Annotated in this window: 52 protein-coding genes and 2 tRNA genes (1 of these 54 only partly in view); 27 read left to right on the plus strand and 27 right to left on the minus strand. The window is 69.9% G+C overall.

Annotation, left to right across the window (positions count from 1 at the left end; translation table 11 throughout):
- Positions 1-75 precede the first annotated feature (75 nt).
- On the plus strand, positions 76-1,128 hold the full coding sequence (locus EDD90_RS56450; protein ID WP_123976688.1) for a YDG/SRA domain-containing protein: 1,053 nt from the start codon (positions 76-78) through the stop codon (positions 1,126-1,128).
- Between the two features lie 149 nt (positions 1,129-1,277).
- Here the strand turns inward: EDD90_RS56450 and EDD90_RS33900 are convergent, their stop codons facing one another.
- The 3 genes from EDD90_RS33900 to EDD90_RS33910 form a co-directional block, all read right to left on the minus strand.
- Positions 1,278-2,882 (minus strand): hypothetical protein, encoded by a 1,605-nt coding sequence (locus tag EDD90_RS33900; protein WP_123976689.1) that lies wholly within the window; start codon positions 2,880-2,882, stop codon positions 1,278-1,280.
- Positions 2,879-3,559: a hypothetical protein gene (locus EDD90_RS33905; RefSeq protein WP_123976690.1), complete on the minus strand. Its 681-nt coding sequence runs from the start codon at positions 3,557-3,559 to the stop codon at positions 2,879-2,881. Before EDD90_RS33905 ends, EDD90_RS33900 begins: the two co-directional genes overlap by 4 nt.
- 80 nt (positions 3,560-3,639) lie before the next feature.
- Positions 3,640-4,656 (minus strand): hypothetical protein, encoded by a 1,017-nt coding sequence (locus EDD90_RS33910; protein WP_123976691.1) that lies wholly within the window; start codon positions 4,654-4,656, stop codon positions 3,640-3,642.
- Between the two features lie 76 nt (positions 4,657-4,732).
- On the opposite strand from EDD90_RS33910, the gene EDD90_RS33915 reads away from it, so the two are divergent.
- A complete protein-coding gene (locus EDD90_RS33915) occupies positions 4,733-5,023 on the plus strand; it encodes a DUF1905 domain-containing protein (RefSeq protein ID WP_123976692.1) in 291 nt (96 codons plus the stop codon).
- A gap of 63 nt (positions 5,024-5,086) precedes the next feature.
- Here EDD90_RS33915 and EDD90_RS33920 read toward each other — a convergent pair whose 3' ends face one another.
- Positions 5,087-6,025 (minus strand): NADP-dependent oxidoreductase, encoded by a 939-nt coding sequence (locus EDD90_RS33920; RefSeq protein WP_123976693.1) that lies wholly within the window; start codon positions 6,023-6,025, stop codon positions 5,087-5,089.
- A gap of 130 nt (positions 6,026-6,155) precedes the next feature.
- Here EDD90_RS33920 and EDD90_RS33925 point away from each other — a divergent pair, with 130 nt between their 5' ends.
- Complete coding sequence (locus tag EDD90_RS33925; protein ID WP_398926311.1) at positions 6,156-6,530, plus strand: winged helix-turn-helix transcriptional regulator; 375 nt, start codon at positions 6,156-6,158, stop codon at positions 6,528-6,530.
- A 75-nt stretch (positions 6,531-6,605) separates the two neighbouring features.
- Here the strand turns inward: EDD90_RS33925 and EDD90_RS33930 are convergent, their stop codons facing one another.
- Complete coding sequence (locus EDD90_RS33930) at positions 6,606-8,078, minus strand: beta-1,6-galactanase (RefSeq protein ID WP_123976695.1); 1,473 nt, start codon at positions 8,076-8,078, stop codon at positions 6,606-6,608.
- A 261-nt stretch (positions 8,079-8,339) separates the two neighbouring features.
- Between EDD90_RS33930 and EDD90_RS33935 the strand changes: the two genes are divergently transcribed.
- On the plus strand, positions 8,340-9,131 hold the full coding sequence (locus EDD90_RS33935; protein WP_123976696.1) for a class E sortase: 792 nt from the start codon (positions 8,340-8,342) through the stop codon (positions 9,129-9,131).
- Between the two features lie 160 nt (positions 9,132-9,291).
- Here EDD90_RS33935 and EDD90_RS33940 read toward each other — a convergent pair whose 3' ends face one another.
- From EDD90_RS33940 to EDD90_RS33965, 6 genes are read right to left on the minus strand one after another with little or no spacing between them, the layout of a single operon-like run.
- The gene (locus EDD90_RS33940; protein ID WP_260328282.1) at positions 9,292-10,302 is read right to left on the minus strand and encodes an ABC transporter ATP-binding protein; all 1,011 of its coding nucleotides are present in this window, start codon (positions 10,300-10,302) and stop codon (positions 9,292-9,294) included.
- Positions 10,299-11,375, minus strand: coding sequence for an ABC transporter ATP-binding protein (locus EDD90_RS33945; RefSeq protein WP_260328283.1), 1,077 nt, complete (start codon positions 11,373-11,375; stop codon positions 10,299-10,301). The genes EDD90_RS33940 and EDD90_RS33945 overlap by 4 nt, the downstream gene beginning before the upstream one ends.
- Positions 11,368-12,336, minus strand: a complete 969-nt coding sequence (locus EDD90_RS33950; RefSeq protein ID WP_123976697.1) for an ABC transporter permease — start codon at positions 12,334-12,336, stop codon at positions 11,368-11,370. The genes EDD90_RS33945 and EDD90_RS33950 overlap by 8 nt, the downstream gene beginning before the upstream one ends.
- Positions 12,337-12,339: 3 nt before the next feature.
- Positions 12,340-13,368 carry an ABC transporter permease gene (locus EDD90_RS33955; protein WP_260328284.1) on the minus strand — a complete coding sequence of 343 codons (1,029 nt, stop codon included), beginning with the start codon at positions 13,366-13,368 and terminating at the stop codon, positions 12,340-12,342.
- Positions 13,365-15,104, minus strand: coding sequence for an ABC transporter substrate-binding protein (locus EDD90_RS33960; protein ID WP_123976698.1), 1,740 nt, complete (start codon positions 15,102-15,104; stop codon positions 13,365-13,367). The genes EDD90_RS33955 and EDD90_RS33960 overlap by 4 nt, the downstream gene beginning before the upstream one ends.
- Before the next feature lie 31 nt (positions 15,105-15,135).
- Complete coding sequence (locus tag EDD90_RS33965) at positions 15,136-16,032, minus strand: proline iminopeptidase-family hydrolase (RefSeq protein ID WP_123976699.1); 897 nt, start codon at positions 16,030-16,032, stop codon at positions 15,136-15,138.
- Positions 16,033-16,358: 326 nt separating this feature from the next.
- Between EDD90_RS33965 and EDD90_RS33970 the strand changes: the two genes are divergently transcribed.
- On the plus strand, positions 16,359-17,075 hold the full coding sequence (locus EDD90_RS33970) for a FadR/GntR family transcriptional regulator (protein ID WP_260328286.1): 717 nt from the start codon (positions 16,359-16,361) through the stop codon (positions 17,073-17,075).
- A gap of 455 nt (positions 17,076-17,530) precedes the next feature.
- On the opposite strand, the gene EDD90_RS33975 is transcribed toward EDD90_RS33970, so the two are convergent.
- Positions 17,531-18,937: an MFS transporter gene (locus EDD90_RS33975; RefSeq protein ID WP_123976700.1), complete on the minus strand. Its 1,407-nt coding sequence runs from the start codon at positions 18,935-18,937 to the stop codon at positions 17,531-17,533.
- A 59-nt stretch (positions 18,938-18,996) separates the two neighbouring features.
- Here EDD90_RS33975 and EDD90_RS33980 point away from each other — a divergent pair, with 59 nt between their 5' ends.
- The 4 genes from EDD90_RS33980 (at position 18,997) to EDD90_RS33995 (ending at position 21,762) form a co-directional block, all read left to right on the plus strand.
- Complete coding sequence (locus EDD90_RS33980) at positions 18,997-19,533, plus strand: helix-turn-helix domain-containing protein (RefSeq protein WP_123976701.1); 537 nt, start codon at positions 18,997-18,999, stop codon at positions 19,531-19,533.
- Between the two features lie 38 nt (positions 19,534-19,571).
- Positions 19,572-19,892 carry a DUF6412 domain-containing protein gene (locus EDD90_RS33985; RefSeq protein ID WP_123976702.1) on the plus strand — a complete coding sequence of 107 codons (321 nt, stop codon included), beginning with the start codon at positions 19,572-19,574 and terminating at the stop codon, positions 19,890-19,892.
- A gap of 122 nt (positions 19,893-20,014) precedes the next feature.
- Positions 20,015-20,758 (plus strand): membrane protein insertase YidC, encoded by a 744-nt coding sequence (locus EDD90_RS33990; RefSeq protein ID WP_123976703.1) that lies wholly within the window; start codon positions 20,015-20,017, stop codon positions 20,756-20,758.
- Positions 20,759-20,904: 146 nt separating this feature from the next.
- Positions 20,905-21,762: a fumarylacetoacetate hydrolase family protein gene (locus tag EDD90_RS33995; RefSeq protein WP_123976704.1), complete on the plus strand. Its 858-nt coding sequence runs from the start codon at positions 20,905-20,907 to the stop codon at positions 21,760-21,762.
- A 120-nt stretch (positions 21,763-21,882) separates the two neighbouring features.
- On the opposite strand, the gene EDD90_RS34000 is transcribed toward EDD90_RS33995, so the two are convergent.
- Both EDD90_RS34000 and EDD90_RS34005 read right to left on the minus strand, forming a co-directional pair.
- Positions 21,883-22,383 carry a heme-degrading domain-containing protein gene (locus tag EDD90_RS34000; RefSeq protein WP_123976705.1) on the minus strand — a complete coding sequence of 167 codons (501 nt, stop codon included), beginning with the start codon at positions 22,381-22,383 and terminating at the stop codon, positions 21,883-21,885.
- Complete coding sequence (locus EDD90_RS34005; RefSeq protein ID WP_123976706.1) at positions 22,383-23,465, minus strand: Gfo/Idh/MocA family oxidoreductase; 1,083 nt, start codon at positions 23,463-23,465, stop codon at positions 22,383-22,385. The genes EDD90_RS34000 and EDD90_RS34005 overlap by 1 nt, the downstream gene beginning before the upstream one ends.
- A gap of 48 nt (positions 23,466-23,513) precedes the next feature.
- Here EDD90_RS34005 and EDD90_RS34010 point away from each other — a divergent pair, with 48 nt between their 5' ends.
- The 7 genes from EDD90_RS34010 (at position 23,514) to EDD90_RS34040 (ending at position 31,304) form a co-directional block, all read left to right on the plus strand.
- Complete coding sequence (locus EDD90_RS34010) at positions 23,514-24,623, plus strand: ROK family transcriptional regulator (protein WP_123976707.1); 1,110 nt, start codon at positions 23,514-23,516, stop codon at positions 24,621-24,623.
- Between the two features lie 402 nt (positions 24,624-25,025).
- A complete protein-coding gene (locus EDD90_RS34015) occupies positions 25,026-25,997 on the plus strand; it encodes a hypothetical protein (protein WP_260328287.1) in 972 nt (323 codons plus the stop codon).
- Between the two features lie 149 nt (positions 25,998-26,146).
- A complete protein-coding gene (locus tag EDD90_RS34020; RefSeq protein WP_123976709.1) occupies positions 26,147-26,926 on the plus strand; it encodes an HAD-IIA family hydrolase in 780 nt (259 codons plus the stop codon).
- Positions 26,927-27,044: 118 nt separating this feature from the next.
- Complete coding sequence (locus EDD90_RS34025; RefSeq protein ID WP_123976710.1) at positions 27,045-27,593, plus strand: hypothetical protein; 549 nt, start codon at positions 27,045-27,047, stop codon at positions 27,591-27,593.
- 14 nt (positions 27,594-27,607) lie between these two features.
- Positions 27,608-28,276, plus strand: a complete 669-nt coding sequence (locus tag EDD90_RS34030; RefSeq protein ID WP_123976711.1) for a class F sortase — start codon at positions 27,608-27,610, stop codon at positions 28,274-28,276.
- Between the two features lie 99 nt (positions 28,277-28,375).
- Positions 28,376-29,935 (plus strand): hypothetical protein, encoded by a 1,560-nt coding sequence (locus EDD90_RS34035; RefSeq protein WP_123976712.1) that lies wholly within the window; start codon positions 28,376-28,378, stop codon positions 29,933-29,935.
- 340 nt (positions 29,936-30,275) lie between these two features.
- Positions 30,276-31,304 (plus strand): glycoside hydrolase family 6 protein, encoded by a 1,029-nt coding sequence (locus EDD90_RS34040; RefSeq protein ID WP_123976713.1) that lies wholly within the window; start codon positions 30,276-30,278, stop codon positions 31,302-31,304.
- Here the strand turns inward: EDD90_RS34040 and EDD90_RS34045 are convergent.
- Positions 31,201-32,178 (minus strand): EamA family transporter, encoded by a 978-nt coding sequence (locus tag EDD90_RS34045; RefSeq protein WP_185149316.1) that lies wholly within the window; start codon positions 32,176-32,178, stop codon positions 31,201-31,203. The genes EDD90_RS34040 and EDD90_RS34045 overlap by 104 nt on opposite strands.
- 40 nt (positions 32,179-32,218) lie before the next feature.
- Here EDD90_RS34045 and EDD90_RS34050 point away from each other — a divergent pair, with 40 nt between their 5' ends.
- Positions 32,219-32,728: a MarR family winged helix-turn-helix transcriptional regulator gene (locus EDD90_RS34050; protein WP_123976715.1), complete on the plus strand. Its 510-nt coding sequence runs from the start codon at positions 32,219-32,221 to the stop codon at positions 32,726-32,728.
- Positions 32,729-32,746: 18 nt separating this feature from the next.
- On the opposite strand, the gene EDD90_RS34055 is transcribed toward EDD90_RS34050, so the two are convergent.
- The 3 genes from EDD90_RS34055 to EDD90_RS34065 all read right to left on the minus strand — a co-directional run bounded on the left by EDD90_RS34055 (position 32,747) and on the right by EDD90_RS34065 (position 37,160).
- The gene (locus EDD90_RS34055; protein WP_123976716.1) at positions 32,747-34,684 is read right to left on the minus strand and encodes a kelch motif-containing protein; all 1,938 of its coding nucleotides are present in this window, start codon (positions 34,682-34,684) and stop codon (positions 32,747-32,749) included.
- The gene (locus tag EDD90_RS34060) at positions 34,681-36,660 is read right to left on the minus strand and encodes a glycosyltransferase family 2 protein (protein WP_123976717.1); all 1,980 of its coding nucleotides are present in this window, start codon (positions 36,658-36,660) and stop codon (positions 34,681-34,683) included. The genes EDD90_RS34055 and EDD90_RS34060 overlap by 4 nt, the downstream gene beginning before the upstream one ends.
- A 426-nt stretch (positions 36,661-37,086) precedes the next feature.
- Positions 37,087-37,160: transfer RNA gene (locus tag EDD90_RS34065), tRNA-Lys, on the minus strand.
- Between the two features lie 186 nt (positions 37,161-37,346).
- Here EDD90_RS34065 and EDD90_RS34070 point away from each other — a divergent pair.
- The 5 genes from EDD90_RS34070 (at position 37,347) to EDD90_RS34090 (ending at position 42,996) form a co-directional block, all read left to right on the plus strand.
- Positions 37,347-38,648 carry a peptidoglycan-binding protein gene (locus EDD90_RS34070; RefSeq protein WP_123976718.1) on the plus strand — a complete coding sequence of 434 codons (1,302 nt, stop codon included), beginning with the start codon at positions 37,347-37,349 and terminating at the stop codon, positions 38,646-38,648.
- Positions 38,649-38,759: 111 nt separating this feature from the next.
- Positions 38,760-39,896, plus strand: coding sequence for an SPFH domain-containing protein (locus EDD90_RS34075; protein ID WP_123976719.1), 1,137 nt, complete (start codon positions 38,760-38,762; stop codon positions 39,894-39,896).
- Between the two features lie 135 nt (positions 39,897-40,031).
- Positions 40,032-40,637, plus strand: coding sequence for a lytic polysaccharide monooxygenase (locus EDD90_RS34080; RefSeq protein WP_123976720.1), 606 nt, complete (start codon positions 40,032-40,034; stop codon positions 40,635-40,637).
- 128 nt (positions 40,638-40,765) lie between these two features.
- Complete coding sequence (locus EDD90_RS34085; RefSeq protein WP_311737235.1) at positions 40,766-41,236, plus strand: DUF3592 domain-containing protein; 471 nt, start codon at positions 40,766-40,768, stop codon at positions 41,234-41,236.
- 140 nt (positions 41,237-41,376) lie between these two features.
- Positions 41,377-42,996, plus strand: coding sequence for an AMP-binding protein (locus EDD90_RS34090; protein WP_123976721.1), 1,620 nt, complete (start codon positions 41,377-41,379; stop codon positions 42,994-42,996).
- 108 nt (positions 42,997-43,104) lie between these two features.
- Here EDD90_RS34090 and EDD90_RS34095 read toward each other — a convergent pair.
- The 6 genes from EDD90_RS34095 to ehuB form a co-directional block, all read right to left on the minus strand.
- A tRNA-Lys gene (locus EDD90_RS34095) sits at positions 43,105-43,178 on the minus strand.
- Positions 43,179-43,266: 88 nt separating this feature from the next.
- Complete coding sequence (locus tag EDD90_RS34100) at positions 43,267-44,025, minus strand: IclR family transcriptional regulator (RefSeq protein ID WP_123976722.1); 759 nt, start codon at positions 44,023-44,025, stop codon at positions 43,267-43,269.
- 268 nt (positions 44,026-44,293) lie between these two features.
- Positions 44,294-45,076, minus strand: a complete 783-nt coding sequence (gene ehuA, locus EDD90_RS34105) for an ectoine/hydroxyectoine ABC transporter ATP-binding protein EhuA (protein WP_123976723.1) — start codon at positions 45,074-45,076, stop codon at positions 44,294-44,296.
- Positions 45,066-45,716 (minus strand): ectoine/hydroxyectoine ABC transporter permease subunit EhuD, encoded by a 651-nt coding sequence (gene ehuD / locus EDD90_RS34110; RefSeq protein ID WP_123976724.1) that lies wholly within the window; start codon positions 45,714-45,716, stop codon positions 45,066-45,068. Before ehuD ends, ehuA begins: the two co-directional genes overlap by 11 nt.
- Positions 45,713-46,429, minus strand: coding sequence for an ectoine/hydroxyectoine ABC transporter permease subunit EhuC (gene ehuC / locus EDD90_RS34115; protein WP_123976725.1), 717 nt, complete (start codon positions 46,427-46,429; stop codon positions 45,713-45,715). The genes ehuD and ehuC overlap by 4 nt, the downstream gene beginning before the upstream one ends.
- Positions 46,426-47,355, minus strand: a complete 930-nt coding sequence (ehuB, locus tag EDD90_RS34120; RefSeq protein WP_123976726.1) for an ectoine/hydroxyectoine ABC transporter substrate-binding protein EhuB — start codon at positions 47,353-47,355, stop codon at positions 46,426-46,428. The genes ehuC and ehuB overlap by 4 nt, the downstream gene beginning before the upstream one ends.
- A 47-nt stretch (positions 47,356-47,402) precedes the next feature.
- Between ehuB and EDD90_RS34125 the strand changes: the two genes are divergently transcribed.
- The gene (locus EDD90_RS34125) at positions 47,403-47,897 is read left to right on the plus strand and encodes a DUF3830 family protein (RefSeq protein ID WP_185149317.1); all 495 of its coding nucleotides are present in this window, start codon (positions 47,403-47,405) and stop codon (positions 47,895-47,897) included.
- Positions 47,898-48,059: 162 nt separating this feature from the next.
- Here EDD90_RS34125 and EDD90_RS34130 read toward each other — a convergent pair whose 3' ends face one another.
- Positions 48,060-49,475, minus strand: a complete 1,416-nt coding sequence (locus tag EDD90_RS34130; protein WP_123976728.1) for an amidase — start codon at positions 49,473-49,475, stop codon at positions 48,060-48,062.
- 16 nt (positions 49,476-49,491) lie between these two features.
- Positions 49,492-50,445, minus strand: coding sequence for a D-2-hydroxyacid dehydrogenase (locus EDD90_RS34135; protein WP_123976729.1), 954 nt, complete (start codon positions 50,443-50,445; stop codon positions 49,492-49,494).
- Between the two features lie 161 nt (positions 50,446-50,606).
- On the opposite strand from EDD90_RS34135, the gene EDD90_RS34140 reads away from it, so the two are divergent.
- The 3 genes from EDD90_RS34140 to EDD90_RS34150 all read left to right on the plus strand — a co-directional run bounded on the left by EDD90_RS34140 (position 50,607) and on the right by EDD90_RS34150 (position 53,444).
- Positions 50,607-51,407, plus strand: a complete 801-nt coding sequence (locus tag EDD90_RS34140; RefSeq protein ID WP_123976730.1) for an aspartate/glutamate racemase family protein — start codon at positions 50,607-50,609, stop codon at positions 51,405-51,407.
- The gene (locus EDD90_RS34145; RefSeq protein ID WP_123976731.1) at positions 51,404-52,135 is read left to right on the plus strand and encodes an aspartate/glutamate racemase family protein; all 732 of its coding nucleotides are present in this window, start codon (positions 51,404-51,406) and stop codon (positions 52,133-52,135) included. Before EDD90_RS34140 ends, EDD90_RS34145 begins: the two co-directional genes overlap by 4 nt.
- A gap of 211 nt (positions 52,136-52,346) precedes the next feature.
- The gene (locus tag EDD90_RS34150; RefSeq protein ID WP_123976732.1) at positions 52,347-53,444 is read left to right on the plus strand and encodes an LLM class flavin-dependent oxidoreductase; all 1,098 of its coding nucleotides are present in this window, start codon (positions 52,347-52,349) and stop codon (positions 53,442-53,444) included.
- Here the strand turns inward: EDD90_RS34150 and EDD90_RS34155 are convergent.
- Positions 53,414-55,258, minus strand: coding sequence for a bifunctional diguanylate cyclase/phosphodiesterase (locus EDD90_RS34155; protein ID WP_123976733.1), 1,845 nt, complete (start codon positions 55,256-55,258; stop codon positions 53,414-53,416). The two genes, EDD90_RS34150 and EDD90_RS34155, sit on opposite strands and share 31 nt — an antisense overlap.
- A gap of 371 nt (positions 55,259-55,629) precedes the next feature.
- On the opposite strand from EDD90_RS34155, the gene EDD90_RS34160 reads away from it, so the two are divergent.
- A protein-coding gene (locus EDD90_RS34160; RefSeq protein ID WP_123981947.1) for a M6 family metalloprotease domain-containing protein crosses the window boundary here: on the plus strand, positions 55,630-56,034 show its beginning. Its footprint extends 843 nt past the window's final position; only the first 405 of its 1,248 coding nucleotides appear in the window; it begins with the start codon at positions 55,630-55,632; its stop codon lies beyond the right edge, outside the window.

Raw genomic sequence — 56,034 nt, forward strand, 5'->3', positions numbered from 1 at the left:
CCTCGCACGGCATCGGAACGATCCGATGGCGAAAGTCATGTGACATAAGTGATCGCCTTCGGACAGTATGGTGCGATGGGACAGCAGGCCATCGGTCACATAGACGGCGTCGTACCTGGTGAGGTCTTCTCCTCGCGCATGGAGATGAAGAACGCCAACCTGCACAGCGACGTGAGGCGGGGCATCTCGCGGCTGAAGGACTCGGACAGCAGCTACGTCGCTGATGCCATCGTGCTCAACGGAGGCTACGAAGACGACGACGATGACTGGACCTCGGTTAAGTACACGGGTGCGTCGCCGGACGACGAAAAGGACGGCACCAAGCTTCTGAAGAGTCAGTCCTGGGAGTATCGGGACAATGCGGCGCTCAAGCTGAGCTTCGATCGCGGATATCCGATTCGCATCTTCCGAGGACCTAAAGGCGATCGACGATACTCGCTGCCCAACAGCTACCGGTACGACGGCCTGTATAAGATCACGGCCGCACATGACGCCACAGCGAAGTCGCCGGCTCCTGATGGCACGCCAATCACCATCTGCCAGTTCATCTTGGAACGCCTGCCTGACCCAGAGCAGGAACTCACCCCTGCTGAGCGCCAGATCGCTGAGGTGCTGGTACAGCAGGAGGAACTGCTGGACGTTGAGGCGACGACTGTCGATGACGAGAGCGGTGGAACAACCTCTGCCGAGGACGGGGAAGCAAAGCCCCCTGCTACCCGGGTCTCTCGCGTACAGCGCATTGTGCGTGACCCCGCCACGGTGCGGCGAATCAAGGCGCTGTATGACCATGAATGTCAGTTGTGCGGCCTGCGCTTGGTCGGCCCCGATGGAAAGCCGTACAGCGAGGGTGCTCACATCAAGCCTCTAGGCAAGCCGCACAACGGCCCAGACGTGGAGCGCAACATCCTCTGCCTGTGCCCCAACTGCCATGTCCGATTGGACATTGGGGCAGTGCTCATTGAGGAGGATTGGTTGATCGTCGTGCGCACCGGCATGTTCGGAGAGAACCTGCGGACTAAGCTCAAAATGCATCGGCGACACAAAGTGCACCAGGAGTATGTCGAATACCACCGGGAATGGTGGATATCCCATGGCCCGAGGCATGAGCCCACCGAGTCGGCGATGTAGAGAAGCCGGTATGCAGTTGATGCGCGCCGAATGAATCGCTCGTAGTGGCCGTGGGCGGCGGCCACTACGGCGCGGGAATCTTCCTTGCCCACAACCCCGGGACGCTGCTAGCTAGTCTCCTATTTCGATACCTCGGCTGAGTAGACGGGTCACCCGGAGAGATACTCCATAACGGCAGCCGTGGCAATATTCATCATCTGGCGGGACCGCACGGGACCCACCCCTTTTGCCTGTTGAAAATCAGTCTCAGAGGCTGCAAGAATTTTTCCAACGGTATCGAACCCGAGCTGTTTCAGGCGACCGCGAGCGAAGGCCGTCATGTCTAGCTCATCAACGGTTCTGTCGAGCTGAGATTTAATGAACTCCTGGCGCTCCGCATCCATTTTTTCTACATCGAGCCGCGCGATGCTTTCGTAGAGTTCATGGTTTGCACCAAACTCCACCATACGCTTAATCGATATGGACCCGCGTAGCCAATTTGTTGCGGTGACAGGATCTGCCTCAGGGGCAGTGCGAGTCCCTACGTTCAGCATGTATCGGGTTCCGGTAAGTCCCCGTGTGGCGACGAGACCGCTTCCAGCTTCGTGAAGGATTCCGCTGTAGCAGAGAAGGCGTAGGGCTTCCTTTACGGCAGCTGGAGCATCACGATGAATCCACAAGAATATTCGCTTATCGGGTTCCTCGCTTTGCCGCTGATTCTTTCGCAGCATTGGAATCACGTGCTGCTGGAGAAAGTCGCGACCCCAATCGATTACGGCTCGATGCCCAATGTATCTATCGCCGAGTGCAGAGTGCTCGCTCCATATAGTGTCACGATAATACTCTTTCATGACACGCTGAGCATTGCTTGTAGTGAGAGTTGAAGCAGCTGACACGGTTTTGAGTAGAGTTCGAGGATTTCCGCTAGATGCGAACGCTAGTGCGTCAAAAACCGCTCCGTGCCGATTGATCGAAGCTTCCAAATTGGGATCTTGGCGAATTACGATTTCGCGCATGGCGCTCAGATGGCTTGTATCGAGTATGTTCCGGTTTACGTTGATCAATTCTGCGTCATGACTCAACTGGAAAGAGTCGCCAAAATATGTCACACCCGGATAAACGGCCGCTTTCACTGAGAGGTATGGGCTTCGTAGATCACGCATTACAGTGAAGAACTGGCGCTGTTGCTCAGGTATGAACACGTGAGCCGCTTCGTCGATTAGTAGAACTATTCGATTCACACCTGCTTGATCACACAAGTCCTCGACCGCATCTTTGATTCTTTCCGGGTCGATTCCAGATTCGGTTTCTATCGGGGCAGATTCGTTTTTCCATGCATCTTCTAGATTTGTCCACAGAGTTTCAAGGTGGGACGCGGTAGTGTCGTCGCTCTGCCCGCTGGAAAGCATTGCGAAGACACTGCTTTGGCTTTGCAAAAGGCCCTGTTTTCTCGCCTCTCGAATGATTCTGTCGCATATTTTGGCGAGCATCCAGTGCTTGAAGCGCTCTGAATCCGATGTCTGGAGGAGTCCGGCCTTGTTGAAGGTGACGTAAACGGCAAGCGTTTTGGTCTTGGCGAAGTCGTCGCTCATCTCCTTCTGTGCAACCTTCAGGAGGAAGGACTTTCCTACGCCTCGGGCACCCTGCAGTACCACTGTCTTTCTGCCCTTCAGGGCGTTAATCGTCTGTCGGTCGAAATCTGTTTCGACGAAATATTTCTCGACATCCTCAAGGGTGAGATCCTCTGTGCGGAAGTGGAGTTCGCTCGTCGTCATGATGGCCGCACCTCGAGGGGAAGTTGCAGTAGTCTTCTTACGGATATTAGATGGGAAAAATGATCCTCAAGAGAACCCTCGATGGTAGATTTACCTGATTGTGGAAGGTCCTTGTAATACCTGACCATGAGGCAGTGCAGTGTTGTGGTGAGAGTTTTTTCTGCGGTAGAGAGCCACTCATTAGTTATGTCTTCGCGGTATGAGATGTCGGTAGGTAGGAGTTGGGATGTGGAGACTTTTCCATGGATGTACTCCGAGCACCTCCTGTAAGCCTGCCTAAGGTCGTCAAGTACCACGTCTTTCTCGTCCATTGCTTCTGGGCAGAATTCTTTGAGAAATGGAGAAGAGTATAGACCTTCATCCTTTGATGTAATTGAAGACCAGCTGATATCCAGAATTCCGCTCACCCATTGGCGGCGTTTGAATTCGTGGGCGCTTAGGTAGATGGCGCCAACTGTGACTTCAAGAAATGATCTCAGGCTAGAAAATGCCTGACGATAAAGGCCACTCATTGCCGCGTAGAAAGCTAGTCCAAAGTCGCGGTGTGCGGACCTTAGTTGCTGAGATTCTGGGTGTGTACTGAGCACTTCAAGCCACACGGCTAGATCGGCTTCGAGGTGTAGAACCCGGTTTATTTCGGCTTCGTTCGACCTCGTTGCTTGAACGATATGTTCCACGCATGACTTGTGTAGCTTGAGCATCGTATTTTCGACGCTCGAAGCGCTTTCGGTGCTTCGCTGCGACACGTTCACTCCCCCTATAGTGCCGCCCCGTGACACGCGTCGTATGGCTGGTCCTGGCCGCACCAGCAATCCGCGCTCCGCTGCGGAGGCCAAGCCACCGCCCGCCCCCGCGCAGCCAACGTCGTCGCATACTGCGGCAGCAGGGTCGGGTCCCCCGGGGACGAGCTCTCCGACGCCGCGAACGCCTCGTACGACGGGACCGTGCCCGTCACGATTCCCAGGTTCGGCGTGCCGGAGGCCGACAGCTCGCGGAGCGAGGACTCTATGGTCGCGAGGTGGTCGGGATGGGACGGGTACTCCGTCGCCAGGTCCGGGTACGCCGACAGGAGTTCCGTCAGTTCGGCCGCCGGCCAGTGCAGGACCGCCACCGGGAACGGGCGGGAGAGGGCCTCGCGGTAGGCGCCCAGTTCTGCCTGGAGGCGGGAGATCTCCGCCTCCAGCTCCGCCGGGTTGTCGGATCCCAGGGACCAGACGCGCTTCGGGTCGTGGAGTTCGTCCAGGGAGACCGAGGACGAGTGGAGGGTGTCGGCGCGGGCGTCCCAGTCGTCGTGGGGGAGGCCCAGCATGCGGCGGACCCGGTGGCGGCCGAACAGCACCGGATGCGTGGCGTAGGGGGGTTCCGGGACGTCCGTCAGGAGGAGCGTCGCCGCCTCCGTGAACGTGTCGTGCGCCGCCTCGAGTTCGTCGTGGGACTCCAGGGACTCGGCGATGATCACCCAGGGGGCCGGGTCGCGTGGGGCGGTGGTTCGGAGACCGTCGATGATCGCGCGTGCCTCTGCCTCGTGGTCGTACTCCCACAGGTTCGACGCCTTCAGGGCGCGGACCAGAGGCGCGTTCTCCAGCTTGTCCGGTGTGGAGAGCAGTCGGTCGTAGAGCGCGGTCGCGGCGGGGCGGGCGTCGGCCAGTTCGAGGTGGGCCGCGGCCTGGAGGAGAAGGGCCTCGGCGTCCTCGGGGTAGAGGGCGGCGGTCCGCTCCAGGCGTGCCGCTTCGGCGGTGTGGTCGACGTTCTCGGCAGGCGTGTCGGGGCGCATGAACGACACCGTACTGCCCGGCGGTGACAAACGAGAGATAGAGATAGGGGGCAGTCGATGAGAGGGGAGTCGTTCCGTGGAGTTCGAGTTCGGTGGGCGTGTGGTGGAGTGGCGGGGGCCCGCTCCCTACTACTTCGTGCCCGTGCCCGAGGAGGAGTCCGAGGAGATTCGGGCCGTTGCAGCGATGGCCTCGTACGGGTGGGGGGTCATTCCCGTCGAGGCGACGGTGGGTGGGGTGGTCTTCGAGACCTCCCTGTTTCCCAAGGACGGCGGGTACCTGCTGCCGCTCAAGAGCGCGGTGCGCAAGCCGCAGGGGTTGGTGGCGGGGGACGAGGTGCGGGTGGAGATGAGGGTTCGGCTGCAGTAGGGGAAGGGATACGGCGGGAGCCGTATCCCTTCCCCTGCCTCCGCTGGTCGTTTCCAGCGCTGGTCACGGCACAAGGACGATCTTGCCGGTGGTGCGCTTCTCCTCGATCGCGCGGTGGGCCGCGGCGGCTTCGGCCAGTGGGTACGTACGTTGGACCGTGACGCGCAGCCGGCCCGCCTCGATGCGCTCGGTGATCCGCTCCAGCACCTCCCCGGAGGGCTCGGCGGTGACCCAGACGTAGCGCAGGCCCCGGGCTACGGCCTGCTGCTCATCGGTTCCCGGATCGATCGAGGCGCCGATGAGCAGACCGCCCGGCCGCAGCACGTCGAGGGAACTCGGCCCGTACGAGCCGCCGACCAGATCCAGGACCGTGTCCACGGGGGCCACGGCGGTCCGGAAGTCGGTGGCCGTGTAGTCGACGAGTTCGTCGGCGCCCAGCCCGTGCAGGAAGTCATGGTTGGCCGCCCGCGCGGTGCCGATGACGTGTGCCCCGAGCTCCTTGGCCAGTTGCACCGCGACGTGACCGACGCCGCCCGCCGCCGCATGGATCAGCACTCGGTCGCCGGGCTGCAGCCGCGCAAGCACAACCAGCGCCTGCCAAGCGGTGAACGCGGCCAGGGGTACGGCACCCGCGTGCACCAGGTCGAGGTTCCTGGGCGCGGGAGCCAAGGCGTCGGCGGGCGCGGCAGCGAACTCGGCGTAGGCGCCGCGGCGGGTGACCGCCAGCATGCCGTACACCTCGTCTCCCGGCACGAACCGCGTCACGCCCTCGCCGACTCGCTCGACGACGCCGGCCACGTCGTTGCCGGGCGTCCACGGCAGGGTGACCAGCTCCGGCACTCGGCCGGCCCGGAGAACCGCGTCGCCCGGATTGACTCCGGCACCGGCGACCCGCAGCAGCACCTCCCCGGGCCCGGGCTCGGGCACGTCGGTCTCGGCGTAGGTGAGCACCTCCGGACCGCCGAACGCGGACTGGACGATGGCATGCATGCGGGCGGACATCAGGACTCCTCGGCAGTGGGTCGCGGTGCGTTCCATGGTCATCCCGACCGATAACCCCACGGAAGAAGGCACTTATCTGATATTCAGGTTCCTCATGGATACCGGCTTCGACCTGAGGAAACACGGTGGCGTGGACGTCTTTCTACGCGACTGCCCCACCCGTGCCGTGCTGGAGCTGATCGCCAGCAAGTGGACCATGCTGGTGCTGGTGGCGCTGGAGGACGGCCGGCCCATGCGGTTCGCCGAGCTGCGCCGCCGGTTGGACGGCGTGACGTCGAAGGTCCTGACGCAGACCCTGCGCGCGCTGGAGCGCGAGGGACTGCTGACCCGCAGTGTGTACGCGACCGTGCCGCCGTGTGTGGAGTACCGACTGACCGAGCTGGGCCAGGAGGTGGGCGGGCTGTTGCAGAGCATCACCGACTGGTCGCAGGCGAACATCGCCGCTATCCAGGCCGCACGGGAGGAATTCGACGAGCGCGCCGCCCGCCAACCCCCTGGGACCTGACGACACCGCGCTGCCCGGACCGGCATCCGAACAGCGCGTCACGTCGCTACAGGGCAGGGGTTCTCTGATGCGGCACTAGATCGTCACGCCGTCGATCTGCAGTGTCTGGACCGACTTCGCGGGGAAGGAGACCGCCACCGTCTTCCCGGACAGGTAGGTGTCCGAGTACGACTTGTACGCGTCCCCGCCCGTCGTCACCGTGTTCCAGCGCGGGACCAGGCCGCCGGAGCCGCCGGTCACCGTGGTGAAACCGGACAGGTTGAAGGTGAAGGTCTGGGCGGACGTGGCCGTGTTCAGGGCGACTATCACCAGGCGCTTCGCCGAGGAGTCGTACGCGGCAACGGCGTTGCTCACGCCCGTGTCGAGGATCTTCATCCCCGGGCGGATGTGGCGGCTGAACTGCGCCATGACGTAGTACTTCGTGGTGACCGCGCCCGCCGCCAGCGTGCTCGCGTCGTACGCGATCATCGCCCAGTTCGTGGACGGGTCCATGACCTGCCAGTAGACCCAGGCGGTGGGGTGCAGCCAGCGGAAGTCGTAGAGGAGGTTGAAGGCCATGGTGTAGCCGGTGCCGTCGTTGTCGCCGGTCTCGGAGTTCCACAGGGCCTTGCCGGCCGTCGTCACGACGTCCGTGTAGAGCAGGTCGCGGCGGCCGCCCGAGCCCTGGTAGCCGTGGACGTTGACGCGGTCCACATAGCCCTTCGTGGTGGACGAGAACGAGCTCCAGGTGGTGCGGGCCAGGTCGTAACTGGTCTCGTCCGATGCCGAGATCTTCGTGCTGGTCAGGCCTCGGCTGTTCAACTCGCCACGGAGGTAGGGGAGTACGGCCGACTGGACCGTCGCGTCCATGTGGCAGCCCTCCTGGGTGCCGGTCGCGGTCCACCAGGAGGACGAGGGCTCGTTGAAGGCCTCCACCGTCGCGAAGTTCACGCCCCAGTTGTTCTTGGCGTACAGCGCGACCGACGCGAGGTGGGAGGCGTGCTGGCGGTAGTTCCAGGACTGGAGGTTGTTGCCGCCGTCGGAGGCGCCGGACGGGTTGTGGTTGAGGCACATCCACCACATGGGCGAGTTGGCGAACAGTTCGGCCGTTGCGCCGCGGTTCACCGCCTTGACCAGCATCGCGCGCTGCGTCGCGTCCGCCGTCCAGTCCCAGGCCGAGGAGGTGGGGTCCTCGTTGTTCCAGTCCTGCCAGTAGCCCTCGATCTGCTTGAACGCGGGGATGTTGGCGGAGGCCACCATGCTCTCGCCGTTCACGGTGTTCCAGCTGGACGCGCCCAGGTTGTAGCGGGCGATGTTCAGGCCCAGGCCGGGGAGCGAAGTGCTGTTGTACGTCGTCGACTTGGTGGTGAAGAAGATGTCGGCGAAGTCGTCCCGGGTACCGAAGACGTTGCCCCACCAGGCGAGGGACGTACCCCAGCCCTCCCAGGTGCCCCACGACGTCGACGGGCTGACGGCGATCGTCGCGTCGGCGCGGGCCGTGCCGGTGGCCAGGGCGCTGCCCAGGAGGCCGCCTCCCGCGGCGGCCAGGAGTGTTCTGCGTCGGATCATGGCTGTTTCTCAACCTCTCCGTGCGGCTCAAACACCGGTTCCCGGACCGGCGTCGACTCGTCCCCCCGCATGCCAACACGAAGCATCAGGTGTGGCGTGTGGGGTTGTCGAGGGTTGTGACAGCGGTTTCTAAAACCCGTGGAGGAAGTGATCGTGGGGAGGGGCTGTGACAGGAAGCCCTATGGCTCTGGTGACTTGGCGGCGGTCGCCTTATCGTGCGGGCCGGCTGTGGGCCTGTTGTGGGTCGGCGGGAGGTGCGCGATGCGGCGGGTCGTGGGGCACGGTGACCGGCGAAGGCGGGCGCGGCGACGGCGGGTGGTGTGGACCGGGGGCGAACTCCTCGTCACCGTGGGCTTGGTGCTCATGCTCCTCGTCGTGCACCAGCTGTGGTGGACCAACCGGGAGGCGAAGCAGGGGGCCGAGCGGAAGGTGGAGGCGCTGGAGCGGGAGTGGGGGGAGTCCGGGGGCTCCACGGACTCCGGGAACGCAGGGAACTCCGGCAGTGGAGCCAAAGGTGGCTCCGGTGCGACCGGTTCATCGTCGTCCAGCCGTTCCGGCACCGGCCGGCAGCAGACGTCGTACACCACCCGGGTCGTCGCCTCCCAGGCGTACGCCATCCTGATCATCCCGCGGCTCGGGCTGCGCGTCCCGATCGCTGAGGGGGTCAGCAAGCCGGACGTGCTCAACCACGGGTACGTCGGCCACTACCCCGGCACCCAGCAGCCGGGCCAGGCCGGGAACTTCGCGCTCGCCGGGCACCGCAACACCCACGGCGAGCCGTTCCGCTACCTGCCCCGCCTCAAGCGCAAGGACACGATCGAGGTCGAGACCAGGTCGGCGACGTACACCTACGTCGTGGACCAGATCCTGCCGCAGACGTCGTCCCGGGACTCCGGGGTCGTCCAGGCCGTACCGCGCTCGATCGTGAAGCCGTCGTACGGGTACAAGGAGCCGGGCTACTACATCACCCTCACCACCTGCACGCCCGAGTTCACCTCGCGGTACCGGATGGCGGTGTGGGGGAAGCTGGTGTCGATGCGGCCGCGGGCGTAGGGCGGCAGGGACGCGGAGTGCCGCGGCCGAGGTCCCGAAGCACTTGCCGATCTGTGCCCCGGCAGTCGGCGGGCGACCACCAGGTCGGACGGTTCGCCCGACGAGAGAACGGATGGCCCGGGACCTCGATCCCGGGCCATCCGTCGTTCTGCCGCTCTGTTCAACCGGCCAGCGGGAAGTGGCAGGCGACCTGGCGGCCGGAGGCGCCCGGTGCGAGCCGCGGGCGTTCCGTCGCGCACCGCTCCCGCGCGTAGGGGCAGCGGGTGCGGAACGGGCAACCCGTGGGCTTGTCCGCCGGGTTGGGCACCTCCCCGGTCAGGACGATCCGCTCCCGGGGCGGCCCGTCGTCCGCGAGCGTGCCGTCGTCGATGTCCGGGACCGCCGACAGCAGGGCCTGGGTGTACGGGTGCGCCGGGGCCGTGTACAGCGCCTCCGTCTCGGCGAGTTCGACGATCTCGCCGAGGTACATGACGGCGATCCGGTCCGACACGTGCCGTACGACTCCGAGGTCGTGCGCGATGAAGACGTAGGTGAGGGCGAACTCCTCCTGGAGGTCGGCGAACAGGTTCAGCACCTGGGCCTGGATCGACACGTCGAGCGCGGACACCGGTTCGTCGGCGACGATCAGCCTCGGGTTGGTGGCCAGGGCGCGCGCGATGCCGATGCGCTGGCGCTGGCCGCCGGAGAACTCGTGCGGATACCGGTCCAGATGGGCCGCCGCCAGCCCTACGACGTCGAAGAGCTCGGCGACCCGCCGGCGCACCGCGCCCGCGTCCCCGTACCGGTGCACGAGCAGCGGCTCGGCGACGATGTCCCCGGCGCGGCGGCGGGGGTTGAGGGAGGCCTGCGGGTCCTGGAAGACCAGCTGCATGCCCGGCCGTACCGGGCGCAGGCGGCGCGTGGAGAGGGTCGAGATGTCCTGCCCGCCGAACTCGACCCGGCCGCCGGTGAGTTCGGTGAGCCGGACCAGGCAGCGGCCCAGCGTGGACTTGCCGCAGCCCGACTCGCCGACGACACCGAGGGTCTCGCCGCCGCGCACCTCCAGGGAGACCCCGTCGACGGCGCGCAGGACCCGGCGCGCTCCCCGCAGAGGGTAGTGCTTGGTGACGTCCGTGGCGCGCAGCAGCACCTCGTCCGTGGGGACGGCCGTACCGTCCTGTGCTGTCGTCACGACGCCACCTCCGTGTCCCTGCCCTGCTTCTCGCTCTGCTTCTCGCCGTGCTCCCCGCTCTGTTCTCCGCCGGCCGCCCGTGCGGTCAGCCGCAGTCCCGCGCGGTCGTCCGGCGGGAGCCAGCACGCGTCCAGGTGCGAGGCGACGTCGCCGGGGGTCAGCACGGGCCGCTCCGCGCACCGGTCGTGGCGCAGCCGGCAGCGGGGGGCGAACGCGCAGCCCTCCGGAAGGGCCCCGGGTGAGACCGGCACGCCCGCGATGGTGGGCAGCCGCCGCAGCCGGGGACCGCCCACGCGGGGCACCGAGTCCAGCAGGCCCCAGGTGTACGGGTGCCGCGGGCCGTGGAACACCGCCCGCCTGGGGCCCTCCTCGGCGGCCCGGCCGCCGTACAAGACGAGGACCCGGTCGGCGATCTGCGAGACCACGCCCATGTCGTGGGTGATGAGGACCATCGCCGAACCCTGGGTGTTCAACTCCCGCATCAGGTCGAGGATCTGCGCCTGGACGGTGACGTCCAGCGCCGTGGTCGGTTCGTCGGCGATCAGCAGCGCGGGATCGCAGGAGAGGGCCATCGCGATGACCGCGCGCTGGCGCATGCCGCCGGAGAACTCGTGCGGGTAGGCGTGCACCCTGGAGGCCGCGTCGGGGATGCCGACGTCGGAAAGCAGCCGTACCGCTCGGGTCTCGGCCTCCTTGCGGGAGATCCGCTCGTGGGCCCGGATCTGCTCGGCGATCTGCCAGCCCACGGTGTAGACGGGTGTCAGCGCTGTCATCGGGTCCTGGAAGACCATGGCGATCTCCCGGCCGCGCACCGCCCGCATCTCCTTGTCGGGCAGGGTCAGCAGGTCCCGCCCCCGGAAGCGGACTTCGCCCGACACGGTGACGTTCGGGTTGGTCAGCAGCCGCAGCACGGCCAGCATCGACACGCTCTTGCCCGAGCCCGACTCGCCCACCACGCCCAGGACCTCGCCGGGCGCGACGGAGAAGGAGAGCCCGTCGACGGCGGTGACCAGGCCTTGGCGGGTGCGGAACCGCACCCTCAAGTCACGTACGTCCAGAAGGGGTTCAGGCATGGCGGGCCCTCGGGTCGAGTCGCGCGTACAGGATGTCCACCAGGGCGTTGGCGAGGACCACGAAGAACGCCGCGTACAGCACGGTCCCCATGATCACCGGCAGGTCGAGGTTCTGGAGGGCGTCGTAGGTGAGCTTGCCGATGCCGGGCAATCCGAAGACCACCTCGGTCAGCAGCGCTGCCCCGCCGACGAGCGCGCCGAAGTCCAGGCCGAACAGCGACACGATCGGGATCAGGGAGCAGCGCAGCGCGTGCCGGAGCAGGATCCGCCGTTCCGAGAGGCCCTTGGCGCGGGCCGTGCGGACGTAGTCCTCGCCCAGCGCGGTGACGACCTCGCCGCGCAGCAGCCGGGCGTAGATCCCGGCGTACAGCAGGGCGAGGGTCAGCCAGGGGAAGAGCATGTGCAGCGCCCACTGGCCGGGGTTCTGGCCCAGGCCGACGTAGCCGGGCGGCGGCACCCAGGAGAAGAGGGAGTCGTGGAACTGCTTCTGGGTGAGGAGGTTGACGACCTCGCCGAGCCAGTAGGCCGGCAGGGAGACGCCGACGACACCGACCAGCATGATCAGCGGGTCGGCGGCCTTGCCGCGCAGGGTCGCCGCCGCCGTGCCCATGAGGATCCCGGCCGTCATCCAGATCAGGGCCGCGCCCATGACCAGGGACAGGGTGACCGGGGTGGCCTGCACGATCTGCGGGATCACCTTGGAGCCGCGGTTGACGAACGACTCCAGGTCCCGGTCGATCAGCAGGTGCCGCATCATCAGCAGATAGCGGACGGGCAGCGGCCGGTCGAGGCCGAAGGAGTGCCGCACCTGGGCGAGGGTGGCCGCGTCGGCGTTGCGGCCCGCGATCCGGGCCGCCGGGTCGACGCCCGGGGTGGCGAAGAAGATCAGGAACACCAGCACACTGATCGCGAACATCACCAGCAGGGCCGAGCCGAAGCGTTTGAGGGCGAAGACGAGCATGGGTCACATCCCTCCGCGCAGCCGGGCGCTCGGGTCGAGGGCGTCGCGGACGCCGTCACCGAGGACGTTGAGCGCGGCCGTGGTCAGCGCGATCAGCAGACCGGGGGCGATGGTCACGGCGGGGCGGGTGTAGAGCAGCCCCAGACCGTCCTGGATGATCGTGCCCCAACTGGCGTCGGGCGGCTGGACGCCCACCGACAGGAAGGACAGCGCCGACTCGGTCAGCATGGCCAGCGCGGTCATCAGGGGCACGAAGACGATGGCCGTGGGTACGACGTTCGGCAGCACCTCGCGGCGCAGGATGCGCAGGGTGGGGGCGCCGGAGCCGATGGCCGCCTGGATGTACTCCTTGTTGCGCAGCACCAGCACCTGACCGCGCAACGGCCGCGCGATGTACGGCACGTAGATCGCCGCGATGATCGTGATCGGCAGCCAGAGGCTTCCGGCCTCCACGGTGACGGGGCCCAGCTTGAGGCCGTTGGTGAGGAGGACCACCGACAGGCAGATGGCCAGCAGGTACACCGGGAAAGCCCAGATGACGTCCAGGATCCGGGAGATGACGGAGTCCACGACGCCGCCCGTGTACCCGGCGACCACTCCTACGGCCGTCCCGAGGGCGCAGGTCAGCAGGGCCGCCGTCACCCCGATGAACAGGCTCGTCCGGCCTCCGTACAGGAGGCGGGCCATGACGTCGCGGCCCTGGTTGTCGGCGCCGAGGAAGTAGTGGGCGGGGTCCCAGGTCGGGCCGATGGGCGTGACGCCGAGGCCGAGGCCGGTGCTGCTCGGGGTGAGCACCGGCACCCTTTTGCCGTCGACGACCGTGGTGCCGGAGACATCGGACTGGAACGGGTCGGTGTGGGCGAGGTGGTTCGCGTACAGCGGTGCGCACACAGTCGCCAGCACGACGAGGAGCAGGACCGCGGCGGCGGCCAGCGCCGACCTGTTGCGCAGCAGGTCGGAGGCGGCCGTCCGCCAGGGGCCCGGCGAGCGCCGGGCCCCGGTCGACGGGGCAGTGGTCACCGTGTGGGTCACTTCACCCACAGTTGCCCGACCAGCATGTAGAACTGCTTGCTGAACTGGTAGTCGCCCACTCGGGTCGACGTGAAGTCGATCATCTTCGGGTTGATCAGCGGGACCACCGGCGACTCGCCCATGATCTGCTGGTCGATGGCGCCCCACTGCTTGTTCGCGCTCGTCCGGTCGGTCTGCGCGGTCTTGATCGCCGTCTGCATCTTCGCGTCGATGCCCTTGTCGCAGAACCCGGAGATGTTGATGCTTGAGTCGCTGCCGGGGTGGTAACTGGCGCAGGACAGCAGCACGTTGAGGAAGTCGGAGGCCGCCGGATAGTCCTGGTACCAGGACGTCAGGGCCAGCTGCACCTTGTTCTTGGTGTTCTGGATGTAGGTGAACTGGATGTTCGCCGACAGCGGCTTGAGCGTCGCCTTGTAGCCGAGCTGGGTGAGCAGGCTCTGGAGGTACTGCCCGATCGACTTGTTGACGTCGTCGTCCTGGACGACGATCCCGACCTCCTGCCCGGCCGTGCCGGACTTCTTCACCAGCTCCTTGGCCTTGGCGAGGTCCGCGGCCTTCCAGGTGGTGCCGCCGCCCTTGGTGTAGTCGCACTGGTCGACGTGCCCGGGGAAGCCTGGCGGCAGGATCGTGCACGCGGGGGAGGCGAGGTTCGTGCCGCCGTACAGCCGGACGATCGCGGACCGGTCGACGGCGTAGTTGATCGCCTGGCGCGCCAGCTTGTTGTTGAACGGCGCCATGTTGACGTTGAGCGTCGCGTACCAGAACGCGGTCAGCGGGTTCACGTGCGCCTGGGAGGCGTACTTGGTGCCGATCTCGTTGAGCCGGTCGGCGGGCGGCGGGTCGAACATCCAGTCCGCCTGGCCGTTCTCGACGGCGGTCACCTCCGACTCGACCGTCTGGCCGAAGGTGTAGTCGACGGCATCCGGGTAGCCCTGGGGCTGCGCCTCGCGCGACCACTCCTTGAAGTGCGGGTTGCGGACGAGCTTGAGCGCCCGGTTCGGGTCGTACGACGCCGCCATGTACGGGCCCGTCGACGGGAGCGGCTTGGTGCCCGCGTCCTTCGCGGGCGAGTCCTTCGGCACGATGCTGGCGTGCGGGACGGCCAGCTTGTACTCGAACTCCGGGTCGGCGGCGGTCAGGTTGATGGTGACCGTGTTGGTCTTCGCGTCGCCGATCACGCCCTTGGGCAGTGTGCAGGAGGCGGGCGTCTTCAGACAGGCGTCGGCGCCGACGATGCCGTTGTAGAAGGTGCCCGCGGTGGGGCTGGCGACCTTGAAGATCCGTTCGAAGGACGCCACCACGTCGTCGGTGGACAGGGCCTTGCCGTTGGAGAAGGTGACGCCCTTGCGGAGCGTGAAGGTGTAGGTCTTGCCGGCGTTGCTGACCTTCGGCATGGCCGAGGCCAAGTCGGGGACGACGGTGAAGGACTCCTGCCCGTTGACCTTTTTGAAGGCGAGCAGTCCGTCGTACAGCGACTGGTACAACTGCCAGTACTGGAGCGTGTAGTTGACCTGCGGGTCGAAGCTGCCCGCCGCCGCGTGGGAGACGAGCTTCAGGGTGCCGCCCTTGTGCTGCGACTGGAAGGCGGTGGACCCCGAGCCGGAGGAGGAGGCGTTCGGGTTCGAGGAGGAGCCGTCGTCGGAGGAGGAACAGGCGGCGGCGGTCAGGGCGAGCGCGACGGTGGCGGCGGCGAACGCGCCGCGTCTGGCGCGGTGCGGCAGGGCGCTGCGAGGCATGGCGGGGAACTCCCTCGGTCTCGGTCGGGGATCAGTCGGTGGAGTCGAGGAACTCGCCGACGACCCGGAGGTAGAGCTCCTCCTCCTCGACGTGCGGCATGTGGCTCGAATGCTCGAACATGTGCCAGCGCACATCGGGGATGCGGTCGGCGAAGGGGTGGATGGTCTCGGGAGTGGCCTCGTCGAACCGTCCCGACACCAGCAGGGTCGGCGCCTCGATCAGGTGCAGCCGGTCGATGACGGACCAGTCCTTGAGAGTGCCGACGACGTGGAACTCGTTCGGGCCGTTCATGGTGTGGTACACGGTCGGGTCGGCCTCGATGTTGTCCCAAGTCGCCTGCACTTCCGGCGGGTTGGGGGTCAGGCGGCAGACATGGCGCTCGTTGAAGACCTGCTCGGCCGCCCGGTAGTCGGGGTGGTCCGTGGTTCCGGCCGCCTCATGGGCGAGCAGGGTCCGCTGGACCTCCTCCGGCAGTTCGGCGCGCAGTTCGGCCGCCGCCTTGAGCCACAGCTCCATAGACGCCGGGGAGTTGGCGATGACCAGGCCGCGCAGGCCGGGTGGGCGGCGCACCGCGTGCTCGGCGGCGAGCATGCCGCCCCAGGACTGGCCGAGGATGTGGTAGGCGTCGGCGATGCCCAGTTCCTTGAGCAGGGTGTCGAGCTCGTCGAGGAAGAGCTGGACGGTCCAGAAGTCGGCGCCCTTGGCGGGCAGATGGGTGGAGCGTCCGGTGCCGAGCTGGTCGTAGTGGATCACGGGGCGGCCCTGCCGGGAGATGCCCGCGATGCTGAGCGTGTAGGAGTGACCGGCGCCGGGGCCGCCGTGCAGGACCACCAGGGGTGTCCTGCCCGGTTCGCCGGTGATCCGGTACCAGGTGGAACAGCCGTTGAAGTCGACGGTTCCGGTGTGGTTCGGTTCGGGGATCGCCACGGGGAAGCCTCCCAGACCGGCCGGAATCAGCCGACCGCTGTCTGAAAATAGGTGGGGTGTGACGGATGGATGAGATAGTGATGTGGAAAAGGTCAGCCCACAAGACCTTTTAGTTGGGTCAGGGCAAGACGTAACAGCGGGTTCACGTGGCTCGCCTGCGTTTACAGAGGCGACGATTTTCGGGAGGACAGCTGACATCCGCACCTCAATCACCCGGAGCGTCCGGGGCACCTGAGGCAGCCGGGTCTCCGGGTGCCGGTGACGAGTACTCGCGCCTGATCGACCGAGTCCTCCTCGGCGGCAGCCCGTCGTCCGCGCTGCGCCCGGTGCGGGTGGCCTCGGCGGTCGACGAGGTCGCCGACCGGCTCCTCACCGCGATCGCCGTGGGTGACTTCCTGCCCGGCGAACGGCTGCCGGCCGAGCGCGAGCTCACCGGGTTGCTGCATGTCAGCCGCCCCACCGTGCGCGAGGCCGTCGGGCGGCTCCAGGCCCTCGGGGTCATCGAGATCCGTCGGGGCCGCAACGGCGGGGCGTTCGTGCGGGACAGCTGGAGCGAGTCTTCCGGGGCTGCGGTCCGGCGGACGCTGCTGCCCCGCTGGGAGGAGTTCGAGCAGCTCTTCGACCTGCGCGGGCTGGTGGAGGGCATGGTGGCCGCGACGGCCGCCCGGCGCCGGCGGCCCGAGGATCTGGCACCGATGCGGGAAGCCCTGTCCGCGCATCTCTCCGCGAGCACGCCCCGCGAGGAACAGGCCGCCGACAGCGCCTTCCACCGCGCCATCTGCGAGGCCACCCACAACCCCCAGGTCGCCCAGCTCAGCCGCGAGCTGCTGACCCGGATCAGCCTCGGCTTCCCGATCGAACCATGGGGGAAGGGCGAGCGCAGTCATTTCCACCAGGCGGGCGAGGGGCACACCGCCCTCTATGAGGCGATCGCGGCGGGGGAGCCGGAACGGGCGGAGGGGATCGCCCGGGAGCACTTCATGATCAGCGCGGAGATGATCCGGGGGGTGCTGGCTCGGGTGAGGGCGGAACAGGAGGGGTGAGGTCGGGTCGAGGCGCGGAAGGAGGCGCGGTGCAGGGGGCGGGATGCCCGGAAGGCCCTGGCGCCCCCGCGCGCACATCTCCGGCTTCCGCCCCCTGCGTACACCTCTGGATGCAATACCAATGATTCAGGTTGTTTTCCGGCGTGTGGGTCTGGGTGTGGTCGGCCCGGCCGGCGTCACGCGTGAAGTGTCCGGCTGGGCCGGATCGCAGTGCTCGGTGCTCGGTGCGTTTGAGCTTCCAGTTGGACATCTTGCGTCTGATCACGCGAGGGCCGGAGCGCAAACGCCGGGGTGACAGCGGTCGTTCGCGGATCTCACGCAGGGCCGCAGCCAGGGATCGGGGCAGCCGGGAGCGGGGAGAACGCCGCCTGGTCGGTGCCGTGGCGGCGGACGATGCGCAGGGTACGCACACGGACACCGTGCCGGCCTTCGGAGAGGTCCTTCGGCGGTACCTGTCACCCGCGCTCCCGCAGCGCCACCACCCCCGCCGCCCCGATGGCCGCCAGCCCCGCCGACACCACGATCGCCACGTCCGCCCCGTGGGCCAGGCCGCCGCCGGTGGATGTGGCCAGGGCGATCGTCAGGGCCACGCCCGCGCAGGAGCCGATGTAGCGGAAGGTCTGCTGGGCGCCCGAACCCATCGCCGCCCGTGCGGTGGGGACCGACTCGACCGCGAGGAGCGGTAGTGCGGCGTTGAGGAGGCCGCTGCCCACCCCGCCCAGCATCAGACCCGGCAGCAGTCGCGGCCACGAGCCCGCGTCCAGCGCGCCCAGCATGGTCAGCGCGCCGCCCGCGTGCAGCAGGAAACCGGCCGCCAGTTGCCAGCGCGGTGCGACCCGGCCCGCCAGGCGCTTGGCCTGGAGCGCCACCGTGAAGGACAGCCCGGACCAGAGCAGGAACAGCCACGCCGTGTCCATCGCGGACATCCCGAGCGTCTGCTGGAGCAGCGCCGGCAGGAAGCTGAACAGGCCTATCACCGTCAGGCCCGTGAAGAGGCCGGCGGTGGAGGACCCCAGGAAGCGGGGGCTGCGGAGGAGGGCCAGGTCGATCATCGGGGTCGGCGAGAAGCGGCGCTCGATCAGGGTGAAGACCGCCAGCAGGACCACCGTCGCCGCCAGCAGCAGGCCCACCTGCGGCCGCAGCCAGCCGTCCCGGCCCAGGGTCAGTGCCGCCACCAGGGACACCAGCGCCAGGCCGAAGGCCAGGGCTCCCGCGACGTCCGGGCGGCCGCCCCGCGGTGAGCGGGACTCCGTCAGCGTGCGGAAGGAGAGTCCCGCCACGACCAGCGCGGCCGCGCCCAGTACGGCGTACGCCACCCGCCAGTTGGGCATCGCCCCGGCGACCAGGGGGCCGGCCGCGATGCCGCCGCTCACGAACGCGCCCCACACGCCCGTCGCGTGCAGCCGGCCGCGCGGGCTCGGGTACGCGGCCACCAGTAGGCCCAGGCTGCTCGCCAGGATCGCCGCGCTCGCCGCGCCCTGCGCCACCCGGGCGAGGGTGAACGCCCAGGTGGAGGCGGTCAGTCCGCCGAGGGCGGTGGTCAGGCCGAGGGCGACGGTGCCGGCGACGAAGATGCGGCGGCGGCCGTAGTCGTCGGCCAGGCTGCCCGCCACCAGGAGGAGGGCGGCGAGGCCGAGCGGGGTGCCGTTCAGAAGCCAGGCCTGCGCGGAGAGGGGAGTGTGCAGGGCCGCGGCCGTGTCCGGGAGCGTGACCACCGGGGCCGTGTACGTCATCAGGGCCACGGCGGTCGCGGCGCTGGTCAGGGCAAGGGTGGAGCGGCCGCTCGAGGTGGGGGAGGGGGACGGTTCCGTGACGGTCGAAGAGCCCGCAGGCTTGAGGGTTCTTTCATTGAACCTAGTCATGGTTGTACCGTAGCACCGTTGGTTCGTTCATTGAACCCACGGCTGGGAAACTGACTAAGGTGGACTCCATGGCACTGGGCAAGGACTACGTGACGCAGGAGTGCTCGATCGCCAGCGCGCTGGAGGTCGTAGGCGAGCGGTGGACCCTGCTCGTCGTCCGCGACGCGCTCTACGGCGTCCGGCGGTACAACGACTTCCTTGTCCACCTCGGCATCCCGCGCGCCGTCCTGTCGGCCCGCCTCAGGACGCTCACTGAGGCGGGGATCCTGGAGAAGCGCCGGTACCAGGAGTCGCCGCCCCGGGACGAGTACGTCGTCACCGACCGCGGGATCGCCCTCTGGCCCGCCCTGCGTGCCCTCGCCGTCTGGGGGCGCGAGCACCTCATGGACCGCCGGCTGCGCTACTTCCGACACGCGGAGTGCGGCACGGAACTCGGGTCGTACGGCGAATGTCCCGCCTGCGGAACCGTCGTACCCGTCGCGGACGTTCTCCTTACGCCGGGACCGGGACTCGATCCCGACCCGGCCGATCCGGTCAGCCGGGCGCTCCTCAAGCCCAAGAGGCTCCTGGAGCCGCTGGAAACGGATCATGTGTAATTAAGGCGGCAGCGAGCGTGAGCGGAGGGGGCCGGGCGATGCGTGTGAACGGCCGTTGGGCCTTGCCCTCGCGCCCCGCCGCCCTTCTGCTGCTCCTGCTCCTCGACCTTCTGCTGCTCGACTCCGGCAGCCTCTTCACCACCGTCGCGCTCGCCGCGACCGCCGCCGCCGGATCCGCCCTCGCCGTCTGCGCCCTCCGCGCCGCCCGCTCCGCACCCGCCGTACCGCCCACCCGGGTCCGTACGGCGATACGCGACCGGGCCCGGCGTACCGCCTTCCTGCCGCAACGCGACCCGGACGCGAAGGGCCGCAGCCGCCCGCGAGCACCCGGACACGCCCTCCAGGCGGCCACCGCGTAGGGCACCCGGCCGATCGGATCCGATCCGGTCCGGGTGACCCCGCGCGGGTCGTCATGCCGTCCCACCTCTTCGCCCACGGCACGACGAGACCCCTCGGAGGGCTCCCACCCATGTCCGTTCCCATGTCCGTTTTCGCCGGCCTGGTCGAGCATCTCGCCGACCTGCTCCAGCCGCTCTTCCACGCCTCGGCGGCCGCCGCCGCGATCGTCCTGTTCACCGCGCTGGTACGACTGCTCGTGCATCCCCTCTCCCGCGCCGCCGCCCGCGGCCAGCGCGCCCGCGCCGCACTCCAGCCGAGAATCGCCGAGCTGCGGAAGAAGCACGGGAAGGACCAGCAGGCCCTGCAGAAGGCGGTGCTGGAGCTGCATGCGGAGGAAAAGGTGTCGCCGTTGTCCGGCTGTCTGCCCGGGCTGCTGCAACTGCCCGCGTTCTTCCTCCTCTACCACCTGTTCTCCAACTCCACGATCGGCGGCCATGACAACGGCCTGCTCTCCCATGAGCTGCTGGGGGCTCCGCTCGGCGGGCGGTGGGCCGACGTCCTCGGCGACGGGGCGTTCGGGAGCGCCGGGCTGGTCTATCTGTCGCTGTTCGCCCTGGTCGCCGTCGTCGCCACCTTCAACTTCCGTCGCACCAAGCGGATGGGGACGGGGACGGGAATGGGGGCGGGGACACCGGCGGTGACGGGGACGGCGGGGGTGAGTGAGGGGGAGCAGCAGGTGCCGGGCCTGGGGGCGGTCGCCAGACTCGCGCCGTACATGTCCTACTTCACGCTCGTCACCGTGGCCGTGGTGCCGCTGGCGGCCGCGCTGTACGTGGTGACCAGTGCGGCCTGGAGCGCGGTGGAGCGGGCGGTGCTGTATCGATGAGGCTGTGCCGGTGAAGGCGGCGCGACTACGGTCCAGTACGTGAACAGGCTCTTGCCCGCTGCACCCGCATCTTGGAGGATCGACCAGTCCTCCGATGGCTGCACACATCGGCCGGGCGCCCGCTATCAAGGGAGATGGTGACGACCATGAAGCTGCTGCGAGTCGGTACGGCGGGGGCGGAGCGGCCCGCGCTGCTCGACGCCGAGGGAACCCTGCGGGACCTGTCGGGTGTCGTGGACGACATCGACGGGGCGCTGCTCGCCGACGACGCTGCGCTCGGCCGGGTCCGTGCCGCCGCCGAAGCCGGGGAGCTGCCCGCGCTCGACGCGACCGGGCTGCGGATCGGGCCGCCGCTGGGGCGCATCGGCAAGATCGTGTGCATCGGGCTCAACTACCACGACCACGCGCGCGAGACGGGGGCCGAGCCGCCGGCCGAGCCGGTCGTCTTCTTCAAGGCCGCGGACACGGTCGTCGGGCCGAACGACACGGTGCTGGTGCCCCGCGGGTCCGTGAAGACCGACTGGGAGGTCGAGCTCGCCGTCGTCATCGGGCGTACGGCGCGTTATGTGGCCGACGACGAGGACCCGTTGGCCTATGTCGCCGGGTACGCCGTCGCGCACGACGTGTCCGAGCGGGAGTTCCAGATCGAGCGGGGCGGGACCTGGGACAAGGGGAAGAACTGCGAGACGTTCAATCCGCTGGGGCCGTGGCTGGTCACGGCGGACGAGGTCGGTGATCCGCAGGAACTGTCCCTGAAGCTCTGGGTGAACGGCGAGCTGAAGCAGGACGGGACCACGGCCGAGCAGATCTTCCCCGTCGCGGAAGTCGTGCGCTATGTAAGCCAGTTCATGGTGCTCTACCCGGGTGACGTCATCAACACGGGGACTCCGGCCGGGGTCGCGCTGGGAGCGCCCGAGCCGAAGCCGTTCCTGCGGGGCGGGGACGTGGTGGAGCTGGAGATCGCGGGGCTTGGCAAGCAGCGACAGGAGTTCAAGGACGCGTAGGCGCTCCGCGGGGAGGGGCGGGGAACTGCGCCAGTCGGTCGTCCGCGGGCCGGCCGTGGCTGGTCGCGCCCGCGCGGCGGAGCCGCAGATTGAATGCGGCCCCGCGCCCCTATGTGTCGGCTACGCCTCCAAAAACGCTTCCAGCGCCTCCACCACGAAGCGGTGGTCCTGGAGTTGAGGCAGGCCCGAGACTGTCACCGAGCCGATCACGCCCACGTTCTCCACGTTGATCGGGAACGAGCCGCCGTGAGCCGCGTAGGTGTCCGGGTCCAGGCGGGACGACTCCTCGAAGGTCGTGCCCTTCGCGCGGAAACGGGCACCCACCAGGTACGAAGCCGCGCCGTACCGCTCCACCACCCGGCGCTTGCGCTCGATCCACGCGTCGTTGTCGGGGGCCGAGCCGGGCAGGGCCGCGTGGAAGAGCTGCTGGCCCGCACGGTGGATGTCGATGGCCACCGGGGCCTGGCGCTCCCGTGCCATCTCCACCAGCAGGGAGCCCAGCGCCCACGCGTCGTCGTTGGTGAACTGCCTGAAGACCAGGCGATGTTCCTGCTTTTCCAACTCCTCCACCGACGGGGTGAGTTCGGGAGTGGACCTCGGGGTGATCTGCGGGTGGTGCATCAGAGGGTCACCGTCACCTTGTCTCGCGCCGAGCGGCGGGCTGCTTCCAGTACGTCCAGGGCGGCGGCCGCCTCCAGGGCGGTCACCGGGTTGGGGCCCTCGCCCCGCAGGGCCGCGGCCACGGCCGTGTAGTACGCGGGGTAGTCGCCGGGGACAGTGGGGACGATACGGCCGCCGCCGGTGACCGGGGACTCTCCCGCGCCGATACGGCCGTACAGGGACTCCGGTTCGGCACCCCAGCCGTCCGAGGTGCCCGGGCGCTCGCCCTCGCGCAGCGCCGCCTCCTGCGGGTCCAGGCCGTACTTGACGTAGCCGGCCTTCGAGCCCAGCACCCGGAAACGCGGGCCGAGCTGGGCCGTCGTCGCCGAGACGTAGAGGTGGGAGCGGACGCCGTTCGCGTGGGTGAGGGCGATGAACGTGTCGTCGTCGGTCTCCGCGCCGTCGCGGCGGATCACGGACTCGGCGTACACCTCGGTGGCCGGGCCGAAGAGGACCAGGGCCTGGTCGACGACATGGCTGCCGAGGTCGTAGAGGAGACCTCCGATCTCTGCGGGGTCGCCGGACTCGCGCCAGCCGCCCTTGGGCTGCGGGCGCCAGCGCTCGAAGCGGGACTCGAAGCGCCAGGGCTCGCCCAGTTCGCCGTCCGACAGCAGCTTGCGCAGGGTCAGGAAGTCGTTGTCCCAGCGACGGTTCTGGAAGACCGAGAGCAGCAGACCGTGCTCCTCGGCGAGGGCGGCCAGCTCGCGCGCCTCGGCGGCGGTGCCGGCGACCGGCTTGTCCACCACGACCGGCAGGCCCGCCTTCAGCGCGGTCGTCGCCAGCGGGACGTGCGTCCTGTTCGGGGACGCGATGACGATCAGGTCGAGTTCGGCGGTCCGGTCGAACAGCTCGTCGGGGGTGGCGACCGTCCGGACGTCCGGGAACTCGGCCTTCGCCTGCGCCTGCCGCTCGGGATTCGAGGTGACCACCGTGTCCAGGGCGAGGCCCTCGGTGGCGGCGATCAGGGGGGCGTGGAAGACGGATCCGGCGAGGCCGTAGCCGATGAGGCCGACGCGGAGGGGAGTGGCAGCTGTGCGGGTCATGGGTTCCACTTTCGCAACGCTGTTGCCAAAGTGCAAGTGGCAGGGAGAATGGGTGGCGTGAACAGGACGAGGAGCGGGCCGGGCGCGGCCGGAGCGAATCTGCTCGCCGTGCGCAGTCACAACACCGCGCTGGTGCTGGATCTGCTGCGGACGGCGGGGGGCGAGGGCATCAGCCGGCTCGAACTGGCCGAGCGGACCGGCCTGACCCCGCAGGCGGTCAGCAAGATCACCGCCCGGCTGCGGGAGGAGGGCCTCGCGGCGGAGGCCGGGCGGCGCGCGTCCACGGGGGGCAAGCCGGCCACCGTACTGCGGCTGGTGCCGGAGGCCGGGCACGCGGTGGGCGTGCACCTCGACCGGGACGAACTGCGGGCGGTGCTCGTCGATCTCGACGGCAGGGTCGTGGCGGAGCGGCGCGCGGAGCTGGACCTGGGGGCGGGCGCGGCGGCCGTGGTGGGGGCGGTCGCGGAGCTGGTGGGGGAGTTGCGCGGGGAGACGGACGTCCTCGGCGTCGGTGTCGCGCTGCCCGGGCCGCTCGACCACATCCACGGTGTGCTGCACCGGGTCACCGGCTTCCCCGAGTGGGACGGCTTCCCGCTGCGGGACGCCCTCGCGGAGCGGCTCGGGGTGCCGGTCGTCGTCGACAAGGACACCAACGCGGCCGCCCTCGGCCTCGCCGTCGGCGGCGAGGCCGGGTCCTTCGCCTATCTGCACCTCGGTACGGGGCTCGGCGCCGGCCTGGTGATCGGCGACAGCGTGCACCGGGGGGCGCGGACCGGGGCAGGGGAGTTCGGGCACCAGGTCATCCAGCTGGACGGGCCCCCGTGCCACTGCGGCAACCGTGGCTGCGTCGAGGCGCTGTGCCTGGCGGCGGTGGGCCGGGGCGAGACGGCGGAGGCGGCGCGGGTGCTGGGCGCCGGGGCCGCGAACCTCGCCGGGCTGCTCGACATCGACCTCGTGCTGCTCGGCGGCCGTACGGTCGCCGCCGCCCCGGAGACCTTCGTACAGGGCGTCGCCGCCGTGCTCGACGGGCGCGCCCGCCGCGAGGGCGGCCTCGGTACGGCCGTCCCTGTCCGCCTCGCCCCCGGCGGCGACCGCGCCGTCGCGGAGGGCGCGGCCCAACTGCTCCTCGCCCCGCTGTTCGGACGGGCGGACGGCTGACGCCGGAGGGCGAAGGGCTTTCCGCGGGGAGGCTGAGGGGCGGCCGGGCGGGGGGTTGGGGTGGTCGTGCGGCGGGGTCGGGTGAGGGTGGTCGTGCGGTACCGGACGGCTGGTCGTGCGGCGGCGGTGGGCTGGTCGTCCGCAGGCTGAGGGCCGATCGCCCGACGGCGGTGGGGCGGTCGTGCGGTGCCAGGCGCCTGGTCGTGCGGAGACAGGCAGCAGCGGGCATTCAGCCGAGGCGGCAGGGTGCCGGCCGAGCCGAGGGTGGTGGATGCCTGACCGAGCCGAGGCGGCAGGAGGCCGGCCGAGCCGAGCCCGCAGAGGGCTGATCGAGCGGAGTCGGGGCGTCCCGCGGAGTGGCGGCCGCCCGGCCCGGGCCGGGCGCGGCAGGATCACATGACCATGCGACTGAGCACGTCCCTGTCCCTCTGCGTGGCCGTGGCCGCAGCCGCCGTCCTCGCCCCCGTGCCGACGGCGACCGCCCTGTCCGCCGTCGAGGCGTCCTGCGCGGGCGCCGACGCGCAGGGCTTCCCGCTCACCACCCGCATCCACGACGGCACCTCGGTCTACGACCCCGGCGGCGGCTTCGGCACCTGGTACCTCGACCTCACCAACACCACGCGCCGCACCTGCACCGACATCCACCCGGTCGTCGTCCTCGTCGACGACAAACGCGTCCTCAAGGCCTCCCAGACCGAGCTGGAGTTCTACGACGGCCCCCACACCCGCCCGGTCCGGCTGGAGCCGACCGACCAGTCCGAGCTGGTCGGCGTGTTCGACGGGAACGACTTCCCCGGGTTCAGTCTGGCGCCGGGGGCGACCGTGTCGGTGAAGGTCAGACTCGCCGTCACCTCCGACGCCGTCACCCCGAACGCCGTCACCGTCAACGCGGCCGCCGTACAGCGGCACGGGTCGGACGGAGCCTGGGTGGGGGAGTCGAACGACTACCGGTTCGGCATCGGCGACGACCCGCCACCGGCCCCGAGCGCCACCCCCGCACCCTCCGCCACTCCCGCGGCCTCTGGCACCCCGTCCGCTCCCGCCACGGCCACCGACGCCGACGCCGACACCACGACGGCCACCGCCGCCGTCCCCGCCACCGACTCGGCCGACTCGGACGCAACCCCGGGGAGCAGTCCGGGAAGCGGTTCCGGGAGGAGCTCCGGAACCGGCCCGGTGACCGGTCCGGGCGACGCCCCCAACGCCTCCCCCGGCAGCGCCCTGCCCTTCGCCGAGGAGGCCGAGGAGGCCGGGGAACGCGCCCGCGAACTGGCCCGCACCGGCGTCGGCCTGGCCCACGGGCTGTTCACGGCCGCGCTCGCGCTCGTCACCGTAGGAGCGGGCGCGTTCCTGGTGGCGCGCAGACGGCGCTGAGCCGTACCTCAACTGCCTGGTGAGACGGGCATTCCCGGGCGATCCTGCGTGTGTCTAGGCTGGGGGGCCGTCGGTACGCCGTGGTTCCGGCGCCCCCCGCTCACGCACGACCGCACGTACGCCATCCGCACGCCAGGAGACGCACCAACATGGCAGACCGCAAGCCCATCGAGTCGTGGCTCACCGACATGGACGGCGTCCTCATCCACGAGGGCGTGCCGATCCCCGGAGCGGACGCCTTCCTGAAGAAGCTGCGGGAGTCCGGGCGGCCGTTCCTGGTGCTCACCAACAACTCCATCTACACCGCCCGTGACCTGCACGCACGGCTGCGGCGGATGGGTCTCGACGTGCCGGTGGACAACATCTGGACGTCCGCGCTGGCCACCGCCCAGTTCCTGGACGACCAGCGGCCCGGAGGCAGCGCCTATGTCATCGGCGAGGCCGGCCTGACCACCGCGCTGCACGACATCGGGTACATCCTCACCGACCACGAGCCCGACTTCGTGATCCTCGGCGAGACCCGGACCTATTCGTTCGAGGCGCTGACCAAGGCTGTGCGTCTGATCAACGACGGTGCCCGGTTCATCGCCACCAACCCCGACAACGTCGGCCCGTCCACCGAGGGCGACCTCCCCGCCACCGGCTCGGTCGCCGCGCTGATCACCGCCGCGACCGGCAAGAAGCCGTACTTCGTCGGCAAGCCGAACCCGCTGATGATGCGGGCGGGCCTCAACGCGATCGGCGCCCACTCGGAGACCTCCGCGATGATCGGCGACCGGATGGACACCGACGTCCTCGCGGGCCTGGAGGCCGGGATGCGCACCTTCCTGGTGCTGTCCGGCGTCACCCAGCCCGACCAGGTCGACCGTTACCCCTTCCGCCCCTCCCAGGTCGTCGACTCGATCGCGGACCTCGTCGACCTCATCTGAATCCGCTCCGGCCGGCCGGGTACGAAACCTGACCTCACCCGTACGGAGCAATACGGCGCCTCCCGAGGATGCGGGGGCGCCCGGTGCGGGGGAGCCTCCAGATATCTGGAGGTTCACGATGGGCTCAATTCGCCTCACTCTCTGTACAGGACTCCTGGGCTGCGCCGCCGCCCTCGCCCCGGCGGCCGCCCAGGCGGCGGACGGCCGGGGGGTCACCGTGACCCCGGCCTCCCCGGCCCCCGGCTCCGAGGTGACGCTGCGGGTGGGCGGCTGTTCCGGTACGACCGGCAGCGCCTCCTCCGCGGCCTTCGCCGAGGACGCCCGCCTCAGCGGCCACGACGGCACGCTGGCCGGTGCGACCCAGGTCCGCTCCACGGTCGGCGCCGGCTCCTACGACGTGAAGGTCAGCTGCGCCGGCTCCGTGGTCACCGGCACCATCACCGTCGTGGCACAGCAGGGCGGGCAGCAGGACGCGCCCGACGCCCTGCTGTCCTCGCCGGTCGCGCCCGTGCACGCGGGCGGCGGGGGCACCGCCCCGCTCGCCTCGGCGGACTCCCGGGCGTCCGGCCCCGACACCGCGCAGGCGGTGACCGGACTCCTCCTCGCCGGGTTCGCCGCGGCCGCCGTCGGGCTGTTGGGCGCCCGCCGGAGCCGCGGCCCGCGCTGAGGAGCGGCACCACCATGTCCGACGACACCGAACCCGCCGCCGGCACCGGGCGGCTGCTGACCGGCGTGGCCTGGGCGATCCTGCTGCTCGGGCTGTGGCTGTGGGGCCGCGGGGTGACCGAGGTACCCGACGGCATGTCCGGGCCCACCACGGGCGACGTGGCCGCCGTCGGCCGCCCCGCCGGCACCGAACTCCCGCCCGCAGCCAAGCCGTTGAACTCGGCCCTGCCCGAGCGCATCGACATCCCGGACCTGAGCGTGCAGGCCCCCGTGGTCGCCCGCGGTCTCGACCGGGAGGGCGGGATCGACCCGCCGCCCTTCGACCAGCCCGGCGTGGTCGGCTGGTACGGCTCCGGAACCGAACCGGGGGCCGCCGGCACCGCGCTCCTCGTCGGGCACGTCGACACCGAGACCCGGCCCGCCGTCTTCTACAAGCTCAGCGCCCTGCACCCGGGGGAGACGATCCGCGTGGTCCGCGCCGACGGCACGGTCGCCGAGTTCACCGTCGACGACGTACAGGTCCTGCCCCGCGACCACTTCGACGCCCAACAGGCCTACGGCACCCGGGAGTCGGGCCGTGCCGAACTCCGCCTGATCACCTGCGGCGGCACCTTCGACCGGACGGCCCACAGCTACACGGCAAACGTGGTCGTCTCGGCGTACCTCACGGGCAGCGGGCTGTAGGGATCGCGGCGGCCGCTCGAACTCCAGGACAACCCTTGGTGGCTGTGAGGTGTCTGAGTGGCTGGCGGAGCGAAGTGCGCTCCGTGGGGAGGGGCAAGAATGATCAACCGCCGACGCAAGGCGGGGGCGGTGCTGGCCGCCTTCGCCGCCGCCGTCGCCGTATGGCTGCCCGCCACGTCCGCACAGGCCGCGGGCGGTCCGGTCGTACACATCACGGTGCTCAGAGACCACATCGGGCTGCCCGTGCCGCCGGCCGACGATCCGCCGCAGATCGGCTGGTACCTGGACAACGACGGCCCCGGAACCGCGAAGGACGTCGCCATCAGCGCGGACCTGAGCGACGTCAAGGACTGGGTCACGGTGAACGGGAAGTCGGTCGACTCCTTCGCCTGGCCCGCGATCGGGAGCGTCCGCGAGGGCAGCAGCGCCGGCTACATCGCGGACGTGAACGCGAAGCCCGGCACCCCGCTCGGCACCACCGGCAAGGTGACGCTCAGCGGCACCTCGTCGAACGGGACCGTGGTCTCCAGGACCATCGAACTGACCGCGGGCACGACCGAGTTGAAGGTCAACAAGCTCGCCGACCGCAAGGGCGACAAGCCCGGCTCCACGATCGAGTCCCCGATCACGATCAGCAACACGGGCACACTGCCCGCCAAGGGAGTCCAGCTGCGGATGGCCAGCACGATCGGGCTGTCCTACGCGGACCACTTCTCCAACTGCGCCTACACCACGGTCCAGGCCGAGGCCGCGACCCAGCAGGCGCTGTGCACGTTCGACACGGTCGTCGAGCCCGGCAAGAGCTACCGGCTGGACCAGCCGCTGAAGCTGGACGTGACGCACCAGGCCCTGTTCGAGTACTTCACCGACGAGGCCCTGCCCCTGTCGGGCGGCGCCCCGACGCCGGGCGACGGTCCGAAACTCTCCCTCGTCGCCGCCGGGGACGCAGGCACCGACGGTACCTCGGAAGGCCAGCAGAACATCGACGTCGACAGCACCGCCGACATGGTCGCGGGCGGCGACACCGCCAAGGGCGCGCCGGGTGACCTGGTGCATGTGGACGTCTCCCTGAGCGACCACGGCCCGGGCTGGGTCTACTACAACAAGAGCGACGACCAGCCCGCGCTGCTGCTGACGGTCCCCACCGGCACCAAGGCGGTGGAGATCCCGAAGCACTGCAGTGTGTGGAACGAGGACGCGCAGTCCGGAACCGGTGAACAGACGCCGGGCGCCCCGCAATACATCTGCAGCCCCAGCCCCAACACCTTCGCCGTCGGGGACACCCGCACTTTCCGGTTCGGCCTGAAGATCCGCGAGGGCGCCAAGACCACCACCGGTGAGGCCCGGGCGACCACGGCGTACGGCAACACCATGACGTTCGACGACAACCACGCCAACGACACCGCGGCCGTCACGGTCGAGGTCGAGGGCAGTGACAGCGGCTCCGCCACCGCTACGGCCACCCCGTCTGCGTCCGCCACCGCCAAGGCCGACGGCAACGGCGTCGGGACCCAGACGGTCGCCACCGCCGACGACTCCACGGGCTCCCTCGCCCGCACGGGAAGCAGCGGCATGCTGCCCGTCGCCGCCACGGCGGGCGCGGGCGCGCTGCTGCTCGGCGCCGCCCTGGTGTTCGTGGTCAGGCGACGCAAGGCCTGACCGGAGGTTCGGCCGGGGCTCGCCGGCCCGGCCCGGTCGGCGGTCCGCTCCCCCTGAGGCCGCCGACCGGGCTGGTCCTCAACCGTGCGCGCTCGGGCTGCGGGAGTAACCCGGCGACCGGCGCGGGAGGCTGGGAAGGCGGGCCTGAGGGGGAGGGCCGCCTGCAAGCGACTGTAGAGGGGAACGGGCGCCCGGGCCTAGGTTCCCGACCGCCAGGCATCCGCCGCGCCCGTCAACTCCGGCTGTAACAGGTCACCGACAAGGCTTGCGTGACCTCGTGGCGAGTGCGGTGGGTATGTCACGATTGGGGCCTGACCTAGTACACCCAGGGGGGAATTGGATGTACGACAGCAGGGGGGTCCGGTCGGCGGCCTGCGCGTGGGCGCTGGGAGCGGCCTTACTGGTCGCGGGGTGTTCCTCCGGGGGCGGCGGGGACGGGGACAAGGCGCCCGGGAGCCCGGATGCGGCGTTCACCCAACAGCCCAAGGAGGCTGACCCGTTCTGGGTGAACCCCGACTCCAACGCGGCCCGCCAGGTCAAGACCTACGCGAAGGCCGGCAAGGACGCCGAGGCCGAGCGGATCCGCAGGATAGCGGCACAGCCCACCGGCGAGTGGATCGGCCCGGAGAACCCGGAGCAGGAGGCGCGCGGCTTCACCGAGGCCGCGCAGAAGTCCGACCGCACCGCTCTGCTGGTCCTCTACGACATCCCGCACCGCGACTGCGGCCAGTACAGCCAGGGCGGCGCGGCCGACGGCAACGCGTACCGGGCGTGGATCGACGGGGTCGCCCGGGGTATCCAGGACCGTCCCGCGACCGTCGTCCTCGAACCGGACGCCGTACTCCACCTCGTCGACGGCTGCACGCAGGCCCGGTTCGCCGAGGAGCGCTACGACCTGTTGCGCGGCGCGATCGCCAAGCTCAAGTCGCTGAAGAACACCAAGGTCTACCTGGACGCGGGCAACGCCGGCTGGGGTCACCCCGACCAGATCTACCAGCCGCTGCAACAGGCGGGCGTCGCACAGGCCGACGGCTTCGCGGTGAACGTCTCCAACTTCTACTCCACCCAGGACTCCATCGCCTACGGCAAGCAGTTGTCGCAGAAGGTGGGCGGCAAGCACTTCGTGATCGACACGAGCCGGAACGGCAACGGCCCGTACAGCGGCGGCGATCCGGAAGAGCGGTGGTGCAATCCGCCGGGGCGGGCCCTGGGGGAGACGCCGACCACGAAGACGGCGGATCCGCTGGTGGACGCCTACCTGTGGGTCAAGCGCCCGGGGGAGTCGGACGGGACGTGCAAGGGCGGGCCGCAGGCGGGGGACTGGTGGCCGGCCTACGCCCTGAAACTGGCCGGGGCGTCAACCTCCTGAGGACTTCCGGCCGTTGACCGCGCCGGCCCGCGCGGGCCGGCCGGCCCAGGGTGACGCCCGCCAGGACGAGCAGCAGCCCGAGCAGCTGCCGGCCCGTCAGCACCTCGCCGGCGACCACCGTGCCGAGCAGCACGCCGGTCAGGGGGTTGAGGAGTCCGATCAGTCCGACCGTCCCCGCGGGCAGGTGCCGCAGCCCGGTGAACCAGGCGACGAAGGCCAGCGCGGTGGCGACCAGGGCCACGTAGGCGAACGCGAGGAGCGCGGTCGGGGAGAGCGCGGGGGGCGGCCCTTCCACCGCCGCGGCGACGGGGAGCAGGAAGAGACCTCCGGCGGTGAGCTGCCAGGCGGTCGAGGCGAGTACGTCGGTACCGGCGTTCCACCGTTTGGCCAGGATGTGGCCGAAGGACGACACGAGCATGGCGGCGGCCGAGGCGAGGACTCCCGGCACGCTGATGTCCTCGGCCCCCGTGAGCAGCATGAGGCAGACCCCGCCGAGCCCGATCGCGGCGCCGGCCAGGTGGGCGGTCCGGGGCCGTTCGGACACCAGGGGCCAGGCCATGAGCGTCATCGTCAGCGGGGACACCGCCATCACGGTCGAGGCGACGCTCGTCGGAAGCAGCTGGGAGGCGGTGTAGACGAGGACGAAGAACACGCTCATGTTGAGCAGTCCGAGGACCGCGGACCGCCACCACCACGCACCGCGCGGCCGCTGTCTGCACAGGGCCAGCAGGACGAGGCCGGCGGGCAGCGCCCGCAGGGCGGCCCCGTACAGCGGGGTGTCGGCCGGCAGGAACTCGTGTGTGACGTAGTAGTTGGCTCCCCAGGCCACCGGCGCGACGGCGGTCAGTGCCACCCAGCGTGCGTTAGCTTCCATGGAAGGCAATATAACTTCCCGGGAAGCTATTATGGAATGCATGGAGCACGGCGAACCGATGGACCACGTGGCCCGCATCCAGGCCGACTGGCGCCGCGAGCGGCCCGACGTCGACGTCACCCCGCAGGGGGTGATCGGCCGGCTGCACCGTCTGGCAGGCCGGCTGACCGGGGAACTCTGCCTCGTCTACGACCGCCACGGCCTGAGCGAGGGCGAGTTCGACGTGCTGTGCGCCCTGCGCCGCGCCGGGGAACCCTACGAGCGGGCACCCGGCGAGCTCGCCGCGCACACCATGGTCACCACCGGCGCGATGACGAAGCGGATCGACCGCCTGGAGCGGGCCGGCCTCGTCACCCGCCGCCGTTCCGACGACGACCAGCGCGGCCGGATCGTCGCCCTGACCGGACCCGGACGCGAACTGATCGACCGCGCGTTCACCGACCACATGCGCAACGAGCGCCGCCTGCTGGACGCGCTGACCCCCGCCGAGGCCGGGGCACTCGAAACCCTGCTCACGACCTGGCTGTCCCGCGTGGAGGACACCCCCTAGGGCACTCCTAGGGCACTCCTAGGGGACCTTCACCCACTGCGCCTTGCTCGGCGTCCCCTGGTCGTCGTCGACGAACAGCATGTACCAGCCCGACTGCACCAGGTTCCGGTTCTTCGGCATGGTCACCGTGATCCGGTTCCCCGACGTCCTGAAGTCCAGCGCGATGCTGCGCTGGTCCACGTCCGTCACATGGGTCGTCGCGCTGGGCCGGATCAGCCGCACCTTCTTGATCGTCGAGGCGTGCTGGGACGTGAACGTCCCCGCTCCGCCCCGGGCGATGGTCTGTGGCCCCCCGCTCAGGGACGGCCGTGAGTCCCGGTACAGATAGGGCGGCGTGTAGATCTCGATGCGCTGCTCGAAGACGCCCGGCTTGGTGTTCGCCTTGTCCGCGTAGAGCGGGTTGGAGCCGAAGAACATGACCCGGCCGTCCGGCAGCAGGATCGACCCGGAGTGGTAGTTCCGCCCGACGAGCGGATCGGCCACCCGCTTGAAGGAGTTGGCCGCGGGGTCGTAGAGCCGGGCCTGCAGGATGTCGGAGTCGCTGCGGCCCCGGTAGTCCTCGGAGCCGCCGGACACCAGTACGGTGTCGTCCGGCAGCACCGAGATCTGCGGATACCGGGTGCCCTTCTCCAGCGAGGGCCCGTCCGTGAACTTCGGGTCGGCGTCCTTGAGGTCGATCAGCCTGGTCTTCTTCGTCGACAGCTCGGACTCGCCGACCCCGCCGCCCCCGACCACCAGGTACTTCTCGTCCTGCGCCGGAGGCAGCAGCACGGTCCCGGACGTCTCCAGCATGTTCGGGTCGCTCAGCCCGGGGAGCTTGGTGAACCGGTTGGTGTCGACGTCCCAGATGCCGGGGTCACGGCCCACGTCGTCCGGCCCGTACCCGGCGTTGGAACCCGAGTAGAAGAGCTTGCCGTTCTGCAGGAGGAACAGTGCGGGATAGGTCGGGAACTGGCGCTTGTACTTCGTGTACGTCCAGGTCTTCGTCGCCGGGTCGAAGACCTCGTTCTTCCCGGGGACCAACTGCCCGATGTCGTCGAGACCCGAGACGCTGAGCACCTTCCCGTCGGACAGAGTCGTGAGCGTCGGATACCAGCGGGCCTCGTTCATCGGGTCGACCCTGATGTACTTCTCGGCGACCGGATCGAATTCGTACGCGTTCTTGATGCCCTCGAAGTCCCGCTTGTCGAGGCCGAGTTTGTTGGCGATGCCGTAGGTGTTGCGGGCGTCGGCGCCGGTCAGTCCCTCGATGCTGTAGTTGTCCTGGGTGCCGGTCTCGTACTTCGTGCCCTGCTTGGGCGCCTCCACGATCACCCGCGCGTAACCGGGGTTGTTCCGCAGGAACTTGCCGGTGCTCTTGTCGAAGACCTTCGTCGCGCGCGGGATCAGCGCGGAGTCGTCGGAGACGAACGTCCTGCCGTTCTGCTTGCCGGTGAACCTCGTGCCCTTGGGCAGGGTCATCGGTTTGTCGGGGTTCTCGTTGTAGAGGATCATGACGCCGCCGGCCTTCTTGACGTCGCCCTTGAGCTTCTCGTACTGCTTGGTGCCGCCGGCGATCAGGATGTTGCCGTCGGCGAGCTGGGTGTGCCCGGTGCAGAACAGGTCGGCCGGGGTGGGGACCTTCTTGATCGTGCCCTTGACGGGGTCCCAGATCCGGCTGTCGTAGATCTTGGCGTCGAAGTTGTCCTGGTTGTTGCCCGAGCCCGCGACCAGCAGCACCTTCCCGGTGTGCAGGAGCACCGCGTGGATGGTGTCCTGGCGGTACTCCTTCGGGAACTCGATGACGTCCCAGTGGCCGTTCTCGGCCTTGTACTCCGGTCTGTTGATCTTGTACTGGTGGTACTGCTCGGTCCCGAAGCGGTAGACCCACGGCCCGTTCATCCCGGCCAGGACGAGAACCACCGCCGTGCCGATCGCGAGACGACGAGCCCGGCGGCGGCCGGCACTCTCGTTCATTCCTTACGACCCCCCAGCCCGCCGAGCGCGATCCGCATGGTCTGTTCGGTGTTCGTGCCGGCGGGCGGTGTCCAGGTCGGCCGCTGCTGCGGCGCGTGTCCCGCGGGCAGGTATCCGGCCGGCACCGCGTCCTCCGGCTCGGCTGCCGCCACCGGTGCCCCGCGCTCCTTGCGCAGCGTGTACTGCCAGGCGAAGATCGGCGCGGCCGTGATCAACAGCGCCAGTGAGGCCCAGGTGAGCATCGCCGGCTGCGAGTGGCCGTTCAGGAAGCCGGAGACGAGCGAACCGCCGAAGACGACGATGAAGAACCAGTGGATCCGGAACGTCCCGAAGAGGGTGTCGGGGCTGGCCGACTCGCCCTTCGGCGTGACCACGAACCTGCTCTTGCGGCGCAGTACCGCGTCCATGAGCGAACGGGCGTAGACGGGTGCGGAGAGAGCCGACATCACCATGCCGGCCACTCCGCCCGAACCCTCCGGCTCGTGCGGGGAGACGTTGTGCCGGCGGTTCCAGATGTAGAGGCCGATCTGGAGGGCGGAGGCGTTGCCGTAGAGCATCAGCCACACGGTCGGGTCGATGTTCACACCCGAGGCGCCCAGGCCCAGGAACAGCGCGCAACTCAGCGCCGCCAGGATCCAGTTGAGGGCGGACATCGGGTAGAAGATGATCATCATGGTGTAGTTGAAGAGCTTGCCGGGACCCAGGCTGAACAGGCCCTTCCAGTACTGCTTGAGGATCGTCTCGTACGTCCCCCGGGACCAGCGCAGCTGCTGGGTGAAGAAGTCGGTCCAGGCGTTCGGGCCCTCGCCCACCGCGAGCACGTCCGGGGTGTAGACCGAGCGCCACTTCCGCCCCGTCGCCGGGTTCTTGGCGCGGTGCATCTCGAAGCCGGTCGCCATGTCCTCGGTGATCGAGTCGTACAGCCCGCCGATCTGCTGGAGCGCCCTGATCCGTACGGCGTTGGAGGTGCCGACGAACATGGGGGCGCCGTAGCGGTTGCCGGCGCGCTGGATCAGGGCGTGGAAGAGGAACTGCTGGGACTCGGCGGCCTTGGTGACGAACGTGTCGTAGTTGCCGTACACCTGCGGGCCGATGACGAAGCCGACGTCCGGGTCGCGGAAGTAACCCAGCATCCGCTCCAGGTAGTTGGGCAGCGGCACGTGGTCGGTGTCGACGGAGGCGAAGAAGTCGTACTCGTCGCCGTGCGCCTCCAGCCAGGCGTTGTAGTTGCCGTGCTTGGTCTTGGCGCGGTGCGGGCCCCCCGGCCGGTTCCACTTCTCGACGCCCTTGCGGCTGAAGTGGTGCACGCCCAGGCGCGCGCAGACCGCCTTCACCTCCGCGTCGTCGCCCTCGTCGAGCAGCCAGACGTGCAGCAGCCCGCGGTGGCGCAGCCGGACCGCGGCCTCCAGGGTCCGGGTGACCATGTCCAGGGGTTCCTTGCCGGGCACGAACGTGGTGATGAACGCGACCCGGGTGCCGGTCTCCGGGACCACCGGGACCGGGTCGCGGGCGACCAGGGTGGCGTGCGCGTTCGACAGCACGTTCATACAGCGGAAGAACTCGATCAGGCCGATCGACACCAGCATCACGATGTCGAGGGCCGGCAGGAAGTCGTAGGCCGGGTAGTCCCGCTGGGTCCAGTGCTCGGGCTGCAGCAGCCAGGTCAGCAGTACCAGCGAGAGCAGCGGGGCCGCGCCCAGCATCAGCGCGGCGCGCACGCGGTGCGGCTCCTGGGAGAGCAGCGAGCGGTACTGCACCTGGTACGGCCTGCTCGGATCGGGCTGGGTGAGGGGGCCCGCGAGCCGGCTGTAGTGCTCGTAGTCGTATCTCGGCAGCGTCTTCTTGATCCGGCGCAGGGCGCCGGTGGTGCTTCGGTGCGCGGGCACCGGGAGCTGTGTGGTCTGTGACGGATCGTATGTCTGTGGCGGGTCGTATTCCTGTTCGTGGCGGGCGGCGCCCGTCGGCGTCGACGTCATGAGTCTTCCCCCCACACGCGCAGGCCGGCGCGTGTCTGTCGGTCCCACCGCCCGATCCGATCCCCCTCGACCCTCTCGGGCGCGTCAATGGCAGGGCACGGCCGTCCCACAGAAAATGGACACGGAACGTGACCGTCCGGTTGCATGATGCCCCCCTCGGCACCGACTCATGACGGGGCCCCTCTCCCCGCAGATCTGGCAACCGGGGTTATCTACCCCCCAAGTGCCCGGAATCACCGGCACTTCGGACAACCAGGGTTCTACGGTGTTCAGCATGATCGCAAGGTGCGAAACGCGCTGTTTACCGGTCATACGCGTTCAACGTGGAGCGTGTGGGGATTGTGTGGACCGGTCGTGTCGGTGGTTGACAGAAGGGGGCGAACGCCAGCAGGCCCCCCGCTGCTGCGGAGGGCCTGCTGCTGTCTGTGCGCCGCCAGGGACTCGAACCCCGGACCCGCTGATTAAGAGTCAGCTGCTCTAACCAACTGAGCTAGCGGCGCCTGCTGACATCGAGAACTCTACCCGACCCGCGACAGTGCTCCCGACCACCGGCCACCGGGGTGACCTCTGTCCGCCTCCTGCCGTACATCATTCGCACCGTCAGCATGCGCACCGGGATGACAGTTGGGAAACTTGTTAATGTGCACAATCTAGGACATACCAATAAAAAATATGAGGGGAGTCGCATGCCGGCCCCGGTATTCGAGGAATTCGACCCCGCGAACGACTGCGAATGCCCCGGATGCGTCCACTGGCGGCGGGTGGGCCCGTACCCGCTGCCCGGCCGCTTCGGCGGGCACCCGGCCGCCCGGAGCGTCCTGGTCGTGGCCGCCGCCGCGTCCGCCGCCCTCGCCGCGGGCGCCCCGACCGCCGCCGCCCACGGCACCCCGCCCGCGCCCCACCGGCCCGGGGTCCCCGGCGACGGCGAGCCCAGCACCCCGCAGGGCGCCAAGTCCCCCCTGCACGGCCAGGGCGGCACGCCCGTGCAGGGTCCGGTCCAGACGCCCCCCATCACCCGCACGGAGATCATCAACCGAGCCAAGGTCTGGGTCGCCGCCCAGGTGCCGTACAGCATGTCCCTCTACTGGACGGACGGATACCGGCAGGACTGCTCCGGCTATGTCTCGATGGCCTGGAAACTGACCGGGAACGAGTGGACCGGCAGCCTCGACCAGTTCGGCACGAAGATCACCAAGGAGGAGCTCCAGCCCGGCGACATGCTGCTCTTCCACAACCCGGCCGATCCCGAGAAGGGCTCCCACGTCGTGCTCTTCGGCGGCTGGACGGACTACACGCACACCTATTACACGGCGTACGAGCAGACACCCCCGCACGCCCGCCGCCAGTCCACGCCCTACGCCTACTGGAGCAACTCCGCCAAGTACGTCCCCTACCGCTACAAGGGCCTGGTCGCGGACCCGGGCGCGGCGGGCGCCGAGGCGGGGAAGGCGGCGGGGTCGTACCCGGGGGCGGCCTACTTCGGTCCGGGCGCCGACAACAAGTACGTCTCCCTCCTCGGCCGGATGCTGGTCGCCCGGGGCGCGGGCGGCTACTACCCCAAAGGGCCGGGTCCGGTCTGGGGCGCCGCGGACCAGCGTGCGACCCAGGCCTTCCAGCGGGCCCAGGGCTGGACCGGTGCCGCCGTCGACGGCCTGCCGGGCCCGGGCACCTGGGAACTCCTCGCCACCGGCAAGGGCAGGAACATCAAGCCCGCCGTCACGGGCACGACCACCCCCGCCTCGCACGGGGTCCCGGGCTACCCGGGCAAGAACCACTTCCGCCCCGGCGCGACCAACGACTACGTCGCCCGGCTCGGCAGGCGGCTGGTCGAGAAGGGCTTCGGCCGCTTCTACCCCAAGGGCCCGGACGCGGTCTGGGACGAGGCGGACCGCCGGGCCGTCGAGGCGTTCCAGCGCACCCAGGGCTGGCGCGGCGGCGCGGCCGACGGCTACCCGGGGCCGGAGACCTGGCGACGGCTGTTCCTGTGACGACCCCGACGACCCCGGCGATCACCTGAGGCACCTGAGGCCCTGAGGCACCTGAGTCACCCGAGTCATCTGAATCACCTGAGGCATCTGGCGCGGAGGCTGGAGGCAGGCATGAGTACGACCACCGCACACACCCCTGATTCGGACGAGCCCCCGGACGGCGGGCCGCCCGTCCGCCCGGCCCCCCGGCTGATCCACAACGAGACCACCACCGAGATCCCCGTCCACCTGCTGTTCCGCGACGACCCCGACCCGGTGTCGGTACCGCTGCGGCCCGCCGTCGTCGCCCGTCGGCAGGGCACCGGCGAACAGCCCCGGCTGCGCCGCCCGGTCATGGCCAAGCCCCGCCCGGCCGCCGCTGTCGACCCCTCCCTGGTGGAGCGCCCCGCCGGAGTGCTGCCCGGCGTGGCCGGGGTGGCCGCCGGGCTCGGCGGGGTGGCGGGCGGCCTCGCCGCCACCTGGTGGGCGGGGGCACTGCCGCCGCTCGTGGCGCATGCGTTGTATCTGCCGGCGTACGCGGGCGCGGGGGCGGGATTCGGCCCGGCGCAGTGGGCCGCGTGCGCCGGAGCGGGCGCGCTCTGCCTGTTCGGCTTCGGGGGGCTCGCGCGCGGGGTGACCGGACGGGCCTGGGTGCTCGGCCTGTTCGGCCGTTACCGGGGGACGGTACGGCGCACCGGACTGGTCTGGATCAACCCGCTGCTGTTCCGGCGCCGGGTCGACGTCCGGCTGCGGCACTGGCGCAGCGAGGTGATGCCGGCGGCGGACGGCAACGGGGTCGCGCTCCGGGTCGTCGTCCTGGTGGTGTGGCGGGTGCGGGACACCGCGCGGGCGATGCTCGGTGTCGAGGACCACGAGACGTATCTGCGCGAGTGCGTGGAGGCCGCGCTCGCCCGGGTGCCGGTGGAACCGGCGGGTACGGCCCGGGGTTCGGTCGAGGTGGCGGCGGACGCGCTGACCCGGCTGGTCTCGGCGGACGCGGCCGGGATCGGTCTGGAGGTGTTCTCCGTGCGGCCGGTCCGGGTGGAGTACGCGCCGGAGGTCGCCCCGGCCATGCATCGTCGCCGGATCGCCGCGCTGGACGCCCGGCAGCGGGCCGGGATGCTCGCGGGCGTCGTGGACTCGGTCGAGGACACGGTGACCCGGCTGACCATGCGCGGCCTGGTCGAACTCGACGACTACGAGCGCAAGGTGCTGGTGCGGGATCTGACGGTGGCGTTCTGCTCGGGGCGCGCCGAGTCCATGCCGTGAGGAGACGGGTCCATGCCGTGCGGAGACGGGCCGTGGCATTGGTATGGACATGTTCAACAGTCGGCAATAATCTGACACTTGGTCTAGACCTGCACGGCTCACTGAACCTCCCCCACGTTCTCCAGGAGCGGCAGCATGCGTAAACGGACCAAGGTGTCGGCCGTCGTACTCGGCGTGGCGACCGCCGGAGCCTTCGCGCTCTCCACCGGCGGCGCCAGCGGACACGGCTACACCGACCTCCCCGTCAGTCGGCAGAAGCTCTGCGCCAACGGCACGGTGGCCAACTGCGGCGACATCCAGTACGAGCCGCAGAGCGTCGAGGGCCCCAAGGGCTTCCCGGCGTCCGGTCCCGCCGACGGCCAGATCTGCAACGGCGGCCTGAGCAGGTTCGCCCAGCTCAGCTCGCCGACCACGCCCTCAGGCGGCGCCTGGCCGACGACCAGGGTGACGGGTGGTCAGTCGTACACGTTCCGGTGGCAGTTCACGGCGATGCACGCCACGACCGACTTCAAGTACTACGTCACCAAGCAGGGCTGGAACCAGAACCACGCCCTCGCCCGTTCGGACCTCAGCACCACACCGTTCCTCACCGTCCCCTACAACGGCCAGCGCCCGCCTGCCACCCTCAGCCACAGCGGCACCCTGCCGTCGGGGCTGAGCGGTCACCATGTGATCGTGGCGGTCTGGACGATCGCCGACACGGGCAACGCGTTCTACGCCTGCTCGGACGTCACGTTCTGACCGGGGTCGTTCGACAGCTGGGTAACACCGGGTCGATCTGAGCTTCGCTTGAGGACCTGCCGCAGGGTGCAGGGGTACGTTCCCGAACACCGGTCAGTCGGACCGGTGTTCGGAATCGGGGGACTCCCATGGGCCTGATGGAAGCGGTCTTCTACATCCTTCCCGGCATCTTCGTCGTCGTCGGTGTTTTCGGGGTGGTCAAGACGCTGAGGCGGTCGAGCCGGATCAGCCGGACGTGGCGTCACGGGCGGACCGCCGAGGCGCGCTGTCTGCGGTCGTACACGACGACCAGTGGCGGCGGGGAGACGCCCGTGACGACCACGCTGCGCCATGTGTACGAGTTCAGGACGGCCGAGGGGCGGGTTGTCCGCTTCAACGAGGCGAGCGGGTCGTCGACTGTCATCGAGGGCGACTTCGTGACCGTGTACTACCTGCCGGAGGATCCTTCGGGGGCGACGGCACGGCCGCCTGCGCAGGGGAAGCTGGCCGCGGGTACGGGGTGCATCGTGGCGTTCTTCGTGGTGTTCACCCTGTTTGCCCTGGGCTTCATGGGGGTGGCGCATTTCCTCTTCTCGGCGACGGGGGATCTGGCTCCGTGAGTGCCTCGAAGTGTGGGTGGGGCGCTGCGGGTGCGTCGTGGTTGATCGCGCCCACGCGGCGGTAGCCGCAAATTTATACAGCCCCGCGCCCCTATCGGGGCGCTCCACATCTGACGTCGTGTCAGTTACCCTGCCTCACCATGGACTCCGACAGGGGCACGATCGCTGAAGCAGTGGCCGCCCGGTGGGGTGACCATCGGCCGGGGTTGTGGTGCGGGGAGCGGGTGTACACGCACCACGAGGTGGCCGCGGGGGCGGCGGCCCGGGCCGCGCTGTTCACCGATCTCCTGCCCCCGGACGCCGTGCCCCACATCGGTGTCCTCCTCGACAACACCCCCGAGTTCCCGCTCTGGCTGGGCGCCGCCGCGCTCGCCGGAGCCGCCGTCGCGGGGGTCAATCCGACCCGGCGAGGTGCCGAGCTCGCCCGGGACATCCGGCACGTCGAGTGTCCGGTCCTGGTCACCGAGCGCGCCCGACTGCCGCTTCTCGCCGGGCTCGAACTCCCCGGCGTCCGGCTCCTCGTCACCGACGAACCGGAGTACGGCGCTCTCCTCGCCCCCTACCTCGGTGCCTTCCCCGATCCCTCCCGGGCCGCCCCCGCCGACCGGATGCTGCTCTACTTCACCTCCGGTTCCACGGGCGCCCCGAAGGCCGCGCTCTGCTCGCAGGGGCGGCTGGCGGCGGCCGGGCGGTCGCTCGTGCAGCAGTTCCGGGTCGGGGCGGACGACGTGCACTACATCTGCATGCCGATGTTCCACGGCAACGCCGTGATCGCCGACTGGGCGCCCGCGCTGATGGCGGGCGCCGGTGTGGCGTTACGGCGGCGGTTCTCGGCGTCGGGCTTCCTGGCCGACGTGCGGCGCTACCGGGCCACCTACTTCACGTACGTCGGGCGCGCGGTGCAGTACATCCTCGCGACCGAGGCGCGCCCCGACGACCGCGACAATCCGCTGCGGCTCGGCTTCGGGACGGAGGCCGGGGCCGTGGACGCGGCCGCGTTCGAGGAGCGGTTCGGGGTGCGGCTGGTGGAGGGGTACGGGTCCTCCGAGGGCGGGGCGGCGATCCAGTGGTCGCCGGGGACGCCGGCGGGTGCGGTGGGGCGGGCGGCGGCCGGCCTCGTCGTACTCGACCAGGAGACGGGGGAGGAGTGTCCGGCGGCCGTCTTCGACTCCGGGGGGCGGCTGCTCAACGGGGACGAGGCGATCGGGGAGCTGGTGAACCGGGCCCCGAACCCCTTCGAGGGGTACTGGCGCAATCCGGCGGCGGAGGCCGAGCGGCGCCGGGGAGGCTGGTACTGGACCGGGGACCTGTTCTACCGGGACGGGGACGGCTACCTGTACTTCGCGGGGCGTACCGATGACCGCATACGGGTCGACGGGGAGAACCTGGCCGCCGCGATGATCGAGAACATCGTGGCCCGGTACGACGGCGCGGACGCCGTCGCCGTGTACGGGGTGCCGGATCCGGTGACCGGGGACCAGGTGATGGCGACGATCGCCGGGCGGTTCGAGCCGCTGGACTTCGCCGAGTTCCTGCTGGCCCAGCCCGATCTGGGGACGAAGATGGCACCCCGGTTCGTCCGGGTCGTGGAGCGGATGCCGGTGACGGCCACCAACAAGATCCAGCGGGCCGCGCTGCGGCGGGAGGGGGTACGGTGCGCCGATCCGGTGTGGTGGCGGCCGCCGGGGGAGCGGACGTACCGCAGGCTGACCCCGGAGGACGCCGAAGGGCCCCTCGTTTCCACGAGAGGCCCGTCTTGAGGGGGGTGTGGGTGGCGGAGCCCCCACTGCGCGCGGCGCAGCCGCGCAGAAACAGAGATGGCAAGCCAGGTCCGCGCTTTCTGCGGACATGGCTTGCCATCGTCATCGTGCGCCGCCAGGGACTCGAACCCCGGACCCGCTGATTAAGAGTCAGCTGCTCTAACCAACTGAGCTAGCGGCGCATGACTCTCGCCGACCGCTTGAGACTGGCCCTCGCGGCTGGCGACGAAGAAAATACTACCTGGTCCGCAGGGGTGCTCTCGACCAGGTTCAGATGGCGAGGGAGAGGAGCACCGGAGCCGCGCTGCGGTTCAGGGCTTCGGCGGCCTGGCGGAGCCGGTGCGCGTGCTCCACCGGCAGGGACAGGGCCAGGCAGCCCACCGCCGAGCCCGCGGTGATCGGGACCGCCGCGCACACCGTGCCGATCGCGTACTCCTGGAGGTCCAGGACGGGCACCGTCGGCGGCTGCGCCTCCAGCCGGGAGAGCAGCAGCTTGTCGCTGGTGATGGTGCGCGAGGTGAGGCGGGCCATCTTGTGGCGGGAGAGGTGGTCGCGGCGGGCGTTGTGGTCGAGCTGGGTGAGCAGGCTCTTGCCGATCGCGGTGGCGTGCGCGGAGGAGCGGAAGTCCACCCACTCGTTGACCGCGGGGGTGGCGGGGCCGGCCGCGTACTGGCCGATCTTCACCTCGCCGTCGACGTACCGGCTGAGATAGACGGCGGCGCCGACCGAGTCGCGCAGCCGGTCGAGGGTCTGCTGGAGCTGCTGGCCGAGGGCGCGCTCCCGGTCGTGTGCGGAGCCCAGGCGGCGCAGGGTCTCGCCGGTGACGTACGCGCCGTCGGCGATCTGCTCGACATAGCCCTCGCGGCGCAGCATGCGCAGCAGTGCGGTCAGCCGCTCGGGATCCAGGCGGGTGAGGCGGGCCAGCTCGGTGTCGGTGACGCCGGCGGAGTGCCGTGCCACCGTCTCCAGGACGCGCAGGGCGTCCTGGGCGGAGTGGTACGGGGCGGTCGGCTCGTGCTTCAGCGCCACGGTGGTCCCCCTGCGCTCGCTCGACGGTACTGCTTCGGCAGCACTGCTTGGGCCGCGATCCGGTCTGCGGATCCTCTCCACGATAACGGGCAAGAGCCCGAAACGGAGGGGGTGTTGGCGAGATTCCGGCCCTCCCAACTGCGGCAAAGGCCCGCTGGCATATGCCAGCGGAATGACCCGACAGCCGGACCTCGGGTGATCGGGCGTGCACTTCCTGTAATCGGGGCGGCCCTGCCGGGAAACTTTTACGGCGCTGTGTACCGGCCGGTCACAACACCGCGCCCAGGAACTCCCGGGTGCGCTCGTTCTCGGGTTCGCCGAAGATCCGCTCCGGCGGGCCCGCCTCGATGATCCGGCCCGCGTCGAACATCAGGACCTGGTCGGAGATGTCCCGGGCGAAGTTCATCTCGTGGGTCACACAGAGCATGGTGATGTCGGTGGTGCGGGCGATGTCCCTGAGCAGGTCGAGGACGCCCGCGACCAGCTCGGGGTCGAGTGCCGAGGTCACCTCGTCGAGGAGGAGCACCTTGGGCCGCATGGCCAGCGCCCGCGCGATCGCCACCCGCTGCTGCTGCCCGCCGGAGAGCTGGGTGGGCCGGGCATCGGCCTTGTCGGCGAGGCCCACCAGGTCCAGCAGCTCCCGGGCCCGCGCCTCCGCCTCCTCCTTGGAGAGGCCGAGGACGGTCACCGGAGCCTCGGTGATGTTGCGCAGCACGGTCATGTTCGGGAACAGGTTGAACTGCTGGAACACCATCCCGATCTGCTTGCGGACCTCCCGCAGCTCCTTCTCCGACGCCGGGAAGAGCCGCTGTCCGTCGACGGTGATGGTGCCGGCGTCCGGCTCGGTCAGGGTCATCAGCAGCCGCAGGATCGTGGTCTTGCCGGAGCCGGAGGGCCCGATCAGGGTGACGTGCCGGCCCGCCTGCACGGTGAGGTCGAGCCCGTCGAGGACGGTGTTCTCCCCGAACCGCTTGGTCACCCCCTCCAGGCGGATCAGCTCGGTCGGGGTCGTATCGGACGGGGTCGGCTGCTTGCTGGTCTCAACGGACAAGGCGACGCTCCAGGGTGCGCAGAAGAAGGGAGGCGAGGTAGGAGATGACGATGAAGGCGACGCCGATCACCGTCACCGGCTCGGTGAACTGGAAGTGCTGCTGGGAGAAGAGCCGCGCCTGGCCGAGCATCTCCAGCACGGTGATCGACATCAGGATCGGCGTGTCCTTGAGCATCGAGATCACGTAGTTGCCGAGCGGCGGCACGATCCGGCGCAGTGCCTGCGGCAGGATCACCACCGCCCAGGTCCGCCGTGCCGGCAGGCTGAGCGCCGTGGCGGCCTCCCACTGCCCGGCCGGCACCGCCTCGATACCGGCCCGGTAGACCTGCATGGTGTACGTCGAGTAGTGCAGGCCGATCGCGAAGACACCGGTGGTCAGCGCGGAGAACGTCAGCCCCCACTCGGGCAGCACGTAGAACAGGAAGAACAGCTGCACCAGCAGCGGGGTGTTGCGCACGAACTCGGTCACCACGCCGACCGGCCAGCGCACCCACCTGGTCGGTGTGCGCATCAGCAGCGTCCACACCAGCCCCAGCGAGAACGAGATCAGCGATCCGAGGACCAGCGCCTGCAGGGTGACCAGCAGACCGTCCCAGAAGTGCGGCATGAACTCGCGTACGGCACTCCAGTCCCACTTCACGCGACACCACCGACCCCGGTCGTCTCCCTGCGTTTCACCGCACGCGCCTCACGTTCGTTCCCCGGGGCCTTGCCGATGCCGGCCTTCAGCCGCTTCTCAAGGCCGCGCATCAGCCGGGTGATGACGAACGCGATCACGAAGTAGATGAGGAGCAGGTAGGTGTAGATGTGCGCGCTCTCCTGCAGCGCAAGCCGCACCAGGTTCCCGCTGAACGCCAGGTCGCCCATGCCGGTGATCGACACCAGCGCGGTGCCCTTGAGCAGTTCGACGAGCAGGTTGCAGTAGGAGGGGATCATCTCCGGCACCGCCTGGGGCAGCAGGATCAGCCGCAGCCGCTGCCAGGGCGTGAAGCTGAGCGCGATCCCGCCCTCCTTCTGTGCCGGGTCGACCGCGTTCAGCGCCCCGCGCACGATCTCCGCGCCGTACGCGCCGTATGTCAGCCCGAGCGCGAGGGTGCCCGCCCACAGCGGCACCAGCTGCCAGCCGAAGGCGACCGGCAGCACGAAGAACACCCAGAAGATCATCACCAGCGCCGAGGTGCCGCGGAACACCTCGGTGTAGAAGCCGGCGAGGAAGCGTACGATCCAGTGCCGGTTCGTCCGGGCCACGCCCACCACCAGGGCCACGGCCGTCATCAACAGACCGCTGAGCACCAGTAGTTGGATGGTCGTCCAGGTTCCCTTGAAGACGAGGTCCCACAGTCCCGAGGTCATCCGCTCTTGCCTCCCCCGCACAGCTCCTTGGCCGTCAGGTCGGTCATCTCGGCCCGGGTGAAGCCGAACGGCCGCAGGATCCGCAGCAGTTCGCCGCTCTTCTTCAGCTTGCGCAGCTCCACGTCGAAGGCGTCCCGCAGCCGCGTCTCCGCCGACCGGAACGCGAACGCGCCCCCGTCGACATGGGGTTTGCCGCCCACGAGCGGCGCGAACGGCTTGGTCGCCTCGGCCTTGGCGGACTTCTTGACGACCTCGCGGACGGTGACCGCGGTCCCGGCGAAGACGTCGACCCGTCCCGCCTCCACGGCGTTCAGCCCGGCGACCTGGTCGGGGACGATCAGGATGTCGCTCTCCTTGTACCCGGCCTCGACCGCGTACTGGATCTCCGCGTAGCCCGTCCCCGTGGCGAACTTCGCCTGCTTCGCGACGACGTCCCGGTAGTCGTGCAGCCCCTTGGGATTGCCCTTCCGCACGACGAACGAGTCGAGCATCTGGTAGTCGGGATCGGCGAAGATGACCTGCGCGCACCGCTCCGGATTGACGTACATCCCGGCCGCCACGACATCGAACTGCTGCGAATTCAGTCCGGGAATCAGCGAACCGAACTCGGTCGGTACCGGCTGCACGTTGTCGACCCCGAGCCGCTTGAAGATCGCCTTCGCCAACTCCGGTGCCTCACCGGTCAGATGGCCGTTCTTGTCGATGTACCCGAAGGGGATCTCACCGGCGATCCCGAGCCGTACGACACCTTGGGCGCGCAGTCGTTGCAGCAGGTCACCGCCATTTGTGGTGGACGCGGTGGCCACCCGTGTACAGCCGGCGGCGGCGAGTGCGCCGACGGCGGCGGCACCCGCGAGCACGGCCCGCCGAGAATGTCTGGATTCATACCTTGATGTGTCTATGTTGTTCCCGTGTGGTGGAGCCATGGCGGCGCGGCTACCCTCGGCCAACCGACTTATGCACCATGGGTTGCATGGGCAATCGATGCATCGAAGTCTCGCTGTTCAGCCGCGGGGTCACCGCCATGGCCCGGCTGCTCGACGACCGTGCTCCACTGACCTGTGCCGCCGTCTGGGACGCCCTGCCGCTGGTCGGCGACGTGTACCACGCCAAGTATGCCCGCAACGAGATCTACACGCTGTTCCCGCCATTCGCGGAGGCGGAACCACCCCTGGAGAACCCGACCGTCACCCCGATCCCCGGCGACCTCTGCTACTTCTCCTTCGCCGGCACCGAGTTGGGCACGAAGGCCTACGGCTACGACCGCGAGGTGCGCGCCGGTACCACCGTGGTCGACCTGGCCCTCTTCTACGAACGCAACAACCTGCTGCTCAACGGAGACGTGGGGTGGGTGCCGGGGACCGTGTGGGGCGAGGTCGTCGAAGGCCTCGCGGAGCTGGCGGACGCCTGCAACGACCTGTGGCGGAACGGCGCGGCGGGCGAACGACTGGCGTTCCGGGCGCTCTGACCGATCTCCGCCGCCCGCTTCCGGAGCCGCGCACTCACATCTGCGCCGCGACGGCGCTCAGCCACAACGGCGCCGTCCGGCGGTGCCGAACTCGTCCTGGCCGTCGCGCCGCTCGCTCTTCTTCCGCGGTGCTGCTCGTACGTCATTTCCGCCGCGAGGGCGCTAAGCCACGGCGGCGGTGCTCGGCGGTGCCGAAGCCACCCCCGCCTCGTACAGCGCGTGGGCGGCCCGCAGGACCAGGTCGTCGCGGTGGCGCGCGGCCACGATCTGCAGGCCCACCGGCAACCCTTCGGCGTCCGTCCCGACCGGGACCGTCGCCGCCGGCTGCTGAGTCAGGTTGAACGGGTAGGTGAACGGGGTCCAGCCCGTCCACCTGCGGTGTCCCGACCCCCTCGGCACCTCCGCGCCGGCCTCGAACGCCGTCAGCGGCAGCGTCGGCGTCACCAGCAGGTCGTGAAGCTCGTGGAATCGGCCCATCCGGCGGCCCAGGTCCATCCGGACGTCCACCGCCGCGAGATAGTCCAGCGCGCTCAGCCGTGCCCCCTGCGCACAGATCTCCCGCAGCCCCGGGTCGAGCAGCGCCCGCCGGTGCGGGGAGAAGCGCTGTGTCAGCCGGGCGGCACCCGCGAACCACAGCGCCTGGAAGGCCTCCACCGGGTCGCTGAAGTCCGGGTCGGTCTCCTCGACGTACGCCCCCAGTCCGGCCAGCCCCGCCACCGCCCGCCGTACCGCCGCCGCGACCGCGGGGCGGACCGCCACCTGGCCGCCCAGGGAAGGGGAGAAGGCCACCCGGAGGCCGCGGACGCCTTCGGCCAGGCCCGCCACGAAGGAGCCGGGCGCGGGGGCGAGGGCCGACCAGTCCCGGGCGTCCGGAGCCCCGATCACGTCCAGCATCAGCGCCGCGTCGGCTGCGTCCCGGGTCATCGGGCCCACGTGCGACAGCGTGCCGAAGGCGCTCGCGGGGTAGAGCGGGACGCGGCCGTACGTGGGTTTCAGCCCGAAGATCCCGCAGAAGGACGCCGGGATGCGCACGCTGCCGCCGCCGTCCGTGCCGAGGGAGAGCGGGCCCGCGCCCAGGGCCACCGCCGCCGCGCTGCCGCCGCTGGAGCCGCCTGCGGTGCGGGAGGGGTCGTACGGGTTGCGGGTGATCCCGGAGAGCGGGGAGTCCGTGACGCCCTTCCAGCCGTACTCGGGGGTGGTGGTCTTCCCGATGAACACCGCGCCGTGCTCGCGCAGCCGGGCGACCGAGGGGGCGTCCTCGTCCCAGCTTCCTTCGGCCGGGATCGTCCTGGAGCCGCGCAGGGTCGGGTGACCGCGCATCAGGAGGATGTCCTTGACCGTCACCGGGACCCCGTCGAGCAGGCCCTGCGGCTCGCCCCGCCGCCACCGCTCCTCCGAAGCCCGCGCCCGCGCCAGGGCGTCCTCCTCGGTGAGGCGGACGAAGGCGTTGACCTCCGGCTGGATCCGCGCCGCCCGTTCCAGCGCCGCCCGGACCGCCTCCACCGGGCCGAACTCGCCGGTGCGGTAGCCGTCGAGGAGTTGCCGGGCGGTGAGGTCGGTGAGGTCGGTGAGTTCCATGGTCCCCTCCCGAAAGTCAGTGACCGGGCACGTATCCGCGCTTCTTGTCGACCACGTTCACCAGAGATCTGCCCGCCGCCCACCGCTCGTACAACTCCACGAACTGCGTGCCCAGTTCGTCCCGCCAGCCGACCGTGTCCCCGCTCATGTGCGGGGAGACGACCAGGCCCGGCACGTTCCACAACGGGCTGTCGGCGGGCAGGGGTTCGGTAGCGAAGACGTCCAGGGCCGCGCCGGCTATCCAGCGTCTGGTCAGCGCCCGCACCAGCGCGTCCTCGTCGACCAGCGGACCGCGGCCGACGTTGATGAAGCACGCCGACGGCTGCATCACGCCGAAGCGGTGCGCGTCGAACATGCCGTACGTCTGCTCGGTCAGCGGGGCCGCCGCGATCACCCAGTCCGCGCGGGACATCAGCCGGTCCAGGTCGTCGGGGCCGTGGATACCGGTGCGCGGGACCCGGCCGACCAGCGCGGTGGTGACGTCGAGCGCCTTGAGGGTGCGTACGATCGCCCGGCCGATCGGGCCGGAACCGACCACACACGCGCGCGTGCCGCCCACCCGGCGCGCCTCGCGGTGCCGCCAGCTCCGCTCCCGCTGCAGATCGAGAGTCCGGGGAAGGTCCTTGGCCATCGCGAGGACCAGCGCGGCCACGTACTCGGCGATCGGCCGGTCGAAGATCCCGCGGGCGTTGGTGACGACCGTGTCCGACGCGGCCAGCTCGGGGCACATCAGATGGTCGACGCCCGCGCTCGCCGTGTGCACCCAGCGCGGCCGCGGCCCCTCGCCCGGCCAGGCCTCGCGGACGGCGTGCGAGGCGAAGTCCCAGACGAGCAGGACATCGGCCTCCGGCAGCCGGGACGCGAGGCCCGCCGCGTCGGTGTGCACGATCCGGGCGCGGCCGGTCAGCCGGCCGAGCCGCGGCGGCGGGTCGGCGTCGAGGACCAGCAGAGTGGGCACGGGCGGCGTCATGCGGGGTGGTCTCCCGGTGTCCGACAGCGTCTGACATGGGCGGATGGAACGTCTGACATGAGCGGATTGACCACGCTCGCACCCGAACCTACCTTCGTCAACACGGGCGTATCCGTCGACCGTTACCTCCTCGATCTCCAACGTGAGGCCGGTGACTTCCCATGGACGTCTCCTTTCTGGGCGGGCCTCGTCCCCAGCGCGGTGTGGGCGTCGTGGCGCCCTTCGACTTCGCGCTCGACCGCGAGCTGTGGCGCTGGGTGCCGGACGAGGTGTCCCTGCACCTGACCAGGACACCGTTCGTGCCGGTCGAGGTCAGCCTCGACCTGGCCCGGCTGGTCAGCGAGCACGAGACCCTCGGCGAGGCGGTGCGCGCGCTCACGGCCGTGGCACCCGAGGTCGTCGCCTACGCCTGCACCTCCGGCAGTTTCGTCGGCGGCATCGCGGGCGAGCGCGCGATGTGCGAGGCGATGACCCGCTCCGGCGCGGTGCCGTCCCTGACCACGTCCGGGGCGCTGCTCGACGCGCTGACCGAGCTGGGGGTACGACGGCTCGCGCTGGTCACGCCGTACACCGTCTCGGTCACCCGGGTCCTTCAGGAGTACGTGGCGGAGGCGGGCGTACGGGTCGCCGGCTGTGCGTTCATGGGGCTGACCAGGCACATCTGGCAGGTGCCGTACCGGGACGTGGTCGCCATGGCCCGGCAGGCGGTACGGCCCGGGGCCGCCGACGCGCTCTTCATCTCCTGCACCAACCTCGCCACCTACGACGTCATCCCCCAGCTGGAGGCCGAACTGCGCATCCCCGTCCTGTCGGCCAACCAGGTCACGATGTGGGCGGCGCTGCGCAGGATGGGTACCCGAGCGGTGGGCCCTTATCAGGCGCTGATCCGTCATCGGGACGAACCGGCGTCGTCGCGTGACTGGCCCGCACTGCCGGAAGAACAGCAGGAAGGGTGGACATGACAGCGCTCGGACTCCTCTACCCGGGGCACTCCGCCGAGGACGACTATCCCCGTATCGAGCAGCTCCTCGGCAGCGACGTCCGGGTGGACGTCGTCCACACGGACATCGGCGAGGACGCGCACCGGGTGGACGCGCTGCGCGAGATGGGCTCCGCCCAGCGCCTCGCGGCGGGCGTGGCCGAGCTGCGGCTCGCGGGCGCCGACGCGGTGGTGTGGGCCTGCACCAGCGGAAGCTTCGTGTACGGCTGGGAAGGCGCCCAGCAGCAGGTCCGCACCCTCGCACAGGCGGCCGGGCTGCCCGCCTCCTCGACGTCCTTCGCCTTCGTGCACGCGGTGCGGGAGCTGGGGGTACGACGGGTGGCGGTCGGCGCGACCTACCCGGACGACGTGGCCGCGCTCTTCGCCGACTTCCTGCGGGCCGGAGGCCTTGAGGTGACCGGGACGCGGTCGGCGGGGATCGTCACGGCGGCGGAGGTGGGGACGTGGGGCGAGGAGGAGGTGCTGACCCTCGCGCGGGCCGCGGACTCGGGGGAGGCCGAGGCGGTGCTCCTTCCGGACACGGCGCTGCATACGGCGGCGCACCTGTCCCTGCTGGAGAAGGCGCTGTCCAAGCCGGTGCTCACGGCGAACCAGGTGACCGTGTGGGAGGGGCTGAGGCTGGCGGACCGGCGAGTGAACGCGCCGGCGCTGGGCACGCTGTTCACCCGCGAGCCGATCGTGCAGGTCTGACAGGGGTGCCGCACCAGGGGGCTCCGCGGGGGGCTCCGCGGGGGGTCCGCCCCCTGGACCCCCGGGACCTTCGCCCACCCACCACCCGACTCGGCCGTTCTGGAAGCGAGGAACAAGAGGAACAAGAAGCAAGCGGCGCGGAATAAACGGAGACCTCCTCCTGTTATCGCCCCTCAGTACAGTTCACCGCCGCGATCAGGAGGCTCTCACCGTGTCGGCAGACGAGATCCGGGGCATCACGCACGGGACCGCCCCCGTCCCCCTCTCCGTACTGGATCTGGTGACCGTCGGCACCGGCAGTACCGCCACCGACGCCCTGCGCACCAGCGTCGAACTCGCGCGGCTCACCGAGGCACGCGGGTTCCACCGGTACTGGGTCGCCGAGCACCACTCGATGCCAGGTGTGGCCTCCTCCTCACCCGCCGTGATCCTCGCCCACCTCGCCGCCCACACGGAGCGGATCCGGCTGGGCTCGGGCGGCGTGATGCTGCCCAACCACGCGCCGCTCGTCATCGCCGAGCAGTTCGGGACCCTGGAGGCGCTGGCCCCGGGGCGGGTCGACCTGGGGCTCGGGCGGGCGCCCGGGACGGACGGGGCCACGGCGGCCGCGCTCCGCCGTACCCAGACCCTCAACGAGGGCGCCGACGATTTCCCCCAGCAGCTCGTCGAGCTCACCCGGTTCCTCGACGACGACTTCCCGGACGGGCATCCGTACCGCAGGATCCACGCCATCCCCGGGCCGGTCCAGAGCACGACCCCCGGCGGTGTGCAGTCCCCGCACCGGCCGCCGATCTGGCTGCTCGGCTCCTCCGGGTTCAGCGCCCGGCTCGCCGGCATGCTCGGGCTGCCGTTCGCCTTCGCGCACCACTTCTCCGCGCAGAACACCGTCCCCGCGCTCGACCTGTACCGCGAGTCCTTCAGCCCGTCCGCCGTCCTCGACGAGCCCTACGCCCTCATCGGCGTCTCCACCCTCGCGATGGACGACGAACGCGAGGCGCGGCGCCAGGTGCGGGCCGGCGCGCTGAACATGCTGCGGCTGCGCACCGGGCGGCCGGGGCTGTTCCCCGACCCGGACGAGGCCGACAAGCACGAGTTCACCCCGATGGAGGAGGAGTTCGTGCAGTCCTGGACGTCCAACATCGTGCACGGCACCGCCGACGAGGTCCGCGCCGGTCTCGACGACCTGCACAAGCGCACCGGCGCCGACGAGCTGATGCTCACCTCGCACGCCCACCGCGGCGAGCTGCGGCTGCGCTCCTACGGGCTGATCGCCGACGCCTACGGGTTGCCGACCGGGGTGTCCGCGTAGGACTTGGTGTCCAGCAGTTCGGAGATACGGTCCGCCGTCACCGGCCGGGAGTAGAGCCACCCCTGGCCGGTGTCGCAGCCGATGTGACGCAGGCGGGATGCCTGCGCCGAGGTCTCGACGCATTCGGCGGTGACGGTCAGGCCGAGGCGGTGGGCCAGCTGGATCATCGCCTCCACCACCACCTCGTCCGCCGGGTTGGGGCGGTCGCCCGGGTCGTCGTACTGGAAGCCCCGTACGAAGGAGCCGTCCAGCTTCAGGACCGAGACCGGGAGGCGGCTGAGGTAGGCGAGGTTCGAGTAGCCGGTGCCGAAGTCGTCGATGGCGATCCGGACGCCCATGTCGCTGAGGGCCTGGAGGGCCTGCAGCGGGCGGCCCGCCGAGCCCATGACCGCCGACTCGGTCAGCTCCAGCTGGAGCAGGTGCGGGGCCAGCCCGGTCTCGGCGAGGGTCGCGGCGACATCCGTCACCAAGTCCGAGTCCCAGACCTGGCGGACCGCGACGTTGACGCTGACGAAGATCGGCGGCTCGCCGGGGTGGTCCAGCTGCCAGCGGCGGGCCTGGCGGCAGGCGGTGGTCAGGGCCCAGCGGCCCAGCGGGACGATCGAGCCGTCCTCCTCGGCAAGTCCGATGAACCGATTCGGCGTCAGTGTGCCGAACTGCGGATGGTGCCAGCGGACCAGGGCCTCGACACCGCTCAGCCGGCCGTCCTCCATCCCCACCAGCGGCTGGTACTCGAGCACGAACTCGCCGCGTTCGATGGCCGGCCGCAGGGTGGAGGAGAGCGCCTGGCGGGTCATCCGGTGGGCGTTGCGCTCCGGGTCGAAGAGCGTCCAGCGGGACTTGCCGTCGGCCTTCGCCCAGTAGAGCGTCGTGTCGGCGGCCTGCATCAGACCGGTCGCGGTCGTGCCCGCCGCGTGGCGTTCCACCACCCCGATCGACGCCGACACCGACAGCCGCTGCCCGGCCAGGTCGAACGGCGCCTGGAGGGCGGCCAGCGCCGACTCGGCCAGATCGGCCAACTGCTCGGTGCCCGTCGAGTCCTCGACCAGCAGCGCGAACTCGTCGCCGCCGAGCCGGGCCACCAGCGGCGCCCCGGCCCGCGCGAAGCCGGCCTCGTCGCAGACCCGGGTCAGCCGCTCGGCGACGGCGGCCAGCAGCCGGTCGCCGACCCGGTGGCCGAGGGTGTCGTTGACCGCCTTGAAGCCGTCGAGGTCCAGGTAGCACAGGCCGATCCGGCCGGTGCCGCTCTGCTCGTACGACTCCGCCTCCAGCGCGGCCGACAGCCGCTCGAAGAACAACGTCCGGTTGGGCAGCCGGGTTACGGGGTCGTGCATCTGCAAGTGCCGCAGCCGGGCCTGGAGTTCGCGGCGCTCGCTGATGTCGGAGACCGACAGCAGCACACCCGGCCGGTCCTTCGCCAGCGGCGAGATGGTGACCTGGGCCCACACCGAGTGCCCGTCGGGATGCTTCAGCCGCCGGGTGCAGCGCAGCTTGGCGTTCCGGCCGCGCAGTACCTCGCGATAGGCGTGCCAGGTACGGGCGTCGGAGGCCAGGTCCAGCAGATCCGCGGCGACCCGCCCGGGCAGGCCGGCCGGGTCGGCGCCGATCAGGGTGCCGAACGCCTCGTTGGCGGTGGTCACGAGGCCCTCGCGGTCGACGACGGCCATGGGCAGCGCGGCGCCCGTGAAGGCGTGTTCGTATGTCTTCTGGTCGGTTGTCTCGTCGTACGACTTCCGATAGGTCTTGTCACTCACTGTGACGGCGGACCGGTCGAGGTCTGCCGCGGGCGTCGGCCCTTCGGACGTTCCGCTCACCGCTCGCTCCCGCAGTGCACTCGATCTCGGTCCGTGCAGGAAAGTGTGCCGATCATAGAGGCTGGCCCGAGGGCCTTCCAGCCACTGTCCAGTGTCCCCGATGAACGGGCGGTTCTGACAGATCGTTTCTGCCCGCACCTGGACGGGTTCTTGAGCCGCCCGACCACTTGTGACGTTCCGTGAGTTTCTCGGGGTGTCGGCCGTTCGGGTAGCCCATGGGTCACCAGGGGATCCCTCACCCTTCTGGTGCAGATGAACAGGACATATAATGACAAACCCACGCAGGCTGGGTGCGGTGTCCCGCGAACCGCCCCGGAGGTCCTTCCGTGCCGCGTCTCCCGCTGCGCAGCACCGCCGCCGTGTCCACCACGATGGCGGCGCTCGTCACGACGACGATCCTGACCGGACCGTCGGTCGCCGAGCCGTTCTCCACGGCTCCCTGTGCCCTGCACCGCACCGACGCGCACCACTCCGAGGGTCTCGACACCTGGAACGCCGCCTACACCCGTCCGACGCACCCGCTTTCGGCCGTGATGGTGTTCCTCTCCTTCCCCGACGCCACCCCGCGCACCACGCCGGCGGAGCTGGCCGCCGACCACTTCCCGGCCACCAGCCGCTACTACGAGCAGGCCTCCTACGGGAAGTTCACGATCCATCCGCACCCGCTGACGCACTGGCTGCGGATGCCCCGGCCGTCGGTGGCCTACGGCATGCAGCGCGACTGGAGCATGGCCCTGCGGGCCGCCTACCTGCGGGACGCGTTCGCGGCCGCCGAT

The organism is Streptomyces sp. Ag109_O5-1 (assembly GCF_003814875.1).
Lineage (GTDB): Bacteria > Actinomycetota > Actinomycetes > Streptomycetales > Streptomycetaceae > Streptomyces > Streptomyces sasae.

Excerpts from the sequence above, each read along its gene's own strand:
- EDD90_RS34015 (WP_260328287.1), top strand. The coding sequence starts at position 25,026 with ATGCGACTGAGCACGTCCCTGTCCCTCTGCGTGGCCGTGGCCGCAGCC.
- EDD90_RS34070 (WP_123976718.1), top strand. The coding sequence starts at position 37,347 with ATGCCGGCCCCGGTATTCGAGGAATTCGACCCCGCGAACGACTGCGAA.
- EDD90_RS33995 (WP_123976704.1), top strand. The coding sequence starts at position 20,905 with ATGAAGCTGCTGCGAGTCGGTACGGCGGGGGCGGAGCGGCCCGCGCTG.
- EDD90_RS34075 (WP_123976719.1), top strand. The coding sequence starts at position 38,760 with ATGAGTACGACCACCGCACACACCCCTGATTCGGACGAGCCCCCGGAC.
- EDD90_RS34125 (WP_185149317.1), top strand. The coding sequence starts at position 47,403 with ATGGGCAATCGATGCATCGAAGTCTCGCTGTTCAGCCGCGGGGTCACC.
- EDD90_RS33960 (WP_123976698.1), bottom strand. The coding sequence starts at position 15,104 with ATGCCTCGCAGCGCCCTGCCGCACCGCGCCAGACGCGGCGCGTTCGCC.
- EDD90_RS33900 (WP_123976689.1), bottom strand. The coding sequence starts at position 2,882 with ATGACGACGAGCGAACTCCACTTCCGCACAGAGGATCTCACCCTTGAG.
- EDD90_RS34060 (WP_123976717.1), bottom strand. The coding sequence starts at position 36,660 with ATGACGTCGACGCCGACGGGCGCCGCCCGCCACGAACAGGAATACGAC.
- EDD90_RS33990 (WP_123976703.1), top strand. The coding sequence starts at position 20,015 with ATGTCCGTTTTCGCCGGCCTGGTCGAGCATCTCGCCGACCTGCTCCAG.
- EDD90_RS34045 (WP_185149316.1), bottom strand. The coding sequence starts at position 32,178 with ATGGAAGCTAACGCACGCTGGGTGGCACTGACCGCCGTCGCGCCGGTG.
- EDD90_RS33945 (WP_260328283.1), bottom strand. The coding sequence starts at position 11,375 with ATGCCTGAACCCCTTCTGGACGTACGTGACTTGAGGGTGCGGTTCCGC.
- EDD90_RS34035 (WP_123976712.1), top strand. The coding sequence starts at position 28,376 with ATGATCAACCGCCGACGCAAGGCGGGGGCGGTGCTGGCCGCCTTCGCC.
- EDD90_RS56450 (WP_123976688.1), top strand. The coding sequence starts at position 76 with ATGGGACAGCAGGCCATCGGTCACATAGACGGCGTCGTACCTGGTGAG.
- EDD90_RS34085 (WP_311737235.1), top strand. The coding sequence starts at position 40,766 with ATGGGCCTGATGGAAGCGGTCTTCTACATCCTTCCCGGCATCTTCGTC.
- EDD90_RS34000 (WP_123976705.1), bottom strand. The coding sequence starts at position 22,383 with ATGCACCACCCGCAGATCACCCCGAGGTCCACTCCCGAACTCACCCCG.
- EDD90_RS34145 (WP_123976731.1), top strand. The coding sequence starts at position 51,404 with ATGACAGCGCTCGGACTCCTCTACCCGGGGCACTCCGCCGAGGACGAC.
- EDD90_RS34005 (WP_123976706.1), bottom strand. The coding sequence starts at position 23,465 with ATGACCCGCACAGCTGCCACTCCCCTCCGCGTCGGCCTCATCGGCTAC.
- EDD90_RS34135 (WP_123976729.1), bottom strand. The coding sequence starts at position 50,445 with ATGACGCCGCCCGTGCCCACTCTGCTGGTCCTCGACGCCGACCCGCCG.
- EDD90_RS34010 (WP_123976707.1), top strand. The coding sequence starts at position 23,514 with ATGGGTGGCGTGAACAGGACGAGGAGCGGGCCGGGCGCGGCCGGAGCG.
- EDD90_RS34055 (WP_123976716.1), bottom strand. The coding sequence starts at position 34,684 with ATGAACGAGAGTGCCGGCCGCCGCCGGGCTCGTCGTCTCGCGATCGGC.
- EDD90_RS33930 (WP_123976695.1), bottom strand. The coding sequence starts at position 8,078 with ATGATCCGACGCAGAACACTCCTGGCCGCCGCGGGAGGCGGCCTCCTG.
- EDD90_RS33975 (WP_123976700.1), bottom strand. The coding sequence starts at position 18,937 with ATGACTAGGTTCAATGAAAGAACCCTCAAGCCTGCGGGCTCTTCGACC.
- EDD90_RS34025 (WP_123976710.1), top strand. The coding sequence starts at position 27,045 with ATGGGCTCAATTCGCCTCACTCTCTGTACAGGACTCCTGGGCTGCGCC.
- EDD90_RS33950 (WP_123976697.1), bottom strand. The coding sequence starts at position 12,336 with ATGCTCGTCTTCGCCCTCAAACGCTTCGGCTCGGCCCTGCTGGTGATG.
- EDD90_RS34080 (WP_123976720.1), top strand. The coding sequence starts at position 40,032 with ATGCGTAAACGGACCAAGGTGTCGGCCGTCGTACTCGGCGTGGCGACC.
- EDD90_RS34090 (WP_123976721.1), top strand. The coding sequence starts at position 41,377 with ATGGACTCCGACAGGGGCACGATCGCTGAAGCAGTGGCCGCCCGGTGG.
- ehuB (WP_123976726.1), bottom strand. The coding sequence starts at position 47,355 with ATGGCTCCACCACACGGGAACAACATAGACACATCAAGGTATGAATCC.
- EDD90_RS33920 (WP_123976693.1), bottom strand. The coding sequence starts at position 6,025 with ATGTCCGCCCGCATGCATGCCATCGTCCAGTCCGCGTTCGGCGGTCCG.
- EDD90_RS34050 (WP_123976715.1), top strand. The coding sequence starts at position 32,219 with ATGGAGCACGGCGAACCGATGGACCACGTGGCCCGCATCCAGGCCGAC.
- EDD90_RS34130 (WP_123976728.1), bottom strand. The coding sequence starts at position 49,475 with ATGGAACTCACCGACCTCACCGACCTCACCGCCCGGCAACTCCTCGAC.
- EDD90_RS33910 (WP_123976691.1), bottom strand. The coding sequence starts at position 4,656 with ATGCGCCCCGACACGCCTGCCGAGAACGTCGACCACACCGCCGAAGCG.
- EDD90_RS33985 (WP_123976702.1), top strand. The coding sequence starts at position 19,572 with ATGCGTGTGAACGGCCGTTGGGCCTTGCCCTCGCGCCCCGCCGCCCTT.
- EDD90_RS34030 (WP_123976711.1), top strand. The coding sequence starts at position 27,608 with ATGTCCGACGACACCGAACCCGCCGCCGGCACCGGGCGGCTGCTGACC.
- EDD90_RS34040 (WP_123976713.1), top strand. The coding sequence starts at position 30,276 with ATGTACGACAGCAGGGGGGTCCGGTCGGCGGCCTGCGCGTGGGCGCTG.
- EDD90_RS34140 (WP_123976730.1), top strand. The coding sequence starts at position 50,607 with ATGGACGTCTCCTTTCTGGGCGGGCCTCGTCCCCAGCGCGGTGTGGGC.
- EDD90_RS34020 (WP_123976709.1), top strand. The coding sequence starts at position 26,147 with ATGGCAGACCGCAAGCCCATCGAGTCGTGGCTCACCGACATGGACGGC.
- ehuC (WP_123976725.1), bottom strand. The coding sequence starts at position 46,429 with ATGACCTCGGGACTGTGGGACCTCGTCTTCAAGGGAACCTGGACGACC.
- EDD90_RS33935 (WP_123976696.1), top strand. The coding sequence starts at position 8,340 with ATGCGGCGGGTCGTGGGGCACGGTGACCGGCGAAGGCGGGCGCGGCGA.